We start from the raw sequence: 57,671 nt of genomic DNA on the forward strand, positions 1-57,671 counted from the left end.
CAACAAGGCCTGAATGACCGCCGCCGCCTGACGCGGCTCGCCAGCGATGGTGTTGTACAGCGCGCCGTGAGGCTTGACGTAACTCACCGACGTCCCGGCGCTGCGGGCCAGGCCTTGCAGTGCGCCGATCTGATAGATGACGTCGGCCATCAACTGATCAGTCGGGATGTCCATGTTGCGACGGCCGAAGCCGACAAGGTCCGGGTACGCCACGTGGGCACCAATCGACACGCCGCGCGCGGCAGCAGCTTCAAGGGTGCGCAGGATTCCGGCCGGGTCACCGGCATGAAAGCCGCAGGCCACGTTGGCGCTGCTCACCACATCGAGAATCGCTTCGTCATCACCCATGCTCCAGGCGCCGAAGCTTTCGCCGAGATCGCTGTTCAGGTCTATCGCAGGCATTTCTTGTTCTCCGGATCAGGCTGCATTGATAAAGGCAAAGATGGGACCGACTGACTTGAACGCCATGTACCACGACAACAGACAGGTCAGCACGCCCAGCACCAATAGCCAGCGAGGATAGTGGTAGCCGTCCATCATGTCGGAGCGACGCCAGCCGACGTACATGAAAATGCTCAGGCCGAGCGGCAGGATCAAGCCGTTGAAGCCGCCGGCAAATATCAACAGTGCGGCAGGCGGTTTGCCGAGCATGACGTATACGACCACGGTGATCAGAATAAAACCGACCGTCGCAAGATTGCGTGCGCGCTCGGTGATGCGTTTGGAAAACACCGTAATGAACGACATCGACGTATAAGACGCGCCGATCACGCTGCTGATACCGGCAGCCCACAGCACCAGGCCGAACATGATCAGGCCGAAGTTGCCAGCCGCCGCAGTGAACGCCTGAGCCGCAGGGTTTGCGCCCTTGCCCGATACGTCGATGACAACGCCACTGGCGACCACGCCGAGAATCGCGAGAAACAATATGTAACGGACAACCCCGGTAACCAGAATACCGGTCAGCGCCGCCTTGGACACTACATCGATGTTTTCGACCCCGACCGTGCCGCGATCGAGCAGGCGATGAGCACCGGCATAGGTGATGTAACCACCGACCGTGCCGCCGACGATAGTCGTGATGGCGGCGAAATCGACCATGTCCGGCAGGATCGTCTGGCGCAATGCTTCACCCAGCGGCGGATGCGAGGCAAAGGCGGCAAACAGAATCAGACCGACTTTCAAGGTGCCCAGTACCATCATGATGCGGTCCATCGCGATGCCTGCTCGATGCGAGGAAAATATCGCAATGGCGATCAGCGCACTCAAGGCACCGCCCCACTTGGGGTCGAGTCCTGTCAGCGCATTCAGGCCCAGGCCTGCACCGGCAATGTTGCCCAGGCTGAACACCAGCCCGCCGAAGATCACCAGCACCGCCAGCAGATAACCGCTGCCCGGAATCGCCACGTTGGCCAGATCCGCCGCACGCATTTTGGTCAGCGTGACGATACGCCAGACATTCAGTTGCACCACGAAGTCGATCAGGATCGACGCAAGAATGCCGAAGGCAAAGGCCGCCCCGAGCGTTGCGGTAAAGGTGGCGGTCTGGGTCAGAAAGCCAGGGCCGATGGCAGACGTCGCCATCATGAAGATCGCGGCAATCAGTGAGGCGCGGCGCGCTTTGGTGAACTCATTGGCAGTCTGTGTCACAGCGGCATTCCTGAGATGAGGGATACTCTGCCTGAGCAATCACCATGCCAAGGCTCAGTCAACGTGCCCAAGCTGTAGATGTATAACGATAATATTGTTGAACAATGTAATATCCATCACCCCTCCAAATGCACCACATTGTTACTCTCTCCCTCATATGTGCTACCCGATGAAGCGCATACCGCCCATCCTCCTTGCCAGCCATCAAGCTCTCGTGGAATATCAAAGCCGCTTTTCCCTTACTGGATCCTTTATGAATGACGCCCCTCTCTCCCTGCCCCGTACGCGTGGAGAATCCCTCACCCAGGAACTGCGCAGAATGCTGGTGGAAGGCGAACTGGTCCCCGGACAACGGCTGTCGGAAGCGGCATTGGCGGAGAGCCTGCAGGTTTCCCGCAACACCCTGAGAGAGGCGTTCAGAGTCCTGACCCGCGAAGGCTTGCTCAAGCACGAACCCAACCGTGGCGTGACGGTCGCCGAACCGGATATGGCGTCGATCATCGACATCTACCGTGTGCGCCGCTTTATCGAATGCACAGCCATTGCCCAGGGCTACCCGCAACACCCTGGCGTGCGGCACATGCGCGCGGCGGTCGACGCCGGTATCAAGGCCCGCGAAGCCCGCGACTGGGTGGCGGTCGGCACGGCCAACATGATGTTCCACAAGGCAATCGTCGAGCTGGCGGACAGCCCGCGACTGGTCACGTTTTACGGGCAGATTTCGGCAGAATTGCGCCTCGCGTTCGGGCTGCTGAACAATCCCGAACTGCTTCACTCGCCTTATCTGGACATGAACGCCGCTGTTCTCGGCTGTCTTGACGCCGGCCAGACCGACGAGGCGACGCGTATGCTCGAAGACTATCTGGTGCAATCGGAACGTACGATTCTGGCCGCTTTCCAGCGCAACCGAACCGGCAGTCAGGCCTGACACCTGATCGCCAGAACTACCACTGATGGCTTGGGTCTACGGGTTCTGAGCGCTGAAACCCGCCCGACGAGCCACACAGGCCGCCGTTCCGTTGCACGCCTGAAACTCTCCTCTGGAGGCGAAACGCTGTGAAAGCACTCGACGAACTCATTTTCGACAATCGCTTTGCCCGCCTGGGTGATGCGTTTTCCACCCATGTCTTGCCGGAGCCTATTGATGCGCCGCGACTGGTGGTCGCCAGCACGTCAGCGCTGGCATTGCTGGATCTGGCCCCGGAACAGGCTGACTTGCCGCTGTTCGCAGAGATTTTCAGCGGCCACAAGCTCTGGTCAGAGGCTGAACCACGGGCGATGGTGTATTCCGGCCATCAGTTCGGTTCCTATAATCCGCGTCTGGGCGATGGCCGCGGTCTGTTGCTGGGCGAGGTCTACAACGACGCGGGCGAGCATTGGGATCTGCACCTGAAAGGCGCCGGCAGAACGCCGTATTCGCGAATGGGCGATGGGCGTGCCGTGCTGAGGTCATCGATCAGGGAGTTTCTGGCTTCCGAAGCGCTGCATGCGCTGGGCATTCCCAGCAGCCGTGCGGGTTGTGTGGTCAGTTCCAGCACGCCGGTATGGCGCGAAACCCAGGAATATGCCGCCATGGTGCTGCGTCTGGCGCAGAGCCATGTGCGTTTTGGCAGCCTTGAATACCTGTTCTACACCAAGCAGCCTGAGCACTTGGAGACGCTGGCCGAGCATGTGCTGACGATGCACTACCCGCAGTGTCAGGAACAGCCGGAACCTTACTTGGCGATGTTTCGCGAGATCGTCGAGCGTAATGCCGAGTTGATCGCCAAGTGGCAAGCTTATGGGTTCTGTCACGGGGTGATGAATACCGACAACATGTCGATTCTGGGCATTACCTTCGATTTCGGTCCGTTTGCGTTTCTGGATGATTTCGATGAGCACTTCATCTGCAATCACTCCGATCACGAAGGGCGTTATTCCTTCAGCAATCAAGTGCCCATTGCGCAATGGAACCTCAGCGCGCTGGCGCAGGCCTTGACGCCCTTCATCAGTGTGGAAGCGCTGCGCGAGGCAATTGGCCTGTTTTTGCCGCTGTATCAGGCGCATTACGTGGACCTGATGCGCCGTCGTCTGGGCCTGACGGTTGCCGAGGAGCAGGATGACAAACTGGTCAGCCGTTTACTGCAATTGATGCAGAGCAGCGCGGTTGATTACACCTTGTTCTTCCGCCGACTGGGCGATCAACCGGCCAGGGAAGCGCTGCGTGTGTTGCGCGATGACTTCGTCGACATCAAGAGTTTTGATGGCTGGGCCGAAACGTATCTGGCGCGTATCGCCCGCGAAGACAACGGCACCGAGGAGGACCGTCAGACCCGCATGCACGCGGTCAATCCACTGTACATCCTGCGCAACTACCTGGCGCAGAACGCCATCGAAGCAGCTGAAAAAGGCGACTACGCAGAAGTCCGTCGCCTGCACCAGGTGCTCTGCAACCCCTTCACCGAACAACCCGACATGCAAGGCTACGCCCAGCGCCCACCGGACTGGGGCAAGCATCTGGAGATCAGTTGCTCGTCGTGAGGGCCACACACCCGTAGTGCCCATGGAGCGTGAGGAACGATAGGCGTAGAACACTATCGTGCCCATGCTCCGCGTGGGCATGCCGTTCTGGACGCTCTGCGTCCGCTCTTGAGTGCGCAGCGTGGCGCAGATTTGTGACGCGGAGCGTCACCCAGGGCATTCCCAAGCCGGCGCGATAACCTCAGCTATCGTGCGACGCTCTGCGTCCGGTCGAGAGGTGTCCGGAAATCAACGCTAGAGCACAAGCCCCGTGTCCACCCACCACTGCTCCAGCCCTTCCAGGTCGGGGATGCGGGCGACGGTTTCACCTATCTGTACGGCGGCGAGCTCCAGTTCGGCCAATGGCACGTCGACGTAGCTCAGCTGGCTATCGACTTTGCAGGAACGCGGGATGCCTTGGGTCAGCAGCGCCAGGAAGCGGACCTCGTTGCGTCCGCCGAGCGCATTGAGCACTACGATTCGGGCTCGGCCTCCGACCCGTGTGCGTCCTCCGCAGGCGGCTTCGAAGCTGAGCAGCGGCAAGGTCAGTTCGCGCCAGCTGATCGGCCCCAGATACCATTCGGGGGCGTCCGGACCGGCACTGCAATCCTGATAGTCGATCAACTCGGCAACCGCGACGTTCGGCACCAGCAGATGGCGGTCGCTCAGCGGCAACAACAGCCCGGTCAGGCTGGTGAGACGGCTGGTCTGGAACGTACCTTCAGACATGGACCTGACTCCAGTAGGCAATGCTCTCCAGCAACACGGTTTCCTGATAAGGCTTGCTCAGGTACTCGTTGACACCCAGCGCCATGGCCCTGTCACGGTGTTTCTGGCCGGAGCGAGAGGTGATCATTATGATCGGCAGCCCCTTGAGTTCTTCATCCTGACGAATCTGACTGGCGACTTCAAAACCGTCCATGCGCGGCATTTCGATGTCCAGCAACATGATGTCGGGGGTGTGTTCCTGCAATAAGCTCATGGCGTCTATCCCGTCCTTGGCGGTCAGCACGTGCATGCCGTGCCGTTCGAGCAAGCGGCTGGTGACTTTGCGCACGGTCACCGAATCGTCCACGACCATCACCAGCAGCGGCCGGGCGTGCTCGACTTCGCTGTACGAGACAGGCGTCAGCCCTCGGAACGGCAGGCCCTGCAAGGTTCGAATCTGCGCCATGAGGTCCAGAATCAGCACCACACGGCCATCGCCCAGAATGGTCGCGCCGGAAATACCTTGCACGCCGGAAAACTGCGCGCCAAGGCTCTTGACCACGATTTCTCGCGAACCAGCCAGCGCATCGACCTGCACTGCCACCCACTGATCCTGCAAATGCACCAGCAACACCGGCAGCGGCTGCAACTGGCCGACCAGCCTCGGCGGGCTGTTGCCCAGCAGTTCGCCAAGGTAGCGCAACTCGTAGCTGCGCCCGCCATATTGATAACGCGGCGGAACGGTCTGGTAGTAGGCGTCCAGTTCGTTGGCCATCACCCGCACGATGCCATCGACGGTATTGAGCGGCACCGCATACTGCTCTTCGCCGCAGGTCACCATCAGCGCACGGTTGACCGACACCGAAATCGGCAGCCGGATACGGAAACGCGTGCCTTTGCCGGGCACCGAGTCGATGACCATCGAGCCGCCCAGTTGCTTGACCTCGGCATGCACCACGTCCATCCCGACCCCGCGTCCGGAAATCTGGGTGATGATCTCGCTGGTGGAAAAACCTGCCTGAAGGATGAACGGCAGTACTTCGTGATCGGACAGGTCGGCGGCCGGATCAATCATGCCGCGCTTGATGGCCTTGCGGCGCACCGCCGCCAGATCGACACCCGAGCCGTCATCGCTCAGCTCGATCACGATATCGCCGCCTTCATACATCAGTTCCAGACTGATTCGGCCCTGCTCCGGTTTGCCGGCGGCAACACGTTTTTCAGTGCTTTCAAGACCATGATCGACGGCATTGCGCAGCATGTGCTCCAGCGGTGCGACCATGCGCTCCAACACGTTGCGGTCCATTTCCCCCTCGGCATTGCCGACCTCGAAATGGACTTTCTTATTCAGCTCCGAAGCCACTTGGCGCACCACACGACGCAAGCGCGGCACCAGCCGCTCGAACGGCACCATGCGCGTACGCATCAGGCCTTCCTGCAACTGGGTGTTGACCCTGGCTTGTTGTGACAACAGGGTTTCTGCGTCACGGGCGCGGGCGCCAAGGGTTTCCTTGAGGTCCATCAGGTCGGACGCGGACTCGAACAGCGCACGCGACAATTGTTGCAGCTGGGAATGGCGGTCCATTTCCAGCGGATCGAATTCTTCATAACCCAGGCGCTCGGCCTGGACCTGTTCGCGGCTGAGAATCCGCCCCTGGGTTTCCATATCAAGGCGCCGCAGTTGATCGCGCATCCGTTCGATGGTGGTTTCCATCTCCACCAGCGCCACCTGCGCATCCAGCATCTGCTGTTCGATGCGCCCGCGGAAGATCGACGTCTCGCCTGCCAGGTTGACCAGATTTTCCAGCTGTTCGGCGGGCACCTTGACCATTTCCGGGCCGCCGCGCTCGGTGTCGGCGTCGGCAACCGGTGCGACCGTCACGACAGGTTCCGCAGCGACTTCCAGTGGGGCAGCAACCGCCACCCTGGCACCCGGCTCAAGACTGGCCAGGGCGCGGATCTTGTCGATCAGCAACGTGGCGTCGGGCATCGGCTTGTCAGTACGCACGGCATCGAGCATGTCGGCCAGTACGTCATGACCGCTCTGCAACAGGCCGATCATCAGTGAGTCAGGCTGCATGCTGCCCGTGGACAGCCCTTCGTAAAGCGTTTCCAGCTCGTGCGCGAGATCGCCGATGGGCGCGATTTCAACCATGCGCGCGCCGCCCTTGAGGGTGTGCAGGTCGCGCAGCAGGTTCTCGACTTCCAGCAGGTTGTGCGGATCGGCCTGCCAGCGGACCAGCGCTGCACCGGAGCTCTCGATGATGTCGAAACCTTCTTCGAGGAAGATTTCGCGCAGCTCGGTATCATGCTCGGGCGGCTCGTCGCTCACCTCGGAAGGTACTGGCACCTCAGGCTTTGCATGCCCAGTGTTACGACAGTTGCCCAACGCTTCGATCAACGCCGAAGGATCGCTGAGCGCTTCATGCCGATACAGTTGTTCCAGCAGGATTGCCAGGTGGTCATGGCTCTCATGCAGTAATTCCGCCAGCTCGGGAGAAAAACTGATACGCCGGTCGATCAGGCCCTCGTAGAGGTTCTCCAGTTCATGCGCGAGGTCGCCGACCTCGACCACCTCGGCCATCCGTGCTCCGCCCTTGAGGGTGTGCAGATCACGTTGCAGCGAGCTCAACGGCGCCGGGTTTTCCGGTTCAGCCAGCCAGCGTTGCAAGGCCTGTCCTGCGCTGTCGAGGATATCGACGGCTTCTTCCAGGAATATCTCGACGATCTCGTCGTCCAGGCTGGAGGCCTTGAGCTGCACTTCCTCTCTGGCCAACTGCTCGGTCGCCGCGTTGAGCTCTGTCACGCTCAAGGTGTGCTGGCCATCGCTCTTGATCAGGCCGGTTGCCGATGGGTCCAGTGCCTGAGCCAGCAACTCGTGCAGGGCACGCACGCATTCCGGGCGGGGCTCGACATCCTGACCGGCCGCCACTTGATCAAGCATGTTGATCAAGGCTTCGTGGGCGTGCTCCGCCTCATCGAAAAACCGCTCGCTGACCGCCAGACTGCTTTCCTCGACAGCGCCATACAGGTCGAGCAAGGCCTCGCACAGCTCATCCACCTGAGGCAGATCGGCCAGGTGTGCGCCATGCCCGAGCGTCGTCAGTTCGTCGAGCAGTGCGCTCAACTCCTGACGTTCACCAGGGTGCTGACGCCAGCGCCGCAACAGGTTTTCGGCGTCGAGGACGATGTCCATGCCTTCGGCCAGAAAGCTGGCAATCAGCTGGGGATTGCGCTTGATGCGCAGCCCATTTTCCGACTCGCGCAGCACCGCCGCGAGTCGGTCGTCGAGCAGCATATGGGCAGCCTCGATCACTCCGGCCGCGCCGGGCATTTCGGCCAGCGGCGTTGTGTCCAACTGCTCCAGGCCTAGGCGAAACAGCGGTTCGGCGCTGCGCAACAGGTCCAGTTCCGGCGCACCGATGTCGATCAGGTTGGCCTTGTACTCACGCACCAGTTGATCGAGCGGGCTGGCCAGTTCGGCAATCGGCAACACCCCGGCCATGTGTGCGCTGCCCTTGAGCGTATGCAGGGCGCGCAGCACGCTGTCGCTGATCGATGGCGAACTCGCTTGCTCGGCCGTGTCGAGAAAGCGGCTCAAGGTGCCCAGATGGCCCTGCGCTTCCTGACGGAAAATCTCCAGCAATTGCGGGTCGAGCGTCTCGCCTGACGCGTGATCATCGGGCGTGGCCAATGAGGGCGGTTCAAGACCATTGGCCAACGCGTGGGCACGGGCCGCCAGCAGGTCGACATCGTTGCGCTGGCGTTGCGCATTCTCCGCAAAATCACGAATGACCGAGGGCAGCAGCGCCAGCACCTCGTGCATCAGTTGTTGCACTTCAAGGCCCGGCAGCACGCTGCCTTCCAGCACCCGGTTAAGCAGGTTTTCGACTGACCAGGCGAGTTCGCTGAGGATCAGCGCGCGCACCATGCGCCCACTGCCCTTGAGCGTATGAAACGCCCGGCGCACTTCGGTCAGCGCCGTACTGTCCCAATGGCCGCCGCTATTCAGCGAGGCAAACCAGCGCGGCAGGTACTCACGCAGCGCATCGAGCACTTCGTCTGCCTCTTCGAGAAAGACATCGCGCAACTCGTCGTCGACCGCCTCTTCTCCCGGCGATGGCGGCAGCAGGCTGGTCGGTACGTTACGGGCCGGCGGGTTGACCGCAGACACCGGGCTGGCAAGGACTTGAGCAATGGTTTGCGTCGGGCTGACCAGCGCCTTGCGGTCGTCCAGTTCGAGCAGTTCGTCCTGGGTGATGATTTCGTCGAGCAGTGGCACGTCAAGGGTGTCCGCTGCGGGTGAATAGCCCAGACGCGCCAGGCTCTGCTGAGCCATGTCGAGAATCTGATCACCCGGCGCCTCGTGGTCTTCGAGCATACGCTCCAGGTAATACTCGATCCCGGAGATGGTGTCGGCCAGGCAATCGAGCTGCACCCAGCCCGGCCGGGTATCGTCGACCAGCAGGTGTTCCTGGATGTATTCGTTGCAGGCCGCCAGCAGGCTGGCCGCACGCGCCAGCGGGATCATCGCCAGCGCACCGCGCACCTGCACCAGCAGGGCACAGAGAGGATCGAGCCGCTGCCGGTCCCACTCGCCGTCGATGTAGTCGACGATCACGTCCTTGGCCTGCTGCAACACAGTGCGCGCTTCGCGAATCACCAGTTGATGGATCTGCGTCAGGTCGGTGGTCGGCAAACGGCTCTCTTCGCGGCTGGACGGCTCGCTGCTGCCCGCCATGCCCGCGAGCGTCGACTCGACGTACAGCAAGGCCCCCGCCACATCCATCAGCGCGGCATCGCTGGGCTCACGCTGCCCCTGGGCCAGCCCCAGCACGACGCTCAGTTGATCGATAATCACCTTGCGTGGCTGGCCAAAACCCAGCACCGCCAGGGTGTCGGCAATCTGCCGCAGCGGTGGCAGCAAGGCATTGAGTTCACTGACGTGCTGGCGGTCGCCGCGCACGAACACGTCGAGCCGTTCCTTGACCCGCACCAGTCCTTCGCACAAGGCCACGATCACCGAGCGCATGGCATCACGGTCAGGCCCGGCCATCCGCGCGCGCTCTTCATCGACCACGTCGTTGCCGGGCAAGGCGTCCGCCAGCGCGTACTGATCCTTGAGATCGAGCATCTTCGGCGCCACGCTGTCGGATTTGGCGATGTAGAACAGCAGGCTTTTCAACAATTCTTCAGGCGCCGGCTGGTTGATGCCGGTGACGCCCTGTTCAGTCAGACGCTTGAGTTCCTTGTCGGCATCCTTCAACAGGCTGCGCAGCGCCGGGCTGTTGGTGAAATTGCCATTGAGCATGGTTTCGACCAACGCCGTGGCGATTCGCCAGAGCGGGCCCAGTGGCGCGTCTTCACACAGTTGCTCCAGCCGGGCAAACACCTTGGCCATGTAACCGAGCTGGGTCTGCACGCCCTGCTCGCGCATCAGGCCGGCCAGTGCGGCCTGCAAGGTCTGGCGCAGTTTGCGTAACAGGTTCGGCAGCTCCGGCGTGTTGCGGCGTGCCAGTTCGTCATCATCGAGCGGTGGGACACTGACCAGTTGCGGGGCGAACAGACTGGTTTCCGAAAGCAGGCTTTCGCCCCGTGCACTGCGCAGGTCATTGAGCAGCGGCAAGACCACCAGTGGCAGGTCGCGACGTGCGGAATGTATGCGCTCCAGATAAATCGGCAGCTGGCTCATGGCCTGAATCAACAGCTGTTCGGACTCTACCGGATGACTCACGCGATTCTGCTGCACCGCCAGCGCCAATTGCTCGATTTCTTCGGCCAGCAGCGCGGCACCATAGAACTCGATCATTTGCAGGCTGCCGTGAACCTGATGCACCAGGTCCAGGCAGTCGGCCATCGCCGCACTGTTGGTCGGGTCTTCTATGAAGGTGTCGAGCGCCTGGCGTGCCTGACGAAGCGTCTCGGCGATCTCGCCCTTGAGCCATTCAAGAGCGACGTAATCGTGACGATCAGCCATGACGATTTCCGCCTGTTATCCGATCAAGATTGTTCATTTTTTGAACATCATCCGATCTTCTTCGATGGTGGCAGGGTGAAGCCCGATACCGAGCGCCGCATTTCACTGGCCATTTTCGCCAGGTTACCAATGCTCTCGGCCGTCGCCGCAGTGCCCGAGGTGGTCTGCGAGGTGGTCTGCTGAATCACAGTCATGGTCTTGGAAATCTGCCCGGCAGACTCGGCCTGTTGATGGGCGGCGTCGGTGATACTTTCGATCAGCTCGGCCAGCACTCTGGAAACCCCTTCGATTTCGCCGAGTGCCACACCGGCGTCCTGCGCCAGCCGCGCGCCACGCACCACTTCGCTGGTGGTCTGCTCCATCGAGATGACTGCCTCGTTGGTGTCGTTCTGGATGGCCCGCACCAGGGTTTCGATCTGTTTGGTCGCAGACGACGAACGCTCGGCCAGCCGCTGCACTTCGTCGGCCACCACCGCAAAGCCTCGCCCGGCATCACCGGCCATGGAGGCCTGAATCGCTGCGTTAAGCGCCAGAATATTGGTCTGGTCGGCAATGTCGTCGATCAGGCTGACAATATCGCCGATTTCCTGCGAAGACTCACCCAGCCGCTTGATGCGCTTGGAGGTGTCCTGAATCTGCTCGCGAATGTTGTCCATGCCATGAATGGTGTTATGCACCACTTCGTTGCCCTTGTTGGCAATCGCCACCGAGCGCTCTGCCACCGCCGAGGACTCCGAGGCGTTGGCCGAAACCTGATCGATAGACGCTGCCATGTCGTTGACGGCAGTCGACGCCGCACTGATCTGCAACGCCTGATGCTCGGAGGCCGCAGACAGCTGCATGGCCGTGGCCTGGGTGTCGGTGACCGCGGACGCGACCTGCTCGGCCGTGAGGTTGATGGTCACTACCAGTTCGCGCAGCCGGTCGATGGAATAGTTGATGGAGTCGGCAATCGCGCCGGTAAAGTCCTCAGTCACCGAGGCAGTTACCGTCAGGTCGCCGTCGGCGAGGCTTTCGATCTCGTCCAGCAGACGCATGATCGCGTTCTGATTTCGCTCGCTCTTCTGTGCGGTTTCGCGCAACTGCCGATTGGTCTCCCGGACCATCACCAGACCGATCAGGATGATCGACATCAGCGCCAGCAGACCCAGCACATAACCGCCGACGGTGTTAATGGTGCGGCGTTTGGCCAGATTTTCCAGGCTGTTGGCAAGTACCGAGGTTTCATCAAGCAGGGTTTGCGACGTGTTGAAAATGTTGCCGGACGCCTCACGCACCTGATACAGCTCGGGCGAGGTTTCCAGAATCTCGTCCACCGAACCGGACACGAACTCGAACAGCTCGGCAATTTCCGCCAATCGCGCCCGCGCATCGCGGTCTTCGACCTGAGAAATGCGCAGCGTTGCGTTGCCTTCCAGCATGCCGTTCAGCACGCGGCCGAACTGGCTGGCGTCGCGGCCAAATGCGTCGGCCGCCTGAACTGCCGTTTCGTCACCGGCCAGCACAGTATTCACCGAGCCCAGAATACGCTCGGCCAGCAACGCCTGGCGCTGGGCAACCACCACCTGCGCAGCGGGCGCACGGCTTTGCAGGAGGATCTCGACGACTTTCTCGTACTCGGCCTGCAATTGCGGGATGGTTTCCGCCAGCGTGGCGGCCACCTGGTGCAGCGACAATACCGTCTGCTCGCTGGCCAGGATCACGTCTGTGCTCTTGCGCAGCCCTTCCCAGTCTTTCTGAACGGTACGCAACTCTTCACGGATCAGATCCGGTGCAGCCGGCAGCCCGGTAGCCGGGTCGCCTTTTCTCAGGTAACCCCAGCGCACGTCGAAATCGTTGCGGGCGTCGGCCAACAACTTGAACGCCGGGGTTTTGCCCGCCGCCGCTTCAGTGGCGTTTTTCGCAATACGCTGGGACAGAACGCGCAATTCGCCAGCATGCCCGATGTATTGCTTGTCGTAGTTCGACTGCGTGTTGAGGTAAGCAAAGTTGGCGAACAACAACATGATGAAAACGATGAGCGCGACGAACAGCAGAATAATCTGCGTCCTGCTTCGCGCACCTTCCAGTGACCTGCCTGTATTACCCATTAATCAGGCCCCCGCCTAAATCCAAATCAGATGTAAAACAACCAGGCTCGCATTCTAGGACGCCAGGTCCATGAAATCCCCGGACTGCACGACGGCCCACGGGCTGAATACCTGCCAGGCCTGCTCGCGAATGAATTGCCCGCGCAGAAAAGGCACCAGGCGCTGCTCCATCTCTTGTGGTATCTGGGGTATGAGGCTCGGCTGACTGAAACGTTGCATGCCGAACACCTCGTCCACCAGCAGACCGGTGAACAGCTCGTTGTGCTCGACAACCATGACCCGCCGCTGCCTGCGGACCGGCACCAGCTCATGACCGAAGAAGCCGCACAGATCCATGATCGGCAGCAGTCGGCCACGCAGGTTGGCGACGCCCACCACCCAGGGTTTCACGCCCGGTATCGCGGCAGAGCGGGGTTCATGGAGAATTTCGGCGATTTCGCCAATAGGCGCCACAAAACGCTGCTCGCCCATGCGGAAACCGATGCCGATCCAGTCCTGCTGATGGGCTTCCTGCAACGGCAGGCCAGCCGCCAGCGAACGGCAGCGCCGATCCATGTCCAGCAGCAGTTCAAAGGCGGTACGAGGCTCGGCCATGGTAGTCCCGGCAATCAGCCGGCCAGCACCGCATTCAGGGTTTTCATCAGGGTTTCTTCATCCACCGGCTTGGTCAGGTAATCCCGCGCGCCCTGGCGCTTGCCCCATACCTTGTCGGTTTCCTGATCCTTGGTGGTGATCATGATCACCGGAATCATGCTGGTGTCGGCATCCTTGGTCAGCTGGCGCGTAGCCTGAAAGCCGTTGAGGCCCGGCATGACGATGTCCATCAGTACGGCATCGGGCTTTTCCTGACGGGCCAGAGCCACACCGTCAGCACCGTTTTCGGCTTTCAGCACTTCATGACCGTGCTTTTCCAGCATGCCGGTGAGTTTGTACATTTCAGTCGGCGAGTCATCGACGATCAATATTCGAGCCATGGGTGTTCCCCGTCAGATTACAAGCGCGCGACACAAGGCGCGGGCGTCACGATAGATGTTGTTCTGCTGCAACGAAACCCGGCACATGAGCCTTGATCGCGCTGAGCAGTTCTTCCTTGTTGAAAGGCTTGGTCAAAAACTGGTCGGAACCGACGATCCGCCCTTTGGCCTTGTCGAACAGCCCGTCCTTCGACGACAGCATGATGACCGGCGTGGACTTGAATGCCCGGTTGTTCTTGATCAGCGCGCAGGTCTGATAGCCGTCCAGACGCGGCATCATGATATCGACGAATATGATTCGCGGGTGGTTATCGGCGATCTTGGCCAGGGCGTCGAAACCGTCTATCGCAGTGATGACTTCGCAACCTGCGTTTCTGAGCAGCGTTTCGGCGGTGCGGCGGATGGTCTTCGAGTCATCGATGACCATGACTTTCAAGGCGGAGGCGTGTTGTTCCATGAGCTGCTCTTCCATCGCCGCAGCGAATTTTTGCGCATTCTGCGAGGCACTGGGAGCCCGACGGTATCGATACAATGATCCGCAGGGACCGAAGACCGGATGCCGAGCCTTTTTAGCACACTCTCCAGACGCAATCCATAAAGTGCAACGTGGCAGGCCTGCCCCTTGACCGGGAGCAATCGGAGCGCCACCCTGATGCCAATTTTTACGGCCATCGCGGCCCTTACCGATCAGAGGATATTGCCCATGAGCGTTCGCCTAGGGATTGTCATGGACCCCATTGAGCGCATCTCCTATAAAAAGGACAGCTCGCTGGCCATGCTCCTTGCCGCACAGGAACGCGGCTGGTCGCTGTTCTACATGGAACAGAAAGACCTTTACCAGAACGCTGGCCAGGCCCGCGGGCGCATGAAGCCGCTCAAGGTGTTCGCCGATCCGGCCAAATGGTTCGAATTCGAAGCGGAAATCGACACAGGCCTTGATGATCTGGACGTGATCCTGATGCGCAAGGACCCGCCGTTCGACATGGAATTCGTCTACACCACCTACCTGCTGGAACAGGCCGAGCGTGATGGCGTGCTGGTGGTCAACAAACCGCAGAGCCTGCGTGACTGCAACGAAAAGCTGTTTGCAACGCTGTTTCCGCAGTGCACCCCGCCGACGCTGGTCAGCCGCCGCGCCGACATCATTCGCGAATTTGCCGAGCAACAGGGTGACGTAATTCTCAAACCGCTGGACGGCATGGGCGGCGCGTCGATCTTCCGCCATCGTGCGGGCGATCCCAACCTGTCGGTGATCCTCGAAACCCTGACCGCCCACGGCACACAGCAGATCATGGCGCAGGGTTACCTGCCCGCCATCAAGGACGGCGACAAGCGCATCCTGATGGTCGATGGTGAGCCGGTGCCGTACTGCCTGGCGCGAATCCCGGCAGCGGGCGAAACGCGTGGCAATCTGGCGGCTGGCGGCCGTGGTGAAGCACGACCGTTGAGCGACAAGGACCGCTGGATAGCCGAGCAGATCGGCCCGACCCTGCGCGAAAAAGGCCTGTTGTTCGTCGGCCTCGACGTGATCGGCGAGCACCTGACCGAAATCAACGTCACCAGCCCGACCTGCATCCGCGAAATCGACAACGCTTTCGGCACCAATATTGGCAGCCTGTTGATGGATGCGATCGAGAAGAAGCTGGAAGCGCGCAAGGCCTGATCGGTTGCTGAAGCCGTTGTACGGGTAACCCCGTCAACGGCGAAGGCAATCCCTTCGTCCGATCCGTAACCAGGCTGTACCGCACATTGCGTTATCATGCGCCACCTGTGACACGACACGGATTTTGACATGCAGGCTGACGAAATGCTGAACCGCCGATGACCTCCATGGCCCGAAACGAACTCCCCCTCGAACTCACCAACGTGGGTGTACGCCCGGCTGATCGCTTGGGTTTTACCCTGCTGATTGCAGCGCTGATTCACCTGGTGATCATCCTTGGCGTGGGCTTTACCTACGTCAAACCGGAACATATCTCGCAGACGCTGGAAATCACCCTCGCTACGTTCAAAAGCGAAGAGAAGCCCAAACAGGCGGATTATCTGGCGCAGGACGATCAGCAAGGCAGTGGCACCCTGGACAAGGCCGAAACGCTCAAGACCACCGAGCTGGCGCCGTATCAGGACACCAAGGTCAACAAAGTCACCCCGCCCCCGGCCAGCAAGCCAGTGGTCAAGCAGGAAGCGCCGAAGACTGCCGTCGCGACGACCGCGCCCAGCCAGCAGAAAACCGTCGCCAAGCGCGAAGAGGTCAAGCCTGATCCTGCGACCAAGGCCGCGCCAACGTTTGACAGCTCGGAACTGAGCAACGAAATTGCCAGCCTTGAAGCCGAACTCTCGAACGAGCAGCAGGCGTACGCAAAGCGCCCGAAGATCCACCGCCTCAACGCGGCCTCGACCATGCGCGACAAAGGTGCCTGGTACAAGGATGACTGGCGCAAGAAGGTCGAGCGGGTCGGAAACCTGAACTACCCTGAGGAAGCACGCCGCAAGCAGATCTACGGCAATTTGCGACTTCTTGTGTCAATCAATCGGGATGGTTCGCTGTACGAAGTGCTGGTGCTGGAGTCCTCGGGACAACCGCTGCTGGATCAGGCCGCGCAGCGAATCGTGCGTCTGGCTGCGCCTTTTGCACCGTTCACCGGCGATCTGGCAGACATCGATCGGCTCGAGATCATTCGCACCTGGAAATTTGCACGCGGCGATAAACTCTCCAGCAACTGATATTTTTACCCACGGATGCTTTACAGGTATAAGTGCCAGTTGTCAGGCCAGTAACACGACGCCAAACTAGGACTCATGAAAAAAGTCTCTCCGAGTTATCTCAAGCACCAGTTCCTGATCGCCATGCCTCACATGCACGACGAGAACTTTGCTCAGACCTTGACCTACGTTGTCGAGCACAACGCCAATGGAGCAATGGGGCTGGTGATCAACCGCCCGCAAAGCCTGACCCTGGCGGATGTACTTGAACAACTGCGCCCGGAGCTCCCGGCGCCGAAGCGCTGCCAGGAAATCGCCATTCATTCCGGCGGCCCGGTGCAGACTGATCGCGGCTTCGTCCTGCACCCCAGCGGCCAGGTGTTCCAGGCCACGGTCGCGCTGCCGGGCGGAATCTCACTGTCCACCTCGCAGGACGTATTGTTTTCCATCGCTGACGGCTATGGCCCTGATCAAAATGTGATCACCCTCGGCTACGCCGGATGGGACGCGGGCCAGCTGGATGCCGAAATGGCCGACAACGCCTGGCTGACCTGTTCGTTCGACCCGGCCATCCTGTTCGATGTCGACAGCGAGCAGCGTCTGGATGCCGCCGCCAGACGCCTGGGCATTAACCTCAACCTGATCTCGACCCAGGCAGGGCACGCTTGATGGCCGCATTACGGCTGCTGCTGGGCATTGATTACGGTACCAAACAGATCGGCGTTGCCGTCGGCCAGGCAATTACCGGCCAGGCTCGCGAGCTGTGTACGCTCAAGGCACAGAACGGCGTGCCGGACTGGGACAAGGTCCAGGCGCTGATTAGCGAATGGAAACCTGACGCGATCGTGGTCGGCCTGCCGTTGAACATGGATGGCACGCCCAGCGACATGAGCGCCCGTGCCGAAAAGTTTTCCCGCAGGCTCAACGGACGCTTTGGTGTAACGGTCTACACCCATGATGAACGCCTGACCACCTTCGAAGCCAAAGGCGAGCGCATGGCACGCGGCGGCCAGAAAGGCAGCTACCGGGATAATCCGGTGGACGCCATCGCCGCTGCGCTGCTGCTGCAAGGCTGGCTGGACGCGCACCCCGAGCTGTTGAATGTGTGACTTTTACACGCCCTGTCGCTTCGAGATATACGCATCAGACGTTATCGCTTGAGCAATGCGCCATGGATGGACGCTGCCCGAGCCTCAAAGGAGCAACCATGAGCCTGCCCAATCCCGCCGAACTGATTCGTCAGATGGCCACTGACCTGAACGCTCATCTGAGCAAGCGCGACATCAGCGAGCCCCGTTTCATTGGTATTCGCACGGGTGGCGTGTGGGTCGCCCAGGCGCTGCTCAAGGAGTTGGACACGCCTTCGCCGCTCGGCACCCTGGACGTGTCGTTCTACCGCGATGATTTCAGCCAGAACGGTCTGCACCCGCAAGTGCGCCCTTCGGAACTGCCTTTCGAGATCGAAGGCCAGCACCTGGTGCTGATCGACGACGTGCTGATGAGCGGCCGCACTGTCCGCGCCGCGCTCAACGAACTGTTCGATTACGGCCGCCCGGCCAGCGTCACGCTGGTCTGCCTGCTGGACCTGGACGCCGGTGAACTGCCGATCCGCCCGAATGTAGTCGGCGCAACCCTGTCGCTGGCCCCACACGAACGTATCAAGCTGTCCGGCCCCGAACCGATGGCGCTCGAACTTCAAGACCTCTCCACCGCCCTTTAAGAGTCCATTGCGATGACGCCTCTCGACGCCAAGCGCCCGCTGCAGCTCAACCATCAGGGCCAGCTGCGCCATTTTCTGTCTCTGGACGGCTTGCCACGCGAGCTGCTCACCGAAATCCTCGACACCGCAGACTCGTTCCTCGAAGTCGGCGCGCGAGCGGTGAAGAAGGTCCCGCTGTTGCGCGGCAAGACAGTGTGCAACGTGTTCTTCGAAAACTCGACACGCACCCGGACCACCTTCGAACTGGCGGCCCAGCGGCTGTCGGCCGACGTGATCACCCTGAACGTTTCCACTTCGTCCACCAGCAAGGGCGAAACGCTGTTCGACACCCTGCGCAACCTTGAGGCGATGGCCGCCGACATGTTCGTCGTGCGCCACGCAGACTCGGGCGCAGCGCACTTCATTGCCGAGCACGTATGCCCGGACGTGGCGATCATCAACGGCGGTGACGGCCGCCATGCCCACCCGACCCAGGGCATGCTCGACATGCTGACGATCCGTCGCCACAAAGGCGGCTTCGAGAACCTGTCGGTGGCCATTGTCGGCGACATCCTGCATTCGCGCGTAGCGCGCTCCAACATGATCGCGCTCAAGGCACTGGGCTGCCCGGACATCCGCGTGATCGGGCCGAAAACCCTGCTGCCGATCGGCGTCGAGCAGTACGGCGTCAAGGTCTACACCGACCTCAACGAAGGGCTGAAGGACGTCGACGTGGTCATCATGCTGCGCCTGCAACGCGAGCGCATGACCGGCGGCCTGCTACCCAGCGAAGGCGAGTTCTATCGCCTGTTTGGTCTGACCACTGCGCGTCTGGCGGTTGCAAAACCGGACGCGATTGTCATGCACCCCGGCCCGATCAACCGCGGTGTGGAAATTGAATCGGCGGTGGCCGACGGAGCGCATTCGGTGATTCTCAATCAGGTGACCTACGGCATCGCCGTGCGCATGGCGGTGCTGTCCATGGCCATGAGCGGGCAAAACGCCCAACGACAATTCGAGCAGGAGAACGCCCAGTGAAGCTCAGCATCCTCGGCGCTCGCGTCATCGACCCGGCCAGCGGGCTGGATCAGATTACCGATCTGCATATTGAAGCAGGCAAACTTGCCGCGATTGGCGAGGCACCGACCGGTTTCGCGCCGATGCAAACCATCGATGCCAGTGGGCTGGTGGCCGCCCCCGGGCTGGTCGATCTCAATGTTTCCCTGCGCGAGCCGGGCTACAGCCGCAAAGGCAGCATCGCCAGCGAAACCCGTGCGGCCGTTGCCGGCGGCGTGACCAGCGTGTGCTGCCCGCCACTTACCAAACCGGTACTCGACACGTCGGCAGTGGCCGAGCTGATCCTCGACCGCGCACGCGAAGCCGGTTTCAGCAAGGTGTTCCCGATCGGTGCACTGAGCAAGGGCCTGGAAGGCGAGCAGCTGGCAGAACTGATCGCCCTGCGCGACGCAGGCTGTGTAGCGTTCGGCAACGGCCTGAGCAGCTTCAGCAACACCCGTACGCTGTGCCGGGCGCTGGAGTACGCAGCCACTTTCGACCTGACCGTGATTTTCAACTCTCAGGACCGTGACCTGGCCGAAGGTGGCCTGGCGCATGAAGGCCCGACCGCCAGCTTTCTGGGCCTGGCGGGCATTCCTGAAACCGCCGAGACGGTGGCGCTGGCGCGTGATCTGCTGCTGGTCGAGCAAAGTGGCGTGCGTGCGCACTTCAGCCAGCTGACCAGCGCGCGAGGCGCGGCATTGATCGCCCAGGCACAGGCACGCGGGTTACCGGTGACGGCGGATGTGGCGTTGTATCAGTTGATACTGACCGATGAAGCGCTGATCGATTTTTCCAGCCTGTATCACGTTCAGCCACCACTGCGCACCCGGGCGGACCGCGATGGCCTGCGTGAGGCTGTGAAGTCGGGGATTATTCAGGCGATATCGAGCCACCACCAGCCGCACGAGCGCGATGCCAAGCTGGCACCCTTCGGCGCTACCGAGCCGGGCATCAGCAGTGTGGAGCTGTTGTTGCCACTGGCGATGACCCTGGTCGAAGACGGCCTGCTGGACTTGCCAACCCTGCTCGCCCGCCTGAGCAGCGGCCCCGCCGCCGCCTTGCGCCTGCCTGCAGGCAAACTGAGCGCTAGCTCACCCGCGGACATCGTGCTGTTCGATCCCGCTGCGTCGACCCTTGCCGGAGAAACCTGGCTGTCAAAAGGCGAAAACTGCCCCTTCATCGGCCACTGCCTGCCGGGCTCGGTACGCTACACACTGGTGGATGGACGGATCAGCTACAGCCGGTGAGGCAAGCGCGCTGTTCTCCGCGCTCTGATGAGCGTGGAGAACGGTTTTTTTTGTTGGAGCGAACTTGCAACTATCGTGCGACGCTCCGCGTCGGCATGCCGTTCTGGACGCTCTGCGTCCGATCCTGAATCCATGGCGAGGCGCAGATCTGTGACGCGGAGCGTCACGACAGGCATTCACACGCTGGAGCGTGAGGAACGATAGCTCTGTAACCATCAACCGCGCTGGGCGTTCTTCATCGAGATCTGGTCATTCATTGTCCAGAAGTCATACAGAATGCCCACCAGAAACAACCCGCCGGTAAACAGGTAGATGAGACCGGTGATCCACTTGCCCTGGTACATGCGGTGTACACCAAACAGGCCAAGGAAGGTCAGCAGCACCCACGCCACGCTGTAATCGATGGCGCCGGGGGTGAAGCGCAAGTCGGCCTCGCGATCCATCGACGGGATCAGAAACAGGTCGATCAGCCAGCCGATACCAAACAAGCCAAACGTGAAGAACCAAATAGTCCCGGTCACTGGCTTGCCATAGTAGAAACGATGCGCCCCGAGAAACCCGAAAATCCACATCAGATAGCCCATCACCTTGCTGTGTGTGTCAGAACGATAGCCGTTCATTTTTACCCTCTCTGCGCTGATAGAAAAAAATACATAACAAATTTGTGACTTGGTTTCGCCATTCCGACGTATGGCAGTCGAGGCAGTTTTATGCCGCCAAGCCCTTGTCGCTAAAGGGATTAGCGAAAAAAGAGAAAGAGTCTGTCGCATAAAACGTAACGATACCAGTGTGATGCACTCGACAAATGGGGCCAGTTTTTTCAAAAAAGCTGTTATAAAGTTGCGCGCTGACCACTACGAGCCCTGCCGAATGCGTCCTTTTTTCAAGACATGGCTAACCATTTGCCTATTTGTGCCACTGGCCGCCCACGCCACCAATCGTGAGCAACAACTTCCTGCGAGCTTCACGGGCTACACCGCCAAAAGTCACTCTTCACCGGCACTCGCGACTCGCGCTGCACCCCAGGAAGCCACTACAACCCGAATCCATACTGGCAACACCCGCACGGTCCAGAAGCCGCTTTCCCGCAAGAACGCCAACAAGGCGGCCTTGCAGGCTTCCGTTCCGGCCAAACAGGGCAGCGCCGTTGTAAAACGCGCCCTGCAGGCAGTCGGAACGCCTTATCGCTGGGGCGGCACCACGCCCGGCAAAGGGCTGGATTGCAGCGGTCTGGTCAAATACGCCTACACGGACGTCCGTGAAGTCGACCTGCCGCGCACCTCCAACGCAATGGCCCAGGGTCACGGTCAGACCGTCGATCGCAAGGACCTGAAACCGGGTGATCTGCTGTTCTTCAACATCAAGAGCCGCAACATCAACCACGTCGCCATTTACCTGGGCGACAACAAGTTCGTTCATGCGCCGCGCCGTGGCAAGGCTGTTACTGTCGATACGCTGAACAAACCGTATTGGAACAGTCACTACAAGATCGCCAAGCGTGTGTTGCCCAAGCAGTCAGGACAGATGCGCGTCGTTCAGCGCTGATCTCTGCCTGACAAAAAAGGGGCCATGAATTCGTTCATGGCCCCTTTTCATTTCTGCCAGATCAGCGTTGCACCCGGCGCAGGTCAGAAGTTATCCGGCACCTTGGCCCGCTCGCGTGCGCTCTCGCGGGTGATCAAGCCCTTCTTGACCAGATCAGCCAGGCACATATCCAGCGTCTGCATGCCAACCGAGCCGCCGGTCTGGATCGACGAATACATTTGCGCCACCTTGTCCTCGCGAATCAGGTTACGAATCGCCGGGGTGCCCATCATGATTTCGTGCGCGGCCACTCGTCCGCCGCCGACTTTCTTGAGCAACGCTTGCGAAACCACCGCATGCAGTGATTCAGAGAGCATCGAGCGAATCATCGACTTTTCCTGGGCCGGAAACACGTCCACGATCCGGTCGATGGTCTTTGCCGCCGACGTGGTGTGCAGCGTGCCGAATACCAGGTGGCCGGTTTCCGCAGCGGTCAAGGCCAGCCGAATGGTCTCCAGGTCGCGCATCTCACCGACCAGAATCACATCCGGGTCCTCACGCAGGGCCGAGCGCAGGGCTTCCGAGAAGCCCAGCGTATCGCGGTGTACCTCACGCTGGTTGACCAGGCACTTCTTGGACTCGTGGACGAATTCGATCGGGTCTTCGATGGTCAGGATATGGTGATGCTTGTTGCAATTGAGGTAGTCGATCATGGCCGCAAGGGTTGTCGACTTGCCTGAACCGGTCGGCCCGGTGACCAGAATCAGGCCGCGCGCCACGTCGGTAATCTTCCGAAACACACTGCCCATGCCCAAGTCTTCCATGCTCAGGATTTTCGAGGGAATGGTTCGGAATACCGCGCCCGCACCGCGATTCTGGTTGAATGCGTTGACCCTGAAACGCGCCACACCCGGAACTTCAAAGGAAAAGTCGGTTTCCAGACGCTCCTCGAAATCCTGACGCTGCTTGTCGTTCATGATGTCGTAGATCAGCGCCTTGACCTCCTTCGCGTCCAGCGGGGGCAGGTTAATGCGCCGCACATCACCATCGACACGGATCATCGGCGGCAGACCTGCAGAGAGGTGCAAGTCCGACGCGCCCTGTTTGGCACTGAAGGCCAGCAGCTCGGTAATATCCATACAGCTCCTCAATCACATAGAATGCCGCAGACCTTAGCCTGACTGGCGCAAATCAATGTCCACGATAGCAGCGAACATTTCAACGCTCGAACAGCGAATTCGCGACGCAGCCCTCGCGGCTGACCGCGATCCGGCGTCCGTCGGCCTGTTGGCCGTGAGTAAAACCAAGCCCGCCACCGACCTGCGTGAAGCTTACACCGCAGGCCTGCGCGATTTTGGCGAAAATTATTTGCAGGAAGCACTCGCGAAACAGGCCGAACTGAGCGACCTGCCCTTGTGCTGGCACTTCATCGGCCCCATTCAATCGAACAAGACGCGCGCTATCGCCGAAAACTTCGCCTGGGTGCATTCAGTGGATCGCCTGAAAATTGCTCAACGCCTGTCCGAACAGCGGCCCGAAGCACTGGAGCCGCTGAACATCTGCATCCAGGTCAATGTCAGCGGCGAAGCCAGCAAGTCGGGCTGCGCGCCTCAGGACTTGCCTGGGCTGGCAGCCGCTATCAGCGCCCTGCCACGGCTGAAGCTCCGTGGGCTGATGGCGATTCCCGAACCGACGGATGATCCTGTCGAGCAGGCGGCATCATTCGCCGCCGTACGTACCTTGCAGGAGCAGCTGGGCCTGCCACTCGACACACTGTCCATGGGCATGAGCCACGATCTGGAAGCCGCCATCGCACAAGGCGCAACCTGGGTGCGAATCGGCACCGCCCTTTTTGGCGCTCGCGACTATGGGCAGCCATAACGTTGCAGACACTGAATTTGCACACCCTGAATTTGCATAAAGGAACCCTGAAATGAGCAAGACGCGTATCGCCTTTGTCGGCGCCGGACACATGGCAGCCAGCCTGATCGGCGGCCTGCGCGCCCAAGGTGTGGAGGCAGCCCTGATCTGCGCCAGCGCGCCAGGTGCCGAAACACGCGAGCGGATTTCCGCAGAACACGGCATCAAGGTATTCGCCGACAATGCCGAGGCCGTCAAAGACGCTGACGTGGTGGTGCTGGCGGTCAAGCCGCAGATGATGAAAAGCGTCTGCCAGGCACTGAAATCCAGTCTTGAGCCTGATCAGTTGATCGTGTCGGTTGCGGCCGGCATTACCTGCGCCAGCCTTACGCAGTGGCTGGGCGAGCGCCCTGTCGTGCGCTGCATGCCCAATACGCCGTCATTGCTGCGTCAGGGTGCCAGCGGGCTGTACGCGACCGACAAGGTGACGCCAGCGCAACATGAGCAGGCCGAGCAGTTACTGGCTGCGGTCGGCATCGCAGTCTGGGTCGAGCAGGAAAAACACATGGACGCTGTTACGGCAGTGTCCGGCAGTGGTCCGGCGTATTTCTTTTTGATGATGGAAGCGATGACAGCGGCAGGCGTGAAACTGGGCCTGCCGGAGGACATCGCTAAAAAGCTGACCCTGCAAACCGCGCTGGGCTCGGCTCTGATCGCGACCGGCAGCGAGGTGGACGCAGGCGAGCTGCGGCGTCGTGTCGCCTCGCCAGGCGGGACCACCGAGGCTGCGATCAAGGCATTCCAGACGGGCGGTTTTGAAGCGCTGGTGGAAACTGCGCTGACCGCCGCCGATCACCGGGCAGCCGAACTGGCTGAACAACTGGGCAAATAATTTAGATTTTTTCTGGAGCAGATTGATGATCGGATTGAACACCGCTGCAATTTACGTCCTGCAAACGCTCGGCAGTCTGTACCTGCTGATCGTTCTGATGCGCTTCGTACTGCAACTGGTGCGGGCCAACTTCTACAACCCGCTGTGCCAGTTCATCGTGCGCGCCACACAACCACTGCTCAAGCCGCTGCGGCGTATCATTCCCAGCCTGTTCGGGCTGGACATGTCGTCGCTGGTGCTGGCGATCATCGTGCAGATGGTCCTGATGGCGCTGACCTTGCTGCTGATGTTCGGCACCACCGGCGATCCGCTGCACTTGCTGCTCTGGTCGATCATTAGCGTGACTGCACTGTTCCTGAAGATCTTCTTCTTTGCCCTGATCATCAGCGTGATCCTGTCGTGGGTCGCCCCGGCCAGCCACAACCCTGGCGCGGAACTGGTCAACCAGATCTGCGAACCTGCCCTGGCACCGTTCCGCAAGATCGTCCCGAACCTGGGCGGCCTGGATATCTCGCCGATCCTGGCGTTCCTGGTCCTCAAACTGCTGGACATGCTGGTCATCAACAACCTCGCCGCCATGAGCGGCATGCCGGATGTGCTGCGCCTGTTGATGTAAGCGAACTCCGTGACTATCGTACCGACGCTCCGCGTCGGTACGCCTTTCTGGACGCTCTGCGTCCAACCCTGAGCAGGCGGCGCGGCGCAGATCTGTGTCGCGGAGCGTCACCCAAGGCATTCCCACGCGGGAGCGTGAGGAACGATCACCTCAGCTATCGTGCGACGCTCCGCGTCGCCATACCGTTCTGGACGCTCTGCGTCCGACCTTGAGTCCGTGGTACAGCGCAGATGTGTGACGCGGAGCGTCACCCAAGGCATTCCCACGCGGGAGCGTGAGGAACGATCACCTCAACTATCGTGCGACGCTCCGCGTCGCCACGCCGTTCTGGACGCTCTGCGTCCTGTCCCGAGGTTGCTGCTGATTTGCGCCCGACAACATCCCTTATTGCCGCTGCACCCCGCGGTCTTTAGACTTACGCCTCATTCACGCGAGAGCAGGGTCGATGCCCACGGTATTCCCCCACGATTCTGTCGGACTGGTCACACCGCAAACCGCGCATTTCAGCGAGCCACTGGCGCTGGCCTGCGGTCGTTCGTTGCCAGCCTATGACCTGATTTACGAAACCTACGGTCAACTCAACGCCGCACGCAGCAATGCCGTGCTGATCTGTCATGCGCTGTCCGGGCATCACCATGCCGCTGGCTTTCACAGCGCCGATGACCGCAAACCGGGCTGGTGGGACAGTTGCATCGGTCCCGGCAAGCCGGTCGACACCCACAAATTCTTCGTCGTCAGCCTCAACAATCTGGGTGGCTGCAACGGCTCGACCGGCCCAAGCAGCATCGACCCGGACACCGGCAAGCCGTTCGGTGCCAACTTCCCGGTCGTGACTGTCGAAGACTGGGTCAACAGCCAGGCCCGGTTAGCCGATTTGCTTGGCATCGACACGTGGGCAGCGGTGATCGGCGGCAGTCTGGGCGGCATGCAGGCGCTGCAATGGACCATCAGTTACCCGGATCGCGTGCGCCACTGCCTGGCAATCGCTTCGGCCCCCAAGCTTTCGGCACAGAACATCGCCTTCAACGAAGTCGCACGTCAGGCGATTCTCACCGATCCGGAATTCCACGGCGGCTCGTTCCAGGAGCGCGGCGTGATTCCCAAGCGCGGGCTGATGCTGGCGCGGATGGTCGGGCACATCACTTACCTGTCCGATGATTCGATGGGCGAGAAATTCGGCCGAGGCCTGAAAAGCGAAAAACTCAACTACGATTTTCACAGTGTCGAGTTTCAGGTCGAAAGCTACCTGCGTTATCAAGGCGAGGAGTTTTCCGGTCGTTTCGACGCCAATACCTACCTGTTGATGACCAAAGCGCTGGATTACTTCGACCCTGCCGCGAACTTCAACGATGACCTGGCCAAGACATTCGCCAACGCGACGGCGAAGTTCTGCGTGATGTCGTTCACCACCGACTGGCGCTTCTCGCCAGCCCGTTCGCGGGAACTGGTGGACGCCCTGATGGCGGCCCGCAAGGACGTCTGCTACCTGGAAATCGATGCGCCGCAAGGGCACGACGCCTTCCTGATCCCGATTCCGCGCTACTTGCAGGCTTTCGGTAATTACATGAACCGAATTTCGTTGTGAGGACGTCATGAGAGCCGATCTGGAAATCATCCAGGAATGGATTCCCGCAGGCAGCCGCGTGCTTGACCTGGGCTGCGGCGACGGCGAATTGCTGACCTGGCTGCGTGACAACAAGCAGGTTACCGGCTACGGGCTGGAAAACGATGCGGCAAACATCGCCGAGTGTGTCGCCAAAGGCATCAATGTCATTGAGCAAGACCTCGACAAGGGGCTGGGCAATTTTGCCAGCAACAGCTTTGACGTGGTGGTCATGACCCAGGCCCTGCAAGCCGTACATTACCCGGACCGAATCCTCGACGAGATGCTGCGCGTCGGCCGCCAGTGCATTATCACCTTCCCGAACTTCGGCCACTGGCGCTGCCGCTGGTATCTGGCGAGCAAGGGCCGCATGCCGGTGTCCGAGTTCCTGCCGTACACCTGGTACAACACGCCGAACATTCACTTCTGCACCTTCGGCGACTTCGAAGAGCTGTGCCGTGAGCGCGATGCCCAGGTGCTCGACAGACTGGCGGTCGATCAGCAGCACCGTCACGGCTGGGCCAGCAAACTATGGCCCAACCTGCTGGGCGAAATCGGCATTTACCGGGTCACCAGCCCAGGGCTGGCGGACCACCGGATTGCCGTTTAACCGATCGTTTTCAAGCACCACGACAGGCCAATGATGAACCTCACACAACTTGTACTGGCCAGCCACAACGGCGGCAAACTCAAGGAACTCCAGGCCATGCTCGGCGACAGCGTGACGCTGCGCTCGGTCAGCGAGTTCAGTCTCGTCGAACCGGAAGAGACCGGGCTGTCGTTCGTCGAGAACGCGATCCTCAAGGCGCGCAACGCCTCGCGCCTGTCCGGTCTGCCTGCGCTGGCCGATGACTCGGGGCTGGCGGTGGATTTTCTCGGCGGCGCGCCGGGCATTTATTCCGCTCGCTACGCCGACGGCAAGGGCGACGCTGCCAACAACGCCAAGCTGCTGGAGGCACTGAAAGACGTGCCGGACGAGCAGCGTGGCGCGCAGTTTGTCTGCGTGCTGGCGTTGGTACGGCACGCCGACGACCCGCTGCCGATTCTCTGTGAAGGCTTGTGGCACGGGCGCATCCTGCACGCCGCCAGCGGCGAACACGGTTTTGGCTACGATCCGCTGTTCTGGGTGCCTGAGCGTGACTGCTCCAGTGCCGAACTCGGCCCGACCGAGAAAAACCAGCTCAGCCACCGCGCCCGCGCCATGGTCCTGTTGCGGCAACGCCTGGGCCTGCAATGACCCACGATTCGCCAGCGCAGCCGCTGTTTCTCGGCGCGAGCGGTTTCTCGTCAGAGAGCCCACGCCCTGCGCTGCCGCACCTGCCGCCGTTGTCGCTGTACATTCATATCCCGTGGTGCGTGCGTAAATGCCCGTACTGCGACTTCAACTCGCATACCGCAAGCCCGGTGCTGCCGGAGCAGGAATACGTCGACGCCCTGCTCGCCGATCTGGATCTGGACCTGCCGCACGTCCATGGCCGCGAGCTGCAATCGATTTTCTTCGGTGGTGGCACGCCGAGCCTGTTCAGCGCCGATGCGCTGGGCCGTCTGCTGCAGGGTGTCGAACAGCGCATCCGTTTTGCCAGCGACATCGAGATCACCCTGGAAGCCAACCCTGGCACGTTCGAACAGGCGAAATTCAGCGCCTATCGCGGCCTCGGGATCAACCGGCTGTCGATCGGTATCCAGAGCTTTCAGGAATCCAAACTCAAGGCGCTGGGCCGCATCCACAACGGCGACGAAGCCATTCGTGCCGCCGACATGGCGCGTCTGGCCGGTTTCGACAACTTCAATCTGGACCTGATGCATGGCTTGCCGGATCAATCCCAGGACGAAGCGCTCGACGATCTGCGTCAGGCCATCGCCCTGGCGCCGACTCACTTGTCCTGGTATCAGTTGACACTGGAACCCAACACGGTGTTCTGGAATCAGCCCCCGGTGCTGCCGGAAGACGACATTCTTTGGGATATTCAGGAAACCGGGCAACAGTTGCTGGCCACTCATGGGTACGCGCAGTACGAAGTGTCGGCCTACGCGCAAGCCGGGAAACCGGCGCGGCATAACCTCAATTACTGGGCGTTCGGTGATTTCATCGGCATCGGCGCGGGCGCCCACGGCAAGCTGAGTCATCCGGACGGGCGCATCATCCGTACCTGGAAGACCCGGCTGCCGAAGGACTACCTGAACCCGGAGAAGCCGTTTCAAGCAGGCTCGAAGCTGCTGCCGCTGGACGAATTGCCGTTTGAATTCCTGATGAACGCGCTGCGACTGACAAATGGTGTGGAGGCTGCGTTATTTCGCGAAAGAACGGGTCTAAGCGTCGACTCACTGGCCGAAGCCCGGCAACAGGCCGAGCAAAAGGGCCTGCTGCAGGATGACCCGACACGTCTGGTCGCCACGCCACAAGGCCAGTTGTTCCTCAATGACTTGCTGCAATACTTTCTGATCTAAGGACTCTGCATGGATTTCGTACTCGACTTGCTCGCCACCGTTTCGCGCTGGAGTCGCAGCAATCTTTCGGAAATCGCACTGGCCCTGGTGGGCTGCCTGCTCGTGCTGTTCGGCTCGGACATCAAAGGCTGGATCGAACAACGCATCAGCAGCATGACCGGCGCCCTGCGCATCCCGCTCATCGCCCTGCTCTGCGCGGTCGGCAGCGGCGCGGCACTGATCTATGCCACGCCGTGGGTAGTACGAGGCCTCAGCCAGTTCAACAACTACAGCCTGGCACCGGTGCTGTTGGTGGTGCTGGTGTTGATAGGCGTGATTGCCGACCGCAAGTAAGCGCTCCTTTTCAAACGCAGCAAAAAGCCCGACATCTCTGCCGGGCTTTTTGTGGTTACAGCTGCGGATCAAGGCACCAGTTTGTCCAGCAACGCCTTGTCACGTACAGCGCCCTTGTCGGCACTGGTCGCCAGCAGGGCGTAGGCCTTGAGGGCGGTGGTCACTTTACGTGGCCGCGACTCGACCGGCTTCCAGCCTTTCTTGTCCTGTTCGGCACGCCGCTCGGCCATCTCGGCATCGTCGATCAACAGGTTGATCGAGCGATTCGGAATGTCGATCAGCACCTTGTCGCCATCGCGGACCAGACCAATCGCACCGCCTGCCGCCGCTTCCGGCGAAGCATGGCCGATGGACAGGCCAGAAGTGCCACCCGAAAAACGGCCGTCAGTGAGCAGCGCGCAATCCTTGCCCAGCCCTTTGGATTTAAGGTACGAGGTCGGGTAAAGCATTTCCTGCATGCCCGGACCGCCTTTCGGGCCTTCGTAACGAATGATCACGATATCGCCGGCCTTCACTTCGTCGGCGAGGATCCCGCGCACAGCGCTGTCCTGGCTTTCGAAGATCTTCGCGTTGCCTTCAAAGACGTGAATCGACTCATCGACGCCTGCGGTTTTCACCACGCAGCCATCCAGCGCGATGTTGCCGTACAGCACGGCCAGGCCACCTTCCTGCGAATAGGCATGCTCGACGCTGCGGATACAGCCGTTTTCACGGTCATCATCCAGGCTTTCCCAACGGGTCGACTGGCTGAACGCGGTCTGCGTCGGAATGCCTGCCGGGCCTGCCTTGAAGAAGGTGTGCACCGCTTCATCGTCAGTCTGGGTGATGTCCCATTTGGCGATGCCTTCGGCCAGGGTCTTGCTGTGTACGGTCGGCAGGTCAGTGTGCAATAGGCCGCCACGGGCCAGTTCGCCGAGGATGCTGAAGATCCCGCCAGCGCGGTGCACATCTTCCATGTGGTACTTCTGGATGTTCGGCGCAACCTTGCACAGCTGTGGGACTTTGCGTGACAGAAGGTCGATGTGATGCAGGTCGAAGTCGATCTCGGCTTCCTGAGCGGCGGCCAGCAAGTGCAGGATGGTGTTGGTCGAACCGCCCATGGCGATGTCCAGCGTCATGGCGTTCTCGAACGCCTTGAAGTTGGCGATGTTGCGCGGCAACACCGAGTCGTCGTTTTCCTTGTAGTACTGTCGGCACAGGTCAACGATGGTCCGGCCGGCCTGCAGGAACAGTTGCTCGCGGTCGCTGTGGGTGGCGAGGGCCGAACCATTGCCCGGCAAGGCCAGACCCAGCGCTTCGGTCAGGCAGTTCATGGAGTTGGCAGTGAACATGCCCGAGCAGGAACCGCAGGTCGGGCAGGCACTTCGCTCGTATTCGGCGACTTTTTCGTCGCTGGCAGTCGAGTCGGCGGCGATGACCATCGCGTCGACCAGATCCAGACCATGGCTGGCCAGTTTGGTCTTGCCCGCTTCCATCGGTCCGCCGGAGACGAAGACCACCGGGATGTTCAGGCGCAGCGCCGCCATCAGCATGCCAGGGGTGATCTTGTCGCAGTTGGAAATGCACACGATGGCGTCGGCGCAATGCGCGTTGACCATGTACTCGACCGAGTCGGCAATGATCTCGCGGCTCGGCAGCGAATAGAGCATGCCGTCGTGCCCCATGGCGATGCCGTCATCGACCGCAATGGTATTGAATTCCTTGGCCACGCCACCGGCGCGTTCGACTTCACGAGCGACCAGTTGGCCCATGTCCTTGAGGTGGACGTGGCCCGGTACGAACTGGGTGAAGGAGTTGGCAATGGCAATGATCGGTTTCTTGAAATCTTCGTCTTTCATGCCCGTAGCGCGCCACAGGGCACGAGCGCCGGCCATGTTGCGGCCGTGGGTAGACGTTTTAGAGCGGTAATCAGGCATTGGAGCACTCCGGCAAACATTAAGGCTGATCAGGAAGGGAGTGAGCTTCTATTGACGTCGCGGGCGTGCGGGAGTGACCGCAGGCAGCGAAGAAACCGAACACCACGGGATCACCGTGCACTCGGCCTGAGCTCATAAACCCGCCGGGGGATGACTGGCGATGAATAACGCCGATTCTACACCGCCGAATCATTCGATGGGGTCCGAATATCGCCACCGGCCATGCGCTGCAAATCGCGGTGGACAAAACGCTGTCAGCGCATCTATCTTCCTCGCCAGGCCGCCTCATGTGGCCGCGTCGCTCGGACGGTTCCGGGCGCTTACGTTTGCGAGATAACCATGGCCGACCAAGGTTCGCCGCGCCGCTTTGCGCGCATAGATCGACTCCCCCCTTATGTGTTCAACATCACCGCCGAGCTGAAAATGGCTGCTCGCCGTCGCGGTGAGGACATTATCGACTTGAGCATGGGCAACCCCGATGGGCCTACGCCGCCGCACATTGTCGAAAAACTGGTCACCGTCGCCCAGCGCGAAGACACCCACGGTTACTCCACCTCACGCGGCATTCCGCGCCTGCGCCGGGCGATTTCCAACTGGTACAAGAAGCGCTATGAGGTCGATATCGACCCCGAAACTGAAGCGATTGTCACCATTGGCTCCAAGGAAGGCCTCGCGCACCTGATGCTCGCCACGCTGGACCAGGGCGATACGGTGCTGGTGCCCAACCCCAGCTATCCGATCCACATCTACGGTGCCGTGATTGCCGGCGCCCAGGTGCGGTCGGTACCACTGGTGCCGGGTGTGGATTTTTTCGCCGAACTGGAAAAGGCGATTCGCGGCTCGATTCCCAAGCCGAAGATGATGATTCTCGGCTTCCCGTCGAACCCGACGGCGCAATGCGTGGAGCTGGATTTCTTCGAGCGCGTGGTGGCGCTGGCCAAACAGTACGACGTGCTGGTGGTGCATGACCTTGCGTATGCCGACATCGTTTACGACGGCTGGAAAGCTCCATCGATCATGCAGGTTCCTGGAGCCAAGGACATCGCGGTCGAGTTCTTCACCCTGTCCAAGAGCTACAACATGGCGGGCTGGCGAATCGGCTTCATGGTCGGCAACCCGGAGCTGGTCAACGCGCTGGGGCGCATCAAGAGCTACCACGACTACGGCACTTTCACGCCGTTGCAGGTCGCGGCTATCGCCGCTCTGGAAGGTGATCAGCAATGCGTGCTCGACATCGCCGAGCAGTATCGCCAGCGCCGCAACGTGCTGGTCAAGGGTCTGCATGAACTGGGCTGGATGGTCGAGAACCCCAAGGCCTCGATGTATGTCTGGGCGAAGATTCCCGAGGCCTACGCGCACCTGGGCTCGCTGGAATTTGCCAAGAAGCTGCTGGCCGAAGCCAAAGTCTGCGTTTCGCCGGGTGTCGGTTTTGGTGAGTACGGCGACGATCATGTGCGTTTCGCGCTGATCGAAAACCAGGACCGCATCCGTCAGGCCGTGCGCGGAATACGCAACATGTTCCGGGCGGACGAGAAGCTCAAGTAACGAACCCCGATGAGCCCGGGAAACCGGGCCTTTCAAGCTGCCTGATCAGGATCGGACGCGGAGCGTCCAGAACTGCATGCCCACGCGGAGCGTTGGCACGAGAAGTATTCTCCCGGACCCCGCTCGTTCCGCACGCTCTGCGTGGGAACGCCTTGGGTGACGCTCCGCGTCACAAATCTGCGCTGCGCCACATCATCCCGGTCTTCGGCCCCCAAGGTTGAAATCCTCGCCCCCACCCCCATATGAGTTTGCATCAGGGCATTTTCGCCCCGCTGTGTGGAGACTCTCCCCTTGACCACCATCGTATCAGTGCGCCGTCACGGCAAAGTCGTCATGGCTGGCGACGGCCAGGTTTCCCTGGGCAACACCGTCATGAAAGGCAACGCCAAGAAGGTGCGCCGCCTCTACCACGGTGAAGTGATCGCCGGATTTGCCGGTGCCACCGCCGATGCATTCACGCTGTTCGAGCGCTTTGAAGCCCAGCTGGAAAAACACCAGGGGCATCTGGTTCGCGCAGCCGTCGAGCTGGCCAAGGACTGGCGTACCGATCGCTCATTGAGCCGTCTTGAGGCCATGCTGGCGGTCGCCAACAAAGACGCCTCACTGATCATCACCGGTAACGGCGATGTCGTCGAACCCGAGGATGGCCTGATTGCCATGGGTTCCGGCGGTGCGTTTGCTCAGGCTGCTGCGCGTGCCCTGCTGCTCAAGACCGATCTTTCAGCACGCGAAATCGCCGAAACTTCTCTGCATATCGCCGGCGATATCTGTGTGTTCACCAACCACAACATTACTATTGAGGAGCAGGACCTCGCCGGTTAAGCCCTTGCCGGGCCGCCTGCGTTGCGGCCCCATCGGCTTCACTGTGCCAGAGGACCGTGAATAACCATGGCCATGACTCCCCGCGAAATCGTCCACGAACTCAACCGCCATATCATCGGCCAGGACGATGCCAAGCGCGCCGTCGCCATTGCCCTGCGCAATCGCTGGCGCCGCATGCAGTTGCCTGAAGAGCTGCGCGTCGAAGTGACGCCGAAAAATATTCTGATGATCGGTCCGACCGGTGTCGGCAAAACCGAAATCGCCCGACGCCTGGCCAAGCTCGCCAATGCACCGTTCATCAAGGTCGAAGCGACCAAATTCACTGAAGTCGGCTACGTCGGTCGCGATGTGGAGTCGATCATCCGCGATCTTGCCGATGCAGCGATCAAGCTCCTGCGTGAACAGGAAATCGTCAAAGTCCGGCATCGTGCTGAAGATGCTGCCGAAGAGCGCATCCTCGATGCCCTGCTGCCGCCTGCCCGCGTGGGTTTCAACGAAGACCCGGCGCAGAGCAGCGATTCCAATACTCGCCAACTGTTCCGCAAGCGCCTGCGCGAAGGCCAGCTGGATGACAAGGAAATCGAGCTCGAACTCAGCGAGACCGTGGGTGTCGACATTTCCGCGCCGCCCGGCATGGAAGAGATGACCAATCAGTTGCAGAGCCTGTTTGCCAACATAGGCAAGGGCAAGACCAAGAGCCGCAAGCTTAAGGTCAAGGATGCACTCAAGCTGGTGCGCGAAGAAGAGGCTGGCCGTCTGGTCAACGAAGAAGAGCTGAAGGCCAAGGCGCTGGAAGCGGTCGAGCAGCACGGTATCGTGTTTATCGACGAGATCGACAAAGTCGCCAAACGGGGTAATTCGGGCGGTGTCGATGTGTCCCGCGAAGGCGTACAGCGCGACTTGCTGCCGCTGATCGAAGGCTGCACCGTGAACACCAAGCTGGGCATGGTCAAGACCGACCACATCCTGTTCATCGCGTCCGGCGCGTTCCACCTCAGCAAGCCGAGTGATCTGGTGCCCGAGCTGCAAGGTCGCCTGCCGATCCGTGTCGAACTCAAAGCACTGTCGCCACAGGATTTCGAACGCATTCTCAGCGAGCCGCATGCATCGCTTACCGAGCAGTACCGCGAATTGCTTAAAACCGAAGGCCTGAAGATCGAGTTCAAGCCCGAAGGCATCAAGCGTCTTGCCGAGATCGCCTGGCAGGTCAACGAGAAGACTGAAAACATCGGCGCTCGCCGTCTGCATACGCTGCTTGAGCGTCTGCTGGAAGAAGTCTCGTTCAGCGCAGGCGACCTGGCCATCAGCCCGGACGCAGCACCGATCGAAATTGATGCCGAGTACGTCAATAGCCACCTGGGCGACCTGGCGGAAAACGAAGACCTGTCGCGTTATATTCTCTAGAGCGGCAAGCTATTGGCTGCAAGCTGCAAGCGGTTGTTCACGCTTGCAGCTTTTTTGCTTCTGGCTGAAGCTTGAAGCTTAAAACCTGAGGCTGCTTTCAATGCTCCCCACTGCCATTCAGCTGCACAAAGCCTCCAAAACCCTGACCCTGAAATATGCGCCGGATGAGGAATATCACCTGCCCGCCGAGTTTCTGCGCGTGCATTCTCCGTCTGCCGAGGTTCAGGGGCATGGAAAGCCGATTCTGCAATTCGGCAAATTGGGCGTCGGACTGACCAAGGTCGAACCTGCCGGGCAATACGCGCTGAAGCTGACCTTCGACGACGGTCACGACAGCGGCCTGTTTACCTGGGATTACCTGTACCAGTTGGCCAGACGCCAGGCTTCTCTGTGGGAAGACTATGTGCAAGAGCTTGAGAAAGCCGGCAAATCCCGCGACCCTTCCGAGCACGTCGTCAAGCTGATGCTCTGATACAGGCAACGCTCAATGATCGACGCCGCTTGCGATTTTTTGAAATCTCGCGTAACCAATGGGTGTGGCAAGTTCCCTGCGTCGGATTGATGCGAAACCTGTAGGCACGTCACACGAGCAGTAGTACCGGCTAACACGCCTGTGTCACTGGTTCACAGGCAAGGAATGTCAGTGTTCGTCTCAAGACAATGGAGCGTCGTAGATGAGTAACCCGAAAGACGATGACCTGCAACGCCAGGCCTCCGAGCACACGCTGGGGCTTAACCCGGTCGTAGGTCTTCAGCGCAAGGATTTACTGAGCACTGCGCGCATGGTGCTGCGTCAGGCCTTCAAGCAACCCGTCCATAGCATCAAGCACGTTGCGCACCTTGGCGCCGAACTGAGGAATGTGTTGTTCGGCAAATCGGCCTTGCAACCGACCCCGGAGGATCGTCGCTTCAATGATCCGGCCTGGAGCCAGAACCCGCTATACCGCCGCTATCTGCAAACCTACCTGGCCTGGCGCAAGGAATTGCATGAGTGGATCGGCGCCAGCAGCCTCACCCCGCAGGACATCAGCCGCGCCCACTTCGTCATCAACCTGATGACTGAGGCCATGTCACCGACCAACTCCGCCGTCAATCCGGCTGCCGTGAAGCGCTTTTTCGACACGGGCGGCAAAAGCATGCTCGATGGTCTGTCGAACCTGGCCAAGGATCTGGTGAACAACGGCGGTATGCCGAGCCAGGTCAATATGGATGCCTTCGAGGTCGGCAAGAATCTGGGTACCACTGAAGGCGCGGTGGTATTTCGCAATGAGGTGCTGGAGCTGATCCAGTACACACCCATCACCGAGCAAGTCCACGAACGTCCGCTGCTGGTGATCCCGCCGCAGATCAACAAGTTCTATGTCTTCGACCTGAGCCCGGAAAAAAGCCTGGCGCGGTTTTGTCTGCGCAGTAACGTGCAGACCTTCATCATCAGTTGGCGCAACCCGACCAAGGCGCAACGCGAGTGGGGCCTGTCGACCTACATCGAGGCACTCAAGGAAGCGGTCGATGTGGTGCTGGCGATCACCGGCAGCAAGGATATCAACATGCTCGGCGCCTGCTCGGGTGGTATCACCTGTACCGCACTGCTGGGTCACTACGCCGCGCTGGGCGAAAAGAAGGTCAACGCCATGACCCTGCTGGTCAGCGTGCTCGACACCACCCTGGATACCGAGGTGGCGCTGTTCGTCGACGAGCAGACGCTGGAGTCCGCAAAGCGTCATTCCTATCAGGCGGGAGTGCTGGAAGGGCGCGACATGGCCAAGGTATTCGCCTGGATGCGACCCAACGACCTGATCTGGAATTACTGGGTCAACAATTATCTGCTGGGCAACGAGCCGCCGGTGTTCGACATCCTGTTCTGGAACAACGACACCACCCGCCTGCCAGCCGCCTTTCATGGCGATCTGATCGAAATGTTCAAGAGCAACCCGTTGATCCGTGCCAATGCGCTTGAAGTCTGCGGCACGCCGATCGATCTCAAGCAGGTCACGGCTGATGTTTTCTGTCTGGCGGGCACCAACGACCACATCACGCCATGGGCTTCCTGTTACAAATCGGCGCGGCTGTTTGGCGGCAAGACTGAATTCGTGCTGTCCAGCAGCGGCCATATCCAGAGCATTCTCAACCCGCCGGGCAACCCAAAGTCGCGCTACATGACCCATGACGAGCTGCCTGAAGACCCGGCAACCTGGCAGGAAAACGCCACCAAACACACGGATTCCTGGTGGCTGCACTGGCAAGACTGGCAGGCCACGCGCTCGGGCAAGCTGAAAAAGGCACCGACGGCGCTCGGCAACAAGGCATTCCCGCCCGCTCAGGCAGCGCCCGGGACCTATGTTCACGAACGTTAGGCCCGGACAGACGCAGACAGCGTTCCCAGCGGTTCAACCTACAGGGCTTCATGCATGCCGCAACCGTTTGTTTTTCGCTCCATCGATCTGAACGGGCATACGCTCCGTACAGCAGTGCGCCCAGGCAAGAATCATCTGACGCCGCTGCTGATTTTCAACGGGATCGGGGCCAACCTGGAACTGGTGTTTCCGTTTGTCGAGGCGCTGGACCCGGATCTGGAAGTCATTGCTTTCGATGTGCCCGGAGTGGGCGGCTCATCGACGCCCAGACGCCCCTATCGGTTCCCGGGCCTGGCGAAACTGGCGGCGCGCATGCTCGATTACCTGAACTACGGGCAAGTCAACGCGATTGGCGTGTCATGGGGCGGTGCGCTGGCTCAGCAGTTTGCCCATGACTATCCCGAGCGCTGCAAGAAGCTGGTGCTGGCGGCGACTTCAGCGGGCATGGCGATGGTGCCGGGCAAGCCGCGCGTGCTGTGGCTGATGGCAAGCCCGCGGCGCTATATCCAGCCGTCTCATGTGATTCGTATTGCGCCGGAAATCTACGGCGGTGCGTTTCGGCGTGATCCCCATCTGGCGGCCAACCATGCCGCCAAGGTGCGCTCGTCCGGCAAGCTGGGTTACTACTGGCAACTGTTCGCGGGCATGGGCTGGACCAGCGTGCACTGGCTGCACAAGATTCATCAGCCAACTCTGGTGCTGGCCGGCGATGACGACCCGCTGATTCCACTGGTCAATATGCGCCTGCTGGCCTGGCGGATACCCAATGCCGAGCTGCACATCATTGATGACGGCCATTTGTTCCTGATCACCCGGGCGGAAGCCGTGGCACCGATCATCATGGGCTTTCTACAGCAGGAGCGGTATCGCGCAGTCGTGCACCCGCAACCGGTGCCACCCCGAACCCGCTGACCCGGGCCTGAGCCCGATCACGGATGTCAGACTCTCGAACAAGAAGACCGGATGAAGACCCGCGACCGTATCCTTGAATGCGCACTGACGCTGTTCAACCAGCAGGGCGAGCCCAACGCCTCCACGCTGGAAATCGCCAATGAAATGGGCATCAGCCCGGGTAATCTGTATTACCACTTTCATGGCAAGGAGCCACTGATTATGGCGCTGTTCGAGCGCTTTCAGTCCGAGCTGACGCCGCTCCTCGACCCGCCATCGGATGCCCGCCTTGAGGCCGAGGATTACTGGGTGTTCCTGCACCTGATCGTCGAGCGGCTGTCGCACTATCGGTTTCTGTTTCAGGACCTGTCCAATCTTGCAGGACGGCTGCCAAAGCTGGCTCGGGGTATCCGCAACCTGCTCAACGCACTCAAGCGCACCCTCGCCTCGCTGCTGGCGCGCCTGAAATCCCAAGGGCAACTGGTCAGCGAAACCCAGGCACTTGGGCAACTGGTGGAACAGATCACCATGACCTTGCTGTTCTCCCTGGACTACCAGCGCATCCTGGGCCGTGAGGGTGAAGTGCGGGTGGTGGTCTACCAGATCATGATGCTGGTCACCCCTCACCTGCTGCCCACCTCAAGACCCGCCGCCGAGCGACTGGCGATGGAGTACCTGGACGGTTAGGCGTGCGGGTTAGCGTGCCCATGCGTGATGAGCGATAACCTCAACTATCGTGCGGCGCTCTGCGTCGCCATGCCGTTATGGACGCTCTGCGTCCGATCGTGAGTCCGTGGTGCAGCGCAAATGTGTGACGCGGAGCGTCATGACAGGCATTCCCATGCTGGAGCGTGAGGAACGATCATCCCAACTATCGTGCGACGCTCCGCGTCGCCATGCCGTTGTGGACGCTCTGCGTCCGACCTTGAGTGTGTGCGCCTGAAAAGCAAAAAGCCCGCCTGTTTTGCAGGGCGGGCTTTTCGGTTGCTGCCTGTTATCAGGAAGAGCTGACGGGTGTTTCCGGTGCAGCCGACGGTGCGGGTGTTGCAGTCGTGTTGCTGGAAGGAGTTGCTGACGCAGATGGCTTGGCGGCGGTTTTGACAGCCGGTTTTCTGGCTGCGGGCTTTTTCGCTGCCGCAGGTTTGGCTGCTGCCTTGGCTTTGCTAGCGGTCGCAGTCGCGGCTTTGTTGGCCGCCGCTACCGGCTTGGCCGCTGCTTTCTTCACGGCAGGTTTGGCCGCTGCGGTTTTATTGGCTGCTTTATCCGCCGCTTTGGCGACGGGCTTGGCGGCTGCCTTGACCAACGGTTTGGCCGCACTCTTCGGCGCGGGTTTGGCCGCTGGGGTGCGTGAAGCAACAGGCTTGGCTTTCTCGCCGGTCAACAGTTCGATCTGACGAGTCAACTGATCGACCTTGCTGTGCAGCGACTGAACTTCGTTGCGGCTTGGTACGCCCAGACGTGAAATGGCACTGTTCAGGCGCTTGTCGAAAGCGCCTTCAAGCTCACTCCACTTGCCCAACGCGAGGTCTTTCACGTCACCGACGCGGGACTTGGCCGTCTTGGCAGTGTCTTTGACGTCATCCAGCTGCTTCTGCGCTTCTACCTTGGTCAGTTTCTCGGCCTTCTCGCCGTCCTTTACCAGCGTCTCGAAAAGCTTGTTGCCGTCGTTGCTTATTTTGGAATAAGCACCCAGACCCGCCAGCCAGATCTGCCGCGAGTACTTCTCAACCTCGCCAATCCATGAGCTGCCTTCTTTGTCGATCTTCTTCTTGCCAGCCATCCTGCTCTCCTTATTGTCCAGACCCGGAACGTTTGAGCCGTTGTGGCCCGGAGCGTTCGAGCTTTTGGGGCGCGACACGTTCAAGCAATGCTGTCAGCTCATCGAGCTTGGCAGAGAGCGTGTCTACATCATGTTTAGACGGGATACCGATCCGGTTCAAGGCTTTCGCGACGCGACGGTCGAAAGCACTCTCGATTCTGTCGAGTTGCGCCCCGACTCGGCCTTTGGCGTAAGACACTTCGCCCTTGATCGAATCGATCTCGCTGTTGGCGGCAAGACGTTGTGCGTCGAAGGTTTTGCGGACGTCTTTCTCGGTTTCTTCGCCCGCCCTGATCAGCTCTCTGACGTACTGCGAGCCGTCTTCATTGACCCGGGCATAGGCACCGAGCCCGGCCAGCCAGATCTTGCGTGCATACAGCCGCACGTCAGTGAGTGTGGAAGCCTGTTCGTCTTCGAGTTTTTTCTTCGTGTTCGCTCTGGCCATGGTGCACCTCATGCTCGAAAGTTGAAGGAACCGCCCCTGCAAAGGGCATGGGCCTGACGCTACGGAGAAAAATTAGAATCCTCACCCTAGTCTGGATGCGGGTTCAGGCCGCCAGTGCCTTGTCCAGCACGCGCTCGACTTCGCTCTTGATCGAACCGCTCATCGCCGAGAGGATGAAGTTCAGCTCGATGTTGATGCGAATCAGCGCTTCTTCCACGTCGACCCGGCCTTTGGCGCCCTTGCCCTCCAGTTTTACCGTGTCGCCCGCCCACTCATGGGCCAGACCGTATTTTTCGGCCAGTTTCTCGACCAACTGATCGGCCTTCGTCCGAGCCTTTTCCAGGCCCAGTGTGTGCGGGCGTTCAACGGTTATCTTGGCCATGGGGGAGTTCCTTGATCGTCGGATGAAATGCGGCGCAACTATATACATCCGCCTGCATCCAAGAAAGCGTTGCTGGTGAGCCTTGTCAAGACAAAGCCGGCCTTGGCGATTAGAATGACTGCACTCTATTCCGGTGAAGCGATATGAACGATCAGCGCAAAGGCAGCGATGCCGAACCTACGACTCACTTCGGTTACAAACATGTGCCGGAAAGCCAGAAGGCAGAAAAAGTCGCTGAGGTTTTCCATTCGGTTGCGGCCAAGTACGACCTGATGAACGACCTTCTGTCCGGCGGCATGCACCGTCTGTGGAAACGTTTCGCCATCGAGCTCTCAGGCGTTCGCAGCGGCAACCGTGTGTTGGACATTGCTGGCGGCACGGGTGACCTGACCCGCAAATTCTCGAAACTGGTTGGTCCGACCGGCCATGTGGTGCTGGCCGACATCAACGCCTCCATGCTCAAGGTCGGGCGCGACCGCCTGCTGGACCTTGGTGTGGCGGGCAACGTCGAGTTCGTCCAGGCCGACGCTGAAAAGCTGCCGTTTCCGGACAACCATTTCGACTGCGTGACCATCGCCTTCGGCCTGCGCAACGTGACGCACAAGGAAGACGCACTGCGCTCCATGCTGCGCGTGCTCAAGCCCGGTGGTCGCCTGCTGGTGCTGGAATTCTCCAAGCCGACCAGCAAGCTGATGTCCAAGGCTTACGACGCCTACTCGTTCGCGTTCATGCCGTTGATGGGCAAACTGGTCACCAACGATGCGGAAAGCTACCGCTACCTGGCCGAGTCGATCCGCATGCATCCGAATCAGGAATCTCTCAAGTCAATGATGGTAGACGCCGGTTTTGACCGGGTGACCTACCACAACATGACCTCCGGCATTGTCGCCCTGCATCGCGGCATCAAACCCTGATGTTGCTTCGGGGGCTGCTCGCCGGCATCGAGCACGGCATCAATCGGGTGTTGCGCCTCGACAGCACCGCGCTGCCACGTATGGCGCGCCTGTCCGGGCACGTCATTGCGGTCGATTGCCGCGATCCGTCCCTGAAGCTGTTTATCCTGCCGAGCGACGAAGGTCTGTTGCTGGCACCTGAGTGGGCGGCCGATGCCGATTGCACCCTGCGTGCGCCAGCATCCAGCCTGTTGCGGCTGGCCCTGAGCAAGGACAAGACGGCGATATTGCATGGTCCTGACGTCGAACTCGACGGCGACAGCGGCGTGCTGCTGGAACTGGTTGGCATTCTTCAGGACCTTGAACTTGACTGGGAATACGAGCTTTCAAAATGGATGGGCCCGGTTGCCAGTCAGGTATTCAGCAGCCAACTGCGCAACAGCGGCCGCTGGACGCGTGAAAGTGTCGCCAGCCTGAGTCAGAATGTGGCCGACTATCTGAGCGAGGAATCGCGCACACTGGTAGGCAAGCACGAAGCCGAAGCACGCTTTGCCGAACTCGATCAGATCAAACTGGATCTGGAACGCCTTGAGGCGCGCTTTGCACGCCTCGCCCACTCTCTCAATACCAGCGATAACGCATGAAGCTGCTTGCCGTCCGCCGTCTGTTTCGCATTCAACGTGTCGTTATCCGCTATCGCCTCGATGACCTGTTGTTCGCCCTGCCCCTGCCGTGGTGGATGCTCGCGGTACGCTTCGTGCTGCCCTGGCGCTGGCTGCCGCGACGCAAGTCCGAGCTGAGTCGTGGCGTGCGTTTTCGCCTGGCGCTGCAAGACCTCGGACCGATTTTCATCAAGTTCGGGCAATTACTGTCGACCCGGCGCGATCTGCTGCCCGAGGACATTGCCGACGAACTGATGCTGCTCCAGGACCGTGTTCCGCCGTTTGATCAGCAACTCGCGATCAAGCTGATCGAAGACCAGCTGGGCGCACGAATCTGTGATGTATTCAGCCGTTTCGACGAAAAACCGCTGGCGTCCGCGTCGGTGGCGCAGGTGCACGCGGCCTGCCTGAAGACCGGCGAAGAGGTGGTGGTCAAGGTCGTCCGGCCCGGGCTCAAGCCGATCATCGGCCAGGACATCGCATGGCTGTTCATCCTCGCCCGGCTAGCCGAGCGCGTATCCGCCGATGCGCGCCTGCTGCACCCGGTTCAGGTGGTGATGGACTACGAGAAGACCATCTACGACGAGCTGGACCTGCTGCGCGAAGCGGCCAACTCCAGTCAGTTGCGGCGTAACTTCGAAGGTTCCGATCTGCTCTATGTGCCGCAGGTCTATTGGGACTGGTGCCGTCCGAAAGTACTGGTCATGGAGCGTATCTATGGCCTGCAGGTGACCGACATGGCCGCGCTGGCCGATCAGCGCACCGACATGAAGCTGCTGGCCGAGCGCGGCGTGGAGATCTTTTTCACGCAGATTTTCCGTGACAGCTTCTTTCACGCAGACATGCACCCTGGCAACATTTTCATAAGCACGGTCAACCCGTGGAGCCCGAAATACATTGCCATCGACTGCGGCATCGTTGGCAGCCTGACCCCGGAAGACCAGGATTATCTGGCGCGTAACCTGTTTGCCTTCTTCAAACGGGATTATCGCCGGGTTGCGCAACTGCACATCGATTCGGGCTGGGTCCCGGCAGAAACCAAACTCAACGAATTCGAGGCAGCGATCCGTACAGTCTGCGAACCGATATTCGAGAAGCCGCTCAAGGACATTTCCTTCGGTCAGGTGCTGATGCGCCTGTTTCAGACCGCGCGTCGCTTCAACATGGAAGTCCAGCCGCAACTGGTGCTGCTGCAAAAGACCCTGCTCAATATCGAAGGGCTGGGCCGTCAGCTGTACCCCGAGCTGGACCTGTGGAGCACCGCGCAGCCCTATCTGGAGCGCTGGATGCGTGAGCGGGTCAGCCCGAAAACCCTGCTGGGCAACCTGCAGTCACAGGTCGAGCAATTGCCGCACATCGCAGGCATGACCCGTGATCTGCTGGAACGCATGTCACGCCCGCACGCCTCGGACCCGCCTCGTCCCTGGCATGAACGCAAGGACGAGCCGATCCTGCGGCTCATCGGTGCGGCGTTGCTGGTGGGCGGTGCGATACAGGGCTGGGTGATGAGCGAGGCAGCCACACAGTTGTTGACGCTGACGGCCTGGCCTGCCGCCATCATGCTGATCGCAGGGCTGTATCTGATCGTTCGCCGATAGCCAGCAGCGTATGGCGCTGGCACACTGTTCAATCCGCCGGGCCTGAAGTCCGGCTGCCGGAGTAGATATGAAAGACTGGCTGGACGAGATTCACTGGAACAGCGACGGTCTGGTGCCTGCAATCGCTCAGGATCACAAGACCGGTCGGGTACTGATGATGGCCTGGATGAACCGCGAGGCGCTGAGCCTGACGGCATCTGAAAATCGTGCAATCTATTGGTCGCGTTCGCGTGGCAAACTCTGGCGCAAGGGTGAAGAATCCGGTCATGTGCAAAAGCTGCATGAGCTGCGCCTCGACTGTGACGCCGACGTCATTATCCTGATGGTCGAGCAGATCGGTGGCATCGCCTGCCATACCGGCCGCGAAAGTTGCTTCTACCGTATATACGAAAATTCAGGCTGGAAGACCGTAGACCCGGTTTTGAAAGATCCTGACGCTATTTACCCGGCAGGCCACTGAACATGACTGATACGTTGTCCCGCCTCGCAGAGGTGCTGGAGTCGCGCAAGGACGCAGCCGCCGACAGCTCTTACGTCGCCAGCCTGTACCATAAGGGCCTGAACAAGATTCTGGAAAAGCTGGGCGAAGAGTCGATTGAAACGATCATCGCCGCCAAGGACGCTGCGGTCAGCGGTGATTGCAGCGATGTGATCTACGAGACGGCTGACCTGTGGTTTCACAGCATGGTTATGCTCGCCGCACTGGGTCAGCATCCACAGGCCGTGCTCGACGAGCTGGATCGCCGCTTCGGGCTGTCCGGACACGCCGAAAAAGCCGCTCGCACGGCAGAATAACGCTTAACCCCTTTCAAGCTTGAAATCTTCTACGAGGACTGTTTCATGGGTATTTTTGACTGGAAACACTGGATCGTCATCCTGATCGTCGTAGTGCTGGTTTTCGGGACCAAGAAACTCAAGGGCCTGGGCAGTGATGTCGGTGAATCGATCAAAGGCTTTCGCAAGGCCATGCATGACGATGACAAACCTGAAGAGCAACCGGCGCCCCAGCCGCAGCAGGCACAACCTGCTCCTCAGGGCTCGCCTCTGAACCAGCCGCACACCATCGACGCGCAAGCGCATAAAGTCGACGAGCCGATTCGCAAAGACCAGGTTTAAGCCCATGTTCGGTATCAGCTTCTCTGAACTGCTGCTTGTCGGCCTGGTTGCCTTGCTGGTGCTGGGTCCCGAGCGCCTGCCAGGTGCTGCACGCACCGCAGGCTTATGGATCGGTCGGTTGAAGCGCAGCTTCAATGCGATCAAACAGGAAGTTGAACGTGAAATCGGGGCCGATGAAATTCGTCGGCAGCTGCACAACGAGCACATTGTTTCGCTGGAAGACGAAGCGCGGAAAATGTTCGCTCAGAATCAGCCTCCCGAGCCTCCTTACCAACCGGTAAATCCGGCACCCGCAGCGGCGCAGGCGGAATCCGCAGCCCCAGCCCATCACGAGATCGGTCCAGCAGAACCTGCGGTACCGAAAACCGCTCTGTCGCTGGAAAAAAACGCGAAGCCGACTGACGCTTCCGTGCCGCCTCCGACGCCTCCCGTCCACGATTCGTCATTGCCACCGCGAGCCCCATGAGCGCTGATATCCCGGAAAACGATCAGCAGATGCCGCTGATCTCGCACCTCACCGAGCTGCGTACACGTCTGTTGCGTTGTGTTGCGGCAGTGTTCCTGATTTTTGCCGGCCTGTTCTACTTCACGCAGAAGATCTACACGCTGGTGTCGGCACCGCTACGGGTCTATCTGCCGGAAGGCGCAACGATGATCGCCACGGACGTGGCGTCGCCGTTCATCACGCCATTCAAGCTGACCATGATGGTTGCGCTGTTCCTGTCCATGCCGGTGATCCTGCATCAGATCTGGGGCTTCATTGCGCCGGGCCTGTACAAGCATGAAAAGCGTGTGGCCATTCCGCTGCTGGTCTCCAGCATCATCCTGTTCTACGCGGGCATGGCGTTTGCCTACTTTCTGGTCTTCCCGATCATCTTCCACTTCTTCGCCAGCGTGACACCGGAAGGCGTGTCGATGATGACCGATATCGCCAGTTATCTGGACTTCGTGATGACGTTGTTCTTCGCCTTCGGCGTGGCCTTCGAAATTCCGGTGGCGGTGGTACTGCTGGTCTGGATCGGCATCGTCGACGTGAAGTACCTGAAGAAGATTCGCCCTTACGTGGTCATTGGCTGCTTTGTGATCGGCATGATTCTGACCCCGCCGGACATCTTCTCGCAAACCCTGCTGGCCGTACCGATGTGGCTGCTGTTCGAACTGGGCATCCTGTGCAGCTCGATGATCAAGAAGCGCGGCGAGCACCCGGACGACCAGGTGGAAGACACTGACAAGCCGGATCAGCCACCCGCGACCACACCGTGAACCTGCTGTTGCTCGAAGAGGCCGACTTCATTGCGGCCGACCGGGTGATCCTGCGTGACCGGCGCCTCAAGCACATGCAAGAGGTGCATCGCGCCGAGGTTGGTGACAGTTTGCGGGTCGGCCGAATCAACGGCCTGCTGGGCAGTGCCGAACTGCTGCGCCTTGAAGCTCATGAAGCCGAGCTGCGTGTTGTGCTGGATGTCGAACCGCCCGCAAAGCTGCCGCTGACCTTGCTGCTCGCGCTGCCGCGTCCCAAGATGCTGCGCCGGGTATTTCAGACCATCGCAACCATGGGCGTGCCCAGGGTGGTGTTGCTGAACAGCTATCGGGTTGAAAAAAGCTTCTGGCAGACGCCCTTTCTGGAGCCGGCGGCCATCCGCGAGCAGTTGATTCTCGGCCTGGAACAGGCACGCGACAGCGTGCTGCCCGAGATCATCACCGAAAAGCGCTTCAAACCGTTCGTGGAAGACCGCCTGCCGCAGCTGGCTGAAGATACGCTGGGACTGATCGGCCATCCTGGCGATTTCCCTGCCTGCCCGCGCGCCGTAACAGAGCCGGTTACCTTGGCTATCGGCCCTGAAGGCGGCTGGATTCCGTATGAAGTCGAGCTCTTGCGTCAGTCCGGGTTGCAACCGGTACAACTGGGTGAACGCATTCTGCGCGTCGAAACCGCGGTAACCGCTCTGCTCGCCCGTCTGTTCTAAGCTCTCCTGCATCGACTAAATAGCTTCAGTTAGATGAAGCGCGGCCGATGCAAGTGAAATTAATGAATAACAGACAAAGGAGCAGTCATGTCTCGTGGGTTATCTCGAAGTCTCGCAAATGCGAGTGTGAGCCTGAAATTGGCGGTCGGATTTGGCCTGGTGCTGTCGATGACCCTGATGATCTCGGCAACCGGCTGGTTCAGCAACAATGCGCTGATTGACCGCGGTGACCGCGTGACTGCCATTGCAGAAATCAACGAGCTGACACTGCAACTGCGCATCAACCGTATGCGCTATGAGGATCTGTATGACGCAGAGACCGCTGCTACGGTAAGAACCAACCTCGATCAACTCGACGCCGCTCTTCTGTTCGCCAAAGGCCTGCTGCGCTCTGCTGAAAACATCCAGCTTCTGGACCGTCAGATTCAGACGACGAACGAGTATCGCCGGTCGTTCAAAGACATGACCGACGCCATTGGCCTGCGCGAAACCAGCCGCACCCAGATGGGCGCCAATGCCGACAAGGCCGTGGATCAGGCAGACAAGGTCGAAGCCGAGTTGCTCAAGGCGGACAACATCCTCTCTTTCAACGGCATTGTTGGCGTCAGCAAGCTGATTCAACAGGCACGCTTCCAGGTTCGCGGTTACACCTACAGTGGCCGTCCCGATTTTGAAAAGAACGCCAATCAGGCCATTGATGAAGCGATCACTGGGATCAATACCCTGGCCGGTGACGTTTCTTCTGAATACCTGCCATTGCTGCAGCAAGCCGTTGTAGGTCTCAAGGGTTATCGTGAAGCCGTAGGGCAATACCGCGACGCTCAGGCGGCCAGCAAAGCCGCGTTGGACAAGATGACCGCGCTGGGCACTGACATGCTGGCTATCAGCAATGACATGATCGCCAGGCAAAACAAGAGCCGGGATATCGAAAGCGACAAGTCGGCGATGATGATCGCGGCTGCCACCGCTCTGGCCTTGGTGTTAAGCATTCTGGCCGCCTGGATCATCACCCGTCAGATCACCGTGCCACTCAATGAAACCCTTGAAGTGGTAGAGCGAGTCGCTTCGGGCGATCTGAGTCGCAACCTGCAGGTTGATCGCAAGGACGAGCTGGGCAAGTTGCAAAGCACCATCCAGCGCATGACTGTCAGCCTGCGTGAGCTGGTCGGCGGGATTCGCGATGGCGTGACGCAGATCGCCAGTGCCGCAGAAGAACTGTCAGCCGTGACCGAGCAGACCAGTGCCGGGGTCAACAGCCAGAAGGTAGAGACTGATCAGGTGGCCACCGCCATGCACGAAATGACGGCGACCGTTCAGGAAGTTGCGCGTAACGCCGAAGAGGCCTCCGAAGCCGCCGTAGCCGCCGATAAACAGGCCCGGGACGGCGAGCGAGTGGTTAACGAGGCGATAGCGCAAATCGAACGTCTTGCTGTAGCAGTGGGCGACTCCAGCGAAGCGATGGGTGCCCTGAAACAGGAAAGCAATCAGATCGGCAGCGTGCTGGACGTCATCAAGTCCGTCGCCCAACAGACCAACCTGCTGGCCCTGAACGCCGCCATCGAAGCCGCCCGGGCGGGAGAGGCCGGTCGCGGCTTTGCGGTGGTCGCCGACGAAGTGCGCAGCCTGGCGCAACGCACCCAGAAGTCCACCGAAGAGATTGAAGCCCTGATCGCCCGCCTGCAAAGCGGCACGCAGCAGGCGGCGACCGTCATGGACAGCAGCCGTGAGCTGAGTACCAGCAGCGTGGAACTGACGCGCCGCGCCGGTGGTTCGCTGGAAAGCATCACCAAAACCGTCTCGGCGATCCAGTCGATGAACCAGCAGATCGCAGCGGCCGCCGAGCAGCAGAGCGCGACTGCCGAAGAGATCAACCGCAGCATCATCAATGTGCGCGATATCTCGGAACAAACCTCGTCGGCCAGCGAAGAAACAGCCGCATCCAGTGTCGAGCTGGCGCGACTGGGCAACCATCTACAGGTATTGGTGAGTCGCTTCACCGTCTGATAAAACGCAGCAACTCCAGCGTTCCACCGGGGTGCGGGGGTGCTCATGCCCCTGAAAACGTGACGCCCGTCCCCCCTCCTTCCTACTCGGAAATCTCCTACAACCATCTCAGGTCGCGCAACACATTGCCCTGCCGATGCGCTCACAACGCATGTCCAGACGCGCTCGGGACCTGCTTATGTTGGCTTATTGCAGGAGGTTGCAATGTTTCGATTGATCAATCACACGCTTGAGAACATGAACGTCAGATTCAAGCTGTCACTGGGGTTCGGGCTGGTACTGCTGTTGACACTGGTCATCGCCCTGACAGGCTGGCACGGGCTGCACACCCTGATCGACCGCTCCGAATCGCTCTCGGAAATCGCTCAGCTCGACAGCCTGACCAAAGACCTGCGTGCCGAGCGGATTACTGATCGGGTGGAAAAAACCCCAGAGAGTGCAGCGCTGGTCACCGACAAGCTCGACGAGATGAAAGTGCGGCTCGACTCATTGGACAGGCTGAGCGAGGAGCAGACGACCATTGCACTGCTCAACGTGCAACGCCAGCTCGTCAATGACATGGAGAAGTCTTTTATTTCTATCCGCGCCAATCGACAGACCCGCGATCAGGTCCTCGGACTACTGAATCAGCGATCGGAACAGGCGCTTAAAGCCATTGTGCGGGTGGAAGCCGAGGCGCTGAAGGCTGTGAGCCATGAGCAGGACAGCAGCGAGCGAATGGATGAATTCACTAATATTTCCCAGCTCAGAGACCAGATTCAGACAGCCCGGTATCAGGTACAGGCCTACACCTATACCACCAGAGAAGCAGATGAAACTGCAGCTATAGCTGCTATCGACGAGGCGCTCAAGGAGGTTCAGCAAATTGCTCAGGATCGGAGTGAAGGCAAACTTGAGGGGCTGGTGGCGGCCACTGAGGCTCTTCAGGGTTATCGCAAGCAACTGGGTGAGTTCAAACAGGTCCAGTCCAAAGCCGAGGCTGATCAGGGAAGCTTGCGCGAGCTTGGTGAACAACTGCTGGAATCCGTCAGCACGCTGACCGACCTGCAGACCGGCCAGCGTGACAGCGAAGCTGACAACGCGAGTGCCATGCTGATCAGTATTGCCGGAATGGCCTTGCTGATCGGGCTGCTCGCGGCCTGGATCATGACGCGGCAGATTACTGTCCCGTTGCGCCAAAGCCTGATTGTTGCTGCGCGTATCGCTCAGGGCGATCTGAGTCAGGACCTGAACGTCACACGTCATGATGAGATGGGCCAACTGCAGCAAAGCATGCAGACCATGACCGTCAGCCTGCGCGAGTTGATCGGTGGTATTGGCGAGGGTGTTTCGCAAATCGCCAGCGCGGCCGAGCAACTGTCGGCAGTCACCGAGCAGACCTGCTCAGGGGTCAACAGTCAGAAAGACGAAACCGATCAGGTGGCCACGGCCATGAACGAGATGGCAGCGACCGTACTGCAAGTTGCCCGCAGTGCTCAGGATGCCTCGCAGGCGGCCGCTCAGGCTGACCAGCAGGCGCGCAATGGTGACGAGGTGGTGGGCCAGGCGATTGGCCAGATCGAGCAACTTGCCCGTGAGGTCGTCAGCTCGACCCAGGCCATGAACCAACTCAAACAGGAAAGCAGCAAGATTGTCGGTGTTCTCGACGTGATCAAGTCTGTTTCGCAGCAAACCAACCTGCTGGCACTGAATGCGGCCATCGAGGCGGCGCGTGCCGGAGAAGCCGGACGCGGGTTTGCCGTGGTCGCCGATGAAGTACGTGGCCTGGCACAACGAACCCAGAAGTCCACGGAGGAAATCGAAGACTTGATCGCTGCCTTACAGACCCGTACCCAGCAGGTTGCCAGCACGCTGGACAGCAGCCGCAGTCTGACGGACAACACGGTAGAACTCAGCCGCCGCGCCGGCAGCTCGCTGGAGCAGATCACCCGTACCGTGGCGACCATCCAGCACATGAACGAACAGATCGCCACCGCCAGTGAGGAACAGAGCATGGTCGCCGAACAGATCAACCGCAACGTCATCCGCGTGCGCGACATATCCGAACAGACCGCCGCAGCCAGCGCACAGACAGCCGCCTCAAGTGTTGAACTGGCGAGGCTCGGCGTCCATCTGCAGGGGCTGATGGGGAAATTTCGGATGAGTTGACAGGTACGTGCGCGAGGCGCAGATGGTTGACGCAGAGCGTCACGAAAAACATTCCTACGCTGCAGCGTGAGGCAAGAACACTATTGTGCCCATGATCGGCGTGGGGATGCAGTTCTGGACGCTCTGCGTCCGCTCTTGGCCATGTATGAAGACCCCATAAAAAGCCCCTGAAGCAATGTGCTTCAGGGGCTTCTTCGTCACCGGTCGGGTTTAAACCAACACCGGCTCCGAGGCTTTGTCGACAGGCTGCAACGGCAGCAATGGCGCGTGTGGATCAGCTTCGATAGAAGCTCTCCAGGCGGCCAGCCACTCTTCGTGACCTTCGCTCCAGACGCGCTCGTGCAAGCGGCCAAGAGCAACCGGGTCGCTCAACAACATCAGACGTTCCTGATTGTCGAGTTTCGCCGGACCCACCTTGAGCGCATGATCAACGCGTTCCATACGTACGACTTCGATCGGCTGAGCCTGGCGGTGACGCGAAGTTGCCAAGGCACATGCCAACGCATTCTGACGAGGATCGACCACCGCACGAATGAAGCCTTGTTTCAGGGCATGCCAACGGTTCTCGTGGGTGTACTGATCAGTGGAGACCAGCTCTTGCGGTGGCTCGAACTCTTCAGGAATCAGGAAGAATTTCTCGTCACGCGCCTTGAGGCCCAGACCGGTACGGCTGGAAATCACCGACACCGGAATCGACAGCATCAACGACACAACGATCGGTGCCAACCACCACAGGAAGCTCGGGTTCAGCCAGAACACCAGCAGTGCCCAGCACGCGCCCAGCAGGGTTTGCGGACCATGACGCTTGACCGCTTCAAGCCAGGGCGTGGAGTCGTCGTCGCGTTGCGGCGAGTTCCAGGTCGCGGCCCAGCCCAGGAAGGCAGCCAGTACGAAGCGGGTGTGGAACAGCATACGCACCGGAGCCAGCAGCACCGAGAACAGCATTTCCAGCAGCATCGACACGGTGACCTTGAACTTGCCGCCGAAGCCCTTCGCACCCTTCGCCCAGATCAGAATGACGCTGAGCAGTTTAGGCAGGAACAACAGCACGATGGTGGTCGAGAACAGCGCAACAGCGCGTTCCGGATGCCATTGTGGCCATAGCGGATACAACTGACGAGGTTCCAGGAAGTAGGTCGGCTCCATCAGCGTGTTCACCGCCAGCAGGGCTGTGGACAACACGAGGAAGAAGAACCACAACGGCGCTGACAGGTATGACATCACGCCGGTCAGGAACACTGCGCGGTGAACCGGGTGCATACCCTTGACCAGGAACAGCCGGAAGTTCATCAGGTTACCGTGGCACCAGCGACGGTCACGCTTGAGTTCGTCCAGCAGGTTCGGTGGCAGTTCTTCATAGCTGCCTGGCAGATCGTAGGCAATCCACACGCCCCAGCCGGCACGGCGCATCAGCGCAGCTTCAACGAAGTCGTGAGACAGAATTGCACCGGCGAACGCACCTTTACCAGGCAACGGCGCCAGGGCGCAGTGCTCGATGAACGGCTTCATGCGGATGATCGCGTTGTGACCCCAGTAGTGGGATTCACCCAACTGCCAGAAGTGCAGACCGGCAGTGAACAGCGGACCGTAGACGCGGGTGGCGAACTGCTGCATGCGGGCATACAGCGTGTCCATGCCCGACGCACGCGGCGCAGTCTGGATGATACCGGCGTCTGGTGTGGCTTCCATCAGACGAACCAGACTGGTCAGGCATTCACCGCTCATGACGCTGTCGGCATCCAGCACGACCATGTAGCGGTACTCGCTGCCCCAGCGACGGCAGAAGTCGTCGAGATTGCCGCTTTTACGTTTCACGCGACGGCGACGGCGGCGATAGAAAATCCGTCCGAAGCCTTTGGTCTCGCGGCACACGTCCAGCCAGGCCTGTTGCTCGGCAACGGCGATGTCGGTTTCGTTGGTGTCGCTGAGCACGAAGAAATCGAAACGGTCGAGGTCACCCGTGGCCGCTACCGATTCGAACGTAGCGCGCAGACCGGCGAAAACCCGCGGCACGTCTTCGTTACAGATCGGCATGACCAGCGCGGTACGTGCGCCCTTCTCGATCGGCTCATTGCCAGCGCTGGCACCGGAGATGCGATATTTATCACGCCCGGTGAGCAGCTCCAGAAAGCCCATCAGTGCCGTCCAGAAACCGGCCGACACCCAGCAGAACAGAATCCCGAACAGCAACAGGATACTGGTCTGCAAGGCATACGGCAGCACCTGCAAGGCCGTCTGCACAAAGGTCTGACGGGTGATTTCGTCCAGCGAAACCAGCGACCAGCCCTGATACGGCAGAATGCCTTTCATGTAAGAGCCAGCCACAATCGTCTGACCCAGCATCAGGATCAGCAGAATGTAACGACGGATCGAGCCGACCGTACGCCAGCGGGCCTTGGGCAAATCCCGAGGCAGATCGCTGTGATCCGGCTTGGGCGGGTTTTTCTTGCCGGTCAGGCGACGCCAGCCGCGCACCAGAATATTGGTGCGCCATGGCTCTGGCACCACCTTGGTCCGGTGAATCGGCGGCGTCGCTTTCAGACGCAGACGACCACTCGCATCGACGTCGAGCATCTCGGCGTCCTGCAACTCGTCTGCGGTTGACAGCAACAGGCGACGGCCCACCGAAGCCTGAGCGGCCTCGGCCGGATCGACGGCCGGCTGGGCCGAAAGGCGTTCATGCAGCTCGGCGAAGGTCTTGCAGCCGGCAAGTTCTGCCCGCTGCTCATCGCTCATCGGTAAATGCGCCAGGTACTCGTTCAGAGACACTGGCACCGGTAGAGAATTACTCATCGCTCGGCAACTGATAACTCCAGGTCTCGGTCATGACTTGCAACGTCTTGGCCGGCTCTGGATGGGTGGGTGCAGCTTCGGTTTCAGGCTGCTGAATCTCTTTACCGTCCTTGCCCTTGGCTACGTCGGCTTTGGCTGCATCAGCCTTGGCAACGTCACCTTTGGCAGCGTCGGCCTTGGATGCGTCAGCCTTGCCAGCTTCAGGTTTGGCGGTCTCGGACTTGGCGGCTTCAGGCTTCGGCGCATCGGCCTTGGCAATTTCTACCTGATCGTTGGCGGACTCTTTGGCAACTGCCGGCTTGGCAGCTTCCTTGGCGGCGGCTTTCTTCTCGTCAGCTTTATCAGCAACGAGCAGCGCAGGTTCCTTGCCCGGTTCGGCAGGAATTTCACGCAGCAGGTAAGCGCTCATCTCGGTCGGCTTGCCAGCATCCTTGACCTTGACGCGCAGGGTCAGGCGATAGCCTTTGGTGACAGGGTTGTAGCGCAGGTTGTTTTCGACCAGCTCGACGTTGTCGTCAGTGGTGACCTGGCTGCGGATGGTCTTGTCTTCCGGCAAGGCAGCCAGTACCGGGCCAACGAAGTCGACCAGGAAAGCGAGGCTGCCATCCGGCTGACGCACCAGGTTGGACTGACGCACGTCACCGATAGAGCGTTGAGTCTGCTTGACCCAACCCAGATCCGGCGAGTGAATCGAGTTTTCCTGCATGGTCCAGTGCAGACGGTAGTCGAAGCTCATCTGTTCGCCCGGCGCAGCCAGGGTATCAGGCTTCCAGAACGCTACGATGTTGTCGTTGGTTTCGTCGGCGGTCGGAATCTCGACCAGATCGACAGTACCTTTGCCCCAGTCACCCTTAGGCTCGATCCAGGCGCTTGGGCGCTTGTCGTAGCGATCATCAAGGTCTTCGTACTGGCTGAAATCGCGGCCGCGTTGCAGCAGACCGAAACCACGCGGATTTTCGACCGAAAAGCTGCTGATGGACAGGTGTTTAGGGTTGTTCAGCGGACGCCACAACCACTGGCCATTGGCTGCCTGAATCGACAGACCGCTGGAATCGTGCAGCTCGCGACGGAAGTTAGGCACACGCGAAGGCTGGTTGGCACCGAACAGGAACATACTGGTCAGTGGGGCAACACCCAGTTTGGTGACCTTGTCACGCAGGAACACACGCGATTTGACGTCAACCAGCGTGTTGGTGCCAGGACGCAGGGTCAACTGGTAGGCGCCAGTAGCGCGCGGCGAGTCGAGCAGAGCGAAGATCACCAGATGGTTGTCATCCGGGCCTGGCTTCTCGATCCAGAATTCCTTGAAGCGCGGGAACTCTTCGCCGGACGGCAATGCAGTGTCGATGGCCAGGCCGCGCGCGGACAAACCATAGACCTGACCCTTGCCGATCACGCGGAAGTAGCTCGCGCCCAGCATCGTCATGATCTCGTCCTGCTTGTCATCCTTGTTGATCGGATACAGGACACGGAAACCGGCATAGCCCAGTTTCTCGGTGGATTTCGGGTCGATCTTCAGATCGCCGAAATCGAAACGACTCGCGTCGTATTTGATTTCGTCAACGCTGGTCGCGGTCACTTCGTTGATCTTGACCGGCGTATCGAAGTGCATGCCCTGGTGGTAGAAAGACACCTTGAACGGCGTCTTGTCGCCCGCCCATTCGGCCTTGTCGTCACGGAAGCGGATCTTCTGATAATCAGCGAACTTCATTTCGCGCAGTTCGTTCGGAAGATTGCTCCTCGGAGCCTCGAACTTCTGCCCGGCCATTTCTTTGGCCTTCGCCGTTACATCATCAAGACTGAACGCCCAGAGCTGGCCTGCACTGAACAGGCAGACAAGGGCAGAGCTTGCCAGAAGCGCACTACGCAACCGCTTGACGGGTGTCTTTGGAGCATCACAGGGACTAACAATCACGAGCAACCCTCGCCGAAAACAGATGAAAAAACCAACGGCCAGCTATTGAATGCCAGGTTGGCGAGCATTGTTCCGACTCCGAATGGGCTTAATGATTCCCCAACCGACGTCAGAACCGCTTGTGTCATACCAAATGGACCAACCAGTGCCGATCCCCATAACGCGCGATTATCCAGCAGCTCGCGTTACAACGCATCAGGTATGACAAAGTATTTATCTTCCGTACGATTTTTAATTCGGTAAAAAAACCAGATGAAATCGTAGCTTACGTGTCCAGCAAAAACGTGACCGGCCCATCGTTTATCAGGTGCACTTGCATATCCGCACCAAATTGGCCCGCTGCGACAAGCGGATGCGCGATTCTGGCCTGGCTTAGCAAGTAATCGAACAACTCGGCGCCCAATGCCGGAGCAGCCGCCTTCGAGAAGCTCGGACGCATGCCGCTTTTGGTGTCTGCAGCCAGGGTGAACTGTGAAACCAGCAGCAGCCCGCCCTGCACGTCGCGCAAGGACAGGTTCATTTTGCCGTCGGCATCACTGAACACTCGATAATTGAGCAGCTTGTGAAGCAACTTATCGGCACTGGCCCGGGTGTCTTGAGGCTCTATTCCGACCAGTACCAAAATGCCCTGATCAATAGCGCCGACCACCTCTGTCTCAACCTCGACGCGCGCACTGCGCACGCGCTGCAACAAACCTTTCATAAAGACTTTCCAAAGCTCGGCAAGAACATAAGGACGCTATCAGGCTTCTTCAGGGGGCAGATCAAGCAGATTTTGTGCTACCTGCGCCGCTGCACGGACCAGCGCGTCGGCAATACCCGTTTCGGACGCCGAATGCCCTGCGTCGCGAATCACCTGCAGCTCGCTGCCGGGCCAGTTCTGGTGCAATTCCCACGCATTATCCAGCGGGCAGATGACGTCGTAGCGGCCATGGACAATGATTGCGGGCAGGTGCGCGATTTTCGGCATGTCGCGAATCAGCTGATTCTCTTCCAGAAACGCCTTGTTCATAAAGTAGTGGCATTCGATGCGCGCGATGGAAAGGGCACGGTGCGGATCGGTAAAGCGGTCGACGACCTGGGGGTTGGGGCGCAAGGTTGCGCAACGGCCTTCC

The 57,671-nt window shown here is 60.0% G+C and carries 54 protein-coding genes and 1 pseudogene (2 of these 55 running past the window's edge); 37 read left to right on the top strand and 18 right to left on the bottom strand.

Annotated features, from left to right (window positions below; all coding sequences use genetic code 11):
* Positions 1–402, bottom strand: partial view of a LamB/YcsF family protein gene (locus tag N018_RS23150; protein WP_025390854.1) — the 5' portion only. Its footprint begins 363 nt before the window's first position; only the first 402 of its 765 coding nucleotides appear in the window; the start codon lies at positions 400–402; the stop codon falls past the left edge of the window.
* 15 nt (positions 403–417) lie between these two features.
* Complete coding sequence (locus N018_RS23155; protein ID WP_024645429.1) at positions 418–1,650, bottom strand: NRAMP family divalent metal transporter; 1,233 nt, start codon at positions 1,648–1,650, stop codon at positions 418–420.
* A 253-nt stretch (positions 1,651–1,903) separates the two neighbouring features.
* Between N018_RS23155 and N018_RS23160 the strand changes: the two genes are divergently transcribed.
* Entirely contained in the window at positions 1,904–2,578 is a 675-nt protein-coding gene (locus N018_RS23160; RefSeq protein ID WP_080265721.1) for a GntR family transcriptional regulator, read from the top strand.
* 128 nt (positions 2,579–2,706) lie between these two features.
* A complete protein-coding gene (gene selO, locus N018_RS23165; protein WP_025390855.1) occupies positions 2,707–4,170 on the top strand; it encodes a protein adenylyltransferase SelO in 1,464 nt (487 codons plus the stop codon).
* Positions 4,171–4,404: 234 nt separating this feature from the next.
* Here the strand turns inward: selO and N018_RS23170 are convergent, their stop codons facing one another.
* From N018_RS23170 to pilG, 6 genes are read right to left on the bottom strand one after another with little or no spacing between them, the layout of a single operon-like run.
* Positions 4,405–4,878 carry a chemotaxis protein CheW gene (locus N018_RS23170; protein ID WP_024645432.1) on the bottom strand — a complete coding sequence of 158 codons (474 nt, stop codon included), beginning with the start codon at positions 4,876–4,878 and terminating at the stop codon, positions 4,405–4,407.
* Positions 4,871–10,834: a hybrid sensor histidine kinase/response regulator gene (locus N018_RS23175; RefSeq protein WP_025390856.1), complete on the bottom strand. Its 5,964-nt coding sequence runs from the start codon at positions 10,832–10,834 to the stop codon at positions 4,871–4,873. Before N018_RS23175 ends, N018_RS23170 begins: the two co-directional genes overlap by 8 nt.
* Positions 10,835–10,881: 47 nt before the next feature.
* A complete protein-coding gene (locus N018_RS23180) occupies positions 10,882–12,924 on the bottom strand; it encodes a methyl-accepting chemotaxis protein (RefSeq protein WP_024645434.1) in 2,043 nt (680 codons plus the stop codon).
* Positions 12,925–12,978: 54 nt separating this feature from the next.
* On the bottom strand, positions 12,979–13,518 hold the full coding sequence (locus tag N018_RS23185; protein ID WP_024645435.1) for a chemotaxis protein CheW: 540 nt from the start codon (positions 13,516–13,518) through the stop codon (positions 12,979–12,981).
* Between the two features lie 14 nt (positions 13,519–13,532).
* Positions 13,533–13,898, bottom strand: a complete 366-nt coding sequence (pilH, locus tag N018_RS23190) for a twitching motility response regulator PilH (protein ID WP_003316741.1) — start codon at positions 13,896–13,898, stop codon at positions 13,533–13,535.
* Positions 13,899–13,944: 46 nt separating this feature from the next.
* On the bottom strand, positions 13,945–14,355 hold the full coding sequence (gene pilG, locus N018_RS23195) for a twitching motility response regulator PilG (RefSeq protein ID WP_007252030.1): 411 nt from the start codon (positions 14,353–14,355) through the stop codon (positions 13,945–13,947).
* Between the two features lie 246 nt (positions 14,356–14,601).
* Here pilG and gshB point away from each other — a divergent pair, with 246 nt between their 5' ends.
* The 7 genes from gshB (at position 14,602) to N018_RS23230 (ending at position 20,606) form a co-directional block, all read left to right on the top strand.
* Positions 14,602–15,561, top strand: coding sequence for a glutathione synthase (gene gshB / locus N018_RS23200; protein ID WP_025390857.1), 960 nt, complete (start codon positions 14,602–14,604; stop codon positions 15,559–15,561).
* Between the two features lie 158 nt (positions 15,562–15,719).
* Positions 15,720–16,622: an energy transducer TonB gene (locus N018_RS23205; RefSeq protein ID WP_024645437.1), complete on the top strand. Its 903-nt coding sequence runs from the start codon at positions 15,720–15,722 to the stop codon at positions 16,620–16,622.
* A gap of 75 nt (positions 16,623–16,697) precedes the next feature.
* Positions 16,698–17,270 (top strand): YqgE/AlgH family protein, encoded by a 573-nt coding sequence (locus tag N018_RS23210; protein WP_024645438.1) that lies wholly within the window; start codon positions 16,698–16,700, stop codon positions 17,268–17,270.
* Entirely contained in the window at positions 17,270–17,710 is a 441-nt protein-coding gene (ruvX, locus tag N018_RS23215) for a Holliday junction resolvase RuvX (protein WP_024645439.1), read from the top strand. Before N018_RS23210 ends, ruvX begins: the two co-directional genes overlap by 1 nt.
* A gap of 98 nt (positions 17,711–17,808) precedes the next feature.
* On the top strand, positions 17,809–18,321 hold the full coding sequence (gene pyrR, locus N018_RS23220) for a bifunctional pyr operon transcriptional regulator/uracil phosphoribosyltransferase PyrR (RefSeq protein ID WP_024645440.1): 513 nt from the start codon (positions 17,809–17,811) through the stop codon (positions 18,319–18,321).
* Positions 18,322–18,333: 12 nt separating this feature from the next.
* Positions 18,334–19,338 (top strand): aspartate carbamoyltransferase catalytic subunit, encoded by a 1,005-nt coding sequence (locus N018_RS23225; protein ID WP_024645441.1) that lies wholly within the window; start codon positions 18,334–18,336, stop codon positions 19,336–19,338.
* Positions 19,335–20,606, top strand: coding sequence for a dihydroorotase (locus N018_RS23230; protein ID WP_025390858.1), 1,272 nt, complete (start codon positions 19,335–19,337; stop codon positions 20,604–20,606). The genes N018_RS23225 and N018_RS23230 overlap by 4 nt, the downstream gene beginning before the upstream one ends.
* 215 nt (positions 20,607–20,821) lie before the next feature.
* Here the strand turns inward: N018_RS23230 and N018_RS23235 are convergent, their stop codons facing one another.
* Positions 20,822–21,226 (bottom strand): NINE protein, encoded by a 405-nt coding sequence (locus N018_RS23235; RefSeq protein ID WP_024645443.1) that lies wholly within the window; start codon positions 21,224–21,226, stop codon positions 20,822–20,824.
* Positions 21,227–21,476: 250 nt separating this feature from the next.
* On the opposite strand from N018_RS23235, the gene N018_RS23240 reads away from it, so the two are divergent.
* Positions 21,477–22,151 carry a C40 family peptidase gene (locus tag N018_RS23240; protein ID WP_051476185.1) on the top strand — a complete coding sequence of 225 codons (675 nt, stop codon included), beginning with the start codon at positions 21,477–21,479 and terminating at the stop codon, positions 22,149–22,151.
* Between the two features lie 83 nt (positions 22,152–22,234).
* Here the strand turns inward: N018_RS23240 and N018_RS23245 are convergent, their stop codons facing one another.
* Positions 22,235–23,269 (bottom strand): type IV pilus twitching motility protein PilT, encoded by a 1,035-nt coding sequence (locus N018_RS23245; RefSeq protein ID WP_007252041.1) that lies wholly within the window; start codon positions 23,267–23,269, stop codon positions 22,235–22,237.
* Between the two features lie 55 nt (positions 23,270–23,324).
* On the opposite strand from N018_RS23245, the gene N018_RS23250 reads away from it, so the two are divergent.
* The 8 genes from N018_RS23250 to N018_RS23285 all read left to right on the top strand — a co-directional run bounded on the left by N018_RS23250 (position 23,325) and on the right by N018_RS23285 (position 29,882).
* Positions 23,325–24,011: a YggS family pyridoxal phosphate-dependent enzyme gene (locus N018_RS23250; protein ID WP_024645445.1), complete on the top strand. Its 687-nt coding sequence runs from the start codon at positions 23,325–23,327 to the stop codon at positions 24,009–24,011.
* Positions 24,012–24,063: 52 nt separating this feature from the next.
* A complete protein-coding gene (gene proC / locus N018_RS23255) occupies positions 24,064–24,882 on the top strand; it encodes a pyrroline-5-carboxylate reductase (protein ID WP_025390860.1) in 819 nt (272 codons plus the stop codon).
* Between the two features lie 25 nt (positions 24,883–24,907).
* Positions 24,908–25,498 carry a YggT family protein gene (locus N018_RS23260; protein WP_024645447.1) on the top strand — a complete coding sequence of 197 codons (591 nt, stop codon included), beginning with the start codon at positions 24,908–24,910 and terminating at the stop codon, positions 25,496–25,498.
* A 445-nt stretch (positions 25,499–25,943) separates the two neighbouring features.
* The gene (gene metX / locus N018_RS23265; protein ID WP_025390861.1) at positions 25,944–27,083 is read left to right on the top strand and encodes a homoserine O-succinyltransferase MetX; all 1,140 of its coding nucleotides are present in this window, start codon (positions 25,944–25,946) and stop codon (positions 27,081–27,083) included.
* 7 nt (positions 27,084–27,090) lie between these two features.
* Positions 27,091–27,711: a methionine biosynthesis protein MetW gene (metW, locus tag N018_RS23270; RefSeq protein ID WP_024643506.1), complete on the top strand. Its 621-nt coding sequence runs from the start codon at positions 27,091–27,093 to the stop codon at positions 27,709–27,711.
* A 30-nt stretch (positions 27,712–27,741) separates the two neighbouring features.
* The gene (gene rdgB, locus N018_RS23275; protein WP_032632319.1) at positions 27,742–28,338 is read left to right on the top strand and encodes an RdgB/HAM1 family non-canonical purine NTP pyrophosphatase; all 597 of its coding nucleotides are present in this window, start codon (positions 27,742–27,744) and stop codon (positions 28,336–28,338) included.
* Positions 28,335–29,549 (top strand): radical SAM family heme chaperone HemW, encoded by a 1,215-nt coding sequence (hemW, locus tag N018_RS23280; protein ID WP_025390862.1) that lies wholly within the window; start codon positions 28,335–28,337, stop codon positions 29,547–29,549. Before rdgB ends, hemW begins: the two co-directional genes overlap by 4 nt.
* 9 nt (positions 29,550–29,558) lie before the next feature.
* A complete protein-coding gene (locus N018_RS23285; protein WP_024643503.1) occupies positions 29,559–29,882 on the top strand; it encodes a DUF3392 domain-containing protein in 324 nt (107 codons plus the stop codon).
* A gap of 68 nt (positions 29,883–29,950) precedes the next feature.
* On the opposite strand, the gene ilvD is transcribed toward N018_RS23285, so the two are convergent.
* Complete coding sequence (gene ilvD / locus N018_RS23290) at positions 29,951–31,798, bottom strand: dihydroxy-acid dehydratase (RefSeq protein WP_025390863.1); 1,848 nt, start codon at positions 31,796–31,798, stop codon at positions 29,951–29,953.
* Positions 31,799–32,137: 339 nt separating this feature from the next.
* Here ilvD and alaC point away from each other — a divergent pair, with 339 nt between their 5' ends.
* From alaC to N018_RS23325, 7 genes are all read left to right on the top strand, one after another.
* On the top strand, positions 32,138–33,343 hold the full coding sequence (gene alaC, locus N018_RS23295; protein WP_024643501.1) for an alanine transaminase: 1,206 nt from the start codon (positions 32,138–32,140) through the stop codon (positions 33,341–33,343).
* 291 nt (positions 33,344–33,634) lie between these two features.
* Complete coding sequence (gene hslV / locus N018_RS23300; protein WP_003392345.1) at positions 33,635–34,165, top strand: ATP-dependent protease subunit HslV; 531 nt, start codon at positions 33,635–33,637, stop codon at positions 34,163–34,165.
* Positions 34,166–34,231: 66 nt separating this feature from the next.
* A complete protein-coding gene (gene hslU / locus N018_RS23305; RefSeq protein WP_025390864.1) occupies positions 34,232–35,569 on the top strand; it encodes an ATP-dependent protease ATPase subunit HslU in 1,338 nt (445 codons plus the stop codon).
* 100 nt (positions 35,570–35,669) lie between these two features.
* A complete protein-coding gene (locus N018_RS23310) occupies positions 35,670–36,041 on the top strand; it encodes a gamma-butyrobetaine hydroxylase-like domain-containing protein (protein ID WP_024643641.1) in 372 nt (123 codons plus the stop codon).
* Positions 36,042–36,243: 202 nt separating this feature from the next.
* Positions 36,244–37,923, top strand: coding sequence for a class II poly(R)-hydroxyalkanoic acid synthase (phaC, locus tag N018_RS23315; protein ID WP_025390865.1), 1,680 nt, complete (start codon positions 36,244–36,246; stop codon positions 37,921–37,923).
* 54 nt (positions 37,924–37,977) lie between these two features.
* A complete protein-coding gene (gene phaZ / locus N018_RS23320) occupies positions 37,978–38,835 on the top strand; it encodes a poly(3-hydroxyalkanoate) depolymerase (protein WP_025390866.1) in 858 nt (285 codons plus the stop codon).
* Positions 38,836–38,886: 51 nt separating this feature from the next.
* On the top strand, positions 38,887–39,501 hold the full coding sequence (locus N018_RS23325; RefSeq protein ID WP_024643644.1) for a TetR/AcrR family transcriptional regulator: 615 nt from the start codon (positions 38,887–38,889) through the stop codon (positions 39,499–39,501).
* A 310-nt stretch (positions 39,502–39,811) separates the two neighbouring features.
* On the opposite strand, the gene N018_RS23330 is transcribed toward N018_RS23325, so the two are convergent.
* From N018_RS23330 to N018_RS23340, 3 genes are all read right to left on the bottom strand, one after another.
* Positions 39,812–40,594 (bottom strand): phasin family protein, encoded by a 783-nt coding sequence (locus N018_RS23330; RefSeq protein ID WP_024645024.1) that lies wholly within the window; start codon positions 40,592–40,594, stop codon positions 39,812–39,814.
* Positions 40,595–40,604: 10 nt separating this feature from the next.
* Entirely contained in the window at positions 40,605–41,078 is a 474-nt protein-coding gene (locus N018_RS23335) for a phasin family protein (RefSeq protein ID WP_025390867.1), read from the bottom strand.
* Positions 41,079–41,181: 103 nt separating this feature from the next.
* Complete coding sequence (locus tag N018_RS23340) at positions 41,182–41,460, bottom strand: polyhydroxyalkanoic acid system family protein (RefSeq protein ID WP_024645022.1); 279 nt, start codon at positions 41,458–41,460, stop codon at positions 41,182–41,184.
* 143 nt (positions 41,461–41,603) lie between these two features.
* Here N018_RS23340 and ubiE point away from each other — a divergent pair, with 143 nt between their 5' ends.
* The 12 genes and pseudogenes from ubiE (at position 41,604) to N018_RS28740 (ending at position 51,848) form a co-directional block, all read left to right on the top strand.
* Positions 41,604–42,374 (top strand): bifunctional demethylmenaquinone methyltransferase/2-methoxy-6-polyprenyl-1,4-benzoquinol methylase UbiE, encoded by a 771-nt coding sequence (gene ubiE / locus N018_RS23345; protein WP_024645021.1) that lies wholly within the window; start codon positions 41,604–41,606, stop codon positions 42,372–42,374.
* Positions 42,374–42,997, top strand: a complete 624-nt coding sequence (locus N018_RS23350; protein ID WP_024645020.1) for a ubiquinone biosynthesis accessory factor UbiJ — start codon at positions 42,374–42,376, stop codon at positions 42,995–42,997. The genes ubiE and N018_RS23350 overlap by 1 nt, the downstream gene beginning before the upstream one ends.
* Entirely contained in the window at positions 42,994–44,613 is a 1,620-nt protein-coding gene (ubiB, locus tag N018_RS23355) for a ubiquinone biosynthesis regulatory protein kinase UbiB (protein WP_024645019.1), read from the top strand. The genes N018_RS23350 and ubiB overlap by 4 nt, the downstream gene beginning before the upstream one ends.
* Positions 44,614–44,680: 67 nt before the next feature.
* Positions 44,681–45,073 carry a phosphoribosyl-AMP cyclohydrolase gene (gene hisI / locus N018_RS23360; protein ID WP_024645018.1) on the top strand — a complete coding sequence of 131 codons (393 nt, stop codon included), beginning with the start codon at positions 44,681–44,683 and terminating at the stop codon, positions 45,071–45,073.
* A 2-nt stretch (positions 45,074–45,075) separates the two neighbouring features.
* On the top strand, positions 45,076–45,408 hold the full coding sequence (locus N018_RS23365; RefSeq protein ID WP_002551631.1) for a phosphoribosyl-ATP diphosphatase: 333 nt from the start codon (positions 45,076–45,078) through the stop codon (positions 45,406–45,408).
* A gap of 45 nt (positions 45,409–45,453) precedes the next feature.
* Complete coding sequence (locus tag N018_RS23370; RefSeq protein ID WP_024645017.1) at positions 45,454–45,729, top strand: twin-arginine translocase TatA/TatE family subunit; 276 nt, start codon at positions 45,454–45,456, stop codon at positions 45,727–45,729.
* 4 nt (positions 45,730–45,733) lie between these two features.
* The gene (gene tatB, locus N018_RS23375; RefSeq protein ID WP_024645016.1) at positions 45,734–46,195 is read left to right on the top strand and encodes a Sec-independent protein translocase protein TatB; all 462 of its coding nucleotides are present in this window, start codon (positions 45,734–45,736) and stop codon (positions 46,193–46,195) included.
* The gene (gene tatC, locus N018_RS23380; RefSeq protein ID WP_024645015.1) at positions 46,192–46,992 is read left to right on the top strand and encodes a twin-arginine translocase subunit TatC; all 801 of its coding nucleotides are present in this window, start codon (positions 46,192–46,194) and stop codon (positions 46,990–46,992) included. The genes tatB and tatC overlap by 4 nt, the downstream gene beginning before the upstream one ends.
* Positions 46,989–47,696 carry a 16S rRNA (uracil(1498)-N(3))-methyltransferase gene (locus tag N018_RS23385; protein ID WP_024645014.1) on the top strand — a complete coding sequence of 236 codons (708 nt, stop codon included), beginning with the start codon at positions 46,989–46,991 and terminating at the stop codon, positions 47,694–47,696. Before tatC ends, N018_RS23385 begins: the two co-directional genes overlap by 4 nt.
* 168 nt (positions 47,697–47,864) lie before the next feature.
* The gene (locus N018_RS23390) at positions 47,865–49,700 is read left to right on the top strand and encodes a methyl-accepting chemotaxis protein (RefSeq protein WP_418903492.1); all 1,836 of its coding nucleotides are present in this window, start codon (positions 47,865–47,867) and stop codon (positions 49,698–49,700) included.
* Between the two features lie 237 nt (positions 49,701–49,937).
* Positions 49,938–50,990 (top strand): annotated as a pseudogene (locus N018_RS28735) (methyl-accepting chemotaxis protein); the annotation flags it as partial.
* 141 nt (positions 50,991–51,131) lie between these two features.
* Entirely contained in the window at positions 51,132–51,848 is a 717-nt protein-coding gene (locus N018_RS28740; protein ID WP_418903493.1) for a methyl-accepting chemotaxis protein, read from the top strand.
* Between the two features lie 210 nt (positions 51,849–52,058).
* Here N018_RS28740 and mdoH read toward each other — a convergent pair whose 3' ends face one another.
* The 4 genes from mdoH to pip all read right to left on the bottom strand — a co-directional run.
* A complete protein-coding gene (gene mdoH / locus N018_RS23400) occupies positions 52,059–54,641 on the bottom strand; it encodes a glucans biosynthesis glucosyltransferase MdoH (protein ID WP_025390869.1) in 2,583 nt (860 codons plus the stop codon).
* Positions 54,634–56,556 (bottom strand): glucan biosynthesis protein G, encoded by a 1,923-nt coding sequence (locus N018_RS23405; RefSeq protein ID WP_024645010.1) that lies wholly within the window; start codon positions 56,554–56,556, stop codon positions 54,634–54,636. The genes mdoH and N018_RS23405 overlap by 8 nt, the downstream gene beginning before the upstream one ends.
* A 265-nt stretch (positions 56,557–56,821) precedes the next feature.
* Complete coding sequence (gene dtd / locus N018_RS23410; RefSeq protein WP_024645009.1) at positions 56,822–57,259, bottom strand: D-aminoacyl-tRNA deacylase; 438 nt, start codon at positions 57,257–57,259, stop codon at positions 56,822–56,824.
* A 39-nt stretch (positions 57,260–57,298) separates the two neighbouring features.
* Positions 57,299–57,671, bottom strand: the end of a protein-coding gene (gene pip / locus N018_RS23415; RefSeq protein WP_025390870.1) for a prolyl aminopeptidase. Its footprint extends 599 nt past the window's final position; 373 of the gene's 972 nt are visible here — the last part of the coding sequence; its start codon lies beyond the right edge, outside the window; its stop codon occupies positions 57,299–57,301.

Origin of the sequence: Pseudomonas syringae CC1557, assembly GCF_000452705.1 — a bacterium.
GTDB classification, from domain to species: domain Bacteria; phylum Pseudomonadota; class Gammaproteobacteria; order Pseudomonadales; family Pseudomonadaceae; genus Aquipseudomonas; species Aquipseudomonas syringae_F.

Coding starts and splice junctions, on each gene's coding strand:
- pyrR (WP_024645440.1), top strand. CDS start 17,809: ATGAGCCTGCCCAATCCCGCCGAACTGATTCGTCAGATGGCCACTGAC.
- pilG (WP_007252030.1), bottom strand. CDS start 14,355: ATGGAACAACACGCCTCCGCCTTGAAAGTCATGGTCATCGATGACTCG.
- phaC (WP_025390865.1), top strand. CDS start 36,244: ATGAGTAACCCGAAAGACGATGACCTGCAACGCCAGGCCTCCGAGCAC.
- N018_RS23335 (WP_025390867.1), bottom strand. CDS start 41,078: ATGGCCAGAGCGAACACGAAGAAAAAACTCGAAGACGAACAGGCTTCC.
- N018_RS23330 (WP_024645024.1), bottom strand. CDS start 40,594: ATGGCTGGCAAGAAGAAGATCGACAAAGAAGGCAGCTCATGGATTGGC.
- phaZ (WP_025390866.1), top strand. CDS start 37,978: ATGCCGCAACCGTTTGTTTTTCGCTCCATCGATCTGAACGGGCATACG.
- hemW (WP_025390862.1), top strand. CDS start 28,335: ATGACCCACGATTCGCCAGCGCAGCCGCTGTTTCTCGGCGCGAGCGGT.
- N018_RS23160 (WP_080265721.1), top strand. CDS start 1,904: ATGAATGACGCCCCTCTCTCCCTGCCCCGTACGCGTGGAGAATCCCTC.
- tatB (WP_024645016.1), top strand. CDS start 45,734: ATGTTCGGTATCAGCTTCTCTGAACTGCTGCTTGTCGGCCTGGTTGCC.
- metW (WP_024643506.1), top strand. CDS start 27,091: ATGAGAGCCGATCTGGAAATCATCCAGGAATGGATTCCCGCAGGCAGC.
- N018_RS23240 (WP_051476185.1), top strand. CDS start 21,477: ATGCGTCCTTTTTTCAAGACATGGCTAACCATTTGCCTATTTGTGCCA.
- N018_RS23365 (WP_002551631.1), top strand. CDS start 45,076: ATGACTGATACGTTGTCCCGCCTCGCAGAGGTGCTGGAGTCGCGCAAG.
- N018_RS23245 (WP_007252041.1), bottom strand. CDS start 23,269: ATGGATATTACCGAGCTGCTGGCCTTCAGTGCCAAACAGGGCGCGTCG.
- rdgB (WP_032632319.1), top strand. CDS start 27,742: ATGATGAACCTCACACAACTTGTACTGGCCAGCCACAACGGCGGCAAA.
- N018_RS23185 (WP_024645435.1), bottom strand. CDS start 13,518: ATGGCCGAGCCTCGTACCGCCTTTGAACTGCTGCTGGACATGGATCGG.
- N018_RS28740 (WP_418903493.1), top strand. CDS start 51,132: ATGAACGAGATGGCAGCGACCGTACTGCAAGTTGCCCGCAGTGCTCAG.
- gshB (WP_025390857.1), top strand. CDS start 14,602: ATGAGCGTTCGCCTAGGGATTGTCATGGACCCCATTGAGCGCATCTCC.
- hisI (WP_024645018.1), top strand. CDS start 44,681: ATGAAAGACTGGCTGGACGAGATTCACTGGAACAGCGACGGTCTGGTG.
- N018_RS23285 (WP_024643503.1), top strand. CDS start 29,559: ATGGATTTCGTACTCGACTTGCTCGCCACCGTTTCGCGCTGGAGTCGC.
- N018_RS23350 (WP_024645020.1), top strand. CDS start 42,374: ATGTTGCTTCGGGGGCTGCTCGCCGGCATCGAGCACGGCATCAATCGG.
- ubiE (WP_024645021.1), top strand. CDS start 41,604: ATGAACGATCAGCGCAAAGGCAGCGATGCCGAACCTACGACTCACTTC.
- proC (WP_025390860.1), top strand. CDS start 24,064: ATGAGCAAGACGCGTATCGCCTTTGTCGGCGCCGGACACATGGCAGCC.
- N018_RS23340 (WP_024645022.1), bottom strand. CDS start 41,460: ATGGCCAAGATAACCGTTGAACGCCCGCACACACTGGGCCTGGAAAAG.
- ruvX (WP_024645439.1), top strand. CDS start 17,270: ATGGCCGCATTACGGCTGCTGCTGGGCATTGATTACGGTACCAAACAG.
- N018_RS23180 (WP_024645434.1), bottom strand. CDS start 12,924: ATGGGTAATACAGGCAGGTCACTGGAAGGTGCGCGAAGCAGGACGCAG.
- mdoH (WP_025390869.1), bottom strand. CDS start 54,641: ATGAGTAATTCTCTACCGGTGCCAGTGTCTCTGAACGAGTACCTGGCG.
- N018_RS23205 (WP_024645437.1), top strand. CDS start 15,720: ATGACCTCCATGGCCCGAAACGAACTCCCCCTCGAACTCACCAACGTG.
- alaC (WP_024643501.1), top strand. CDS start 32,138: ATGGCCGACCAAGGTTCGCCGCGCCGCTTTGCGCGCATAGATCGACTC.
- tatC (WP_024645015.1), top strand. CDS start 46,192: ATGAGCGCTGATATCCCGGAAAACGATCAGCAGATGCCGCTGATCTCG.
- N018_RS23225 (WP_024645441.1), top strand. CDS start 18,334: ATGACGCCTCTCGACGCCAAGCGCCCGCTGCAGCTCAACCATCAGGGC.
- ilvD (WP_025390863.1), bottom strand. CDS start 31,798: ATGCCTGATTACCGCTCTAAAACGTCTACCCACGGCCGCAACATGGCC.
- N018_RS23210 (WP_024645438.1), top strand. CDS start 16,698: ATGAAAAAAGTCTCTCCGAGTTATCTCAAGCACCAGTTCCTGATCGCC.
- N018_RS23250 (WP_024645445.1), top strand. CDS start 23,325: ATGTCCACGATAGCAGCGAACATTTCAACGCTCGAACAGCGAATTCGC.
- N018_RS23310 (WP_024643641.1), top strand. CDS start 35,670: ATGCTCCCCACTGCCATTCAGCTGCACAAAGCCTCCAAAACCCTGACC.
- metX (WP_025390861.1), top strand. CDS start 25,944: ATGCCCACGGTATTCCCCCACGATTCTGTCGGACTGGTCACACCGCAA.
- N018_RS23235 (WP_024645443.1), bottom strand. CDS start 21,226: ATGAACGGCTATCGTTCTGACACACACAGCAAGGTGATGGGCTATCTG.
- N018_RS23260 (WP_024645447.1), top strand. CDS start 24,908: ATGATCGGATTGAACACCGCTGCAATTTACGTCCTGCAAACGCTCGGC.
- N018_RS23170 (WP_024645432.1), bottom strand. CDS start 4,878: ATGTCTGAAGGTACGTTCCAGACCAGCCGTCTCACCAGCCTGACCGGG.
- N018_RS23325 (WP_024643644.1), top strand. CDS start 38,887: ATGAAGACCCGCGACCGTATCCTTGAATGCGCACTGACGCTGTTCAAC.
- N018_RS23175 (WP_025390856.1), bottom strand. CDS start 10,834: ATGGCTGATCGTCACGATTACGTCGCTCTTGAATGGCTCAAGGGCGAG.
- hslU (WP_025390864.1), top strand. CDS start 34,232: ATGGCCATGACTCCCCGCGAAATCGTCCACGAACTCAACCGCCATATC.
- N018_RS23370 (WP_024645017.1), top strand. CDS start 45,454: ATGGGTATTTTTGACTGGAAACACTGGATCGTCATCCTGATCGTCGTA.
- dtd (WP_024645009.1), bottom strand. CDS start 57,259: ATGAAAGGTTTGTTGCAGCGCGTGCGCAGTGCGCGCGTCGAGGTTGAG.
- N018_RS23390 (WP_418903492.1), top strand. CDS start 47,865: ATGACCCTGATGATCTCGGCAACCGGCTGGTTCAGCAACAATGCGCTG.
- ubiB (WP_024645019.1), top strand. CDS start 42,994: ATGAAGCTGCTTGCCGTCCGCCGTCTGTTTCGCATTCAACGTGTCGTT.
- pilH (WP_003316741.1), bottom strand. CDS start 13,898: ATGGCTCGAATATTGATCGTCGATGACTCGCCGACTGAAATGTACAAA.